This window comes from Brevundimonas sp. P7753 (assembly GCF_013386595.1).
Lineage (GTDB): Bacteria > Pseudomonadota > Alphaproteobacteria > Caulobacterales > Caulobacteraceae > Brevundimonas > Brevundimonas bullata.
In genome coordinates this window covers 1-55,392 of the sequence record NZ_JACARP010000008.1, presented here as the reverse complement: position 1 = coordinate 55,392, position 55,392 = coordinate 1, and the positions used below count along the sequence as shown (strand labels likewise).

Genomic DNA, 55,392 nt, shown 5'->3' with positions numbered 1-55,392 from the left:
TGCGATGCACGGAAAGCTGGCATTCGTGGAAAAACGGCCATGGGAGAGTGAAGGGCATAATATCGACTTTTCGGTCGAAATCGTAGGACCCGAGGAAGGCTTGTCTTCGGCAACACGGCAAAGGTTAGTTCAGAGATGAGCGACACCGCGTGCGTGCGTTCCTTGATAGGCTCGGTTCGAGATCAAGGACGAAGACCGACGTGCCTTTCATTCGCCGCGAGCGATACTCACCAAATCGCACGCGCCTACGGTGGATTCTTCTCCACTGAATGCCTGCACTGTCGCGCAGCCAAGCTGGGCGGACAGTCCTCATCCGAAGGTGTCAGCTTCCCCTTATTGACTGAAGCTCTGAGGCTTGAAGGGCAGGTGGAAGAGTCTGCCTGGCCTTACGGCCATGCAGGACCTCACACTGGTGCGGTCAGCTATCTCGGAACCGTCACGGTTGCTGAATTTGATGAGGCGACCGCTCGCGCCGAATTAAAATCTAACAAAGCGGTAGGCCTTGCTCTCAACTTAGGTGAAAAATTCTTTTTATTGAAAGATCAGACCTTAGTATCTAGCGATGTAACCCCACCGGTCGCGCGCCACGCAGTCGTAATAACTGGATGTAGAGCCCGATCAGATATAGAATTTGAAGTGCGAAATTCTTGGGGTGAAGGCTGGGGGTTAAACGGTTACGGATGGCTCTCAGCAGAATTTATTCGCCTATCGTCCATATGCATGTTCACTATAGAGCCTCATAGATGACCATTATAAATTCACTCAAAGATGCTAATAGCGTAGTAGATGCGTGGCGCGAAGCTTGCTCGCATTTAATGAATCAGTCCGGAAGAAAGTGTACTAATCTTATATATTCTGTAAAGAATCCGTCAGTTTTATCTCAAACCGACTTGAAAGTAATATCTGATTTTGACGAATTTGCGCAGAAACATAACTTGAATTCGTCAACTACTGTTGCGAATACAATTTTCCCTGTTGATACATATCTGAAGTATGGATCAAGCAATCTTTACTCGCGTTATATGGATGAAGTTTTCCCTCGAGTAACTACAAACTGGGGTACCTACTTTGAGCGCATGGTTCAGCGCCGAGATCCCAAGGGTAATGCAATCAAAGGCAGGGACGGCCTGCCCATTAACCCCCTGGAAAGCCTAACAAGCAAGGTTGCCGCACGCCTTTCAAAAGGTAACGGCACCAAAACTCACTACGAAATGTTGCTTGACGACGAGGCTCTGGAACTAACGACTTACCTGCCGGAGCGTGATAGAAACTATCAACGTGGGGGTCCATGCCTAAGCCATGCATCGTTTAAGGTCGATGGACAGGGCGCGATATCTCTCACGGCAATCTATAGATCTCATTTTTATGTGGAGAGAGCGCTGGGGAACCTGCTCGGCCTGGCGAGGCTACAATCGTTTGTCGCTCAAACAGCCGGCGGGACCGTGGGGCCGTTGACGGTGCATGCCGTATCCGCCGTTCTAGAATCGGCAGCTGGCGGTGCCGACCGTAAAGCCGTTGCAAGCTTCCTAGCCGATGTGAACGTCAAATAAGCCGGAGCTGCTTCTCGGTTAAGGAGGAAATCTCATAGAGCTGTTCCATCTGGTCAATAAACTGAGCCTGACCTCCATAGCTGGGGTGTCGGACCTTCGTATGGCTTAGCCCCATTGCCGTCAAAGCAATGGAAGCATCATTACCAATGGCTACGATGTCTCTGGGCTGAAATTTCATCACCAATGCTTCCAGAGACCACAACGCAGCGGCGCGTTCTTTGAGCGTATGTTGGCGATTGGACTGTTGATCCCCAGGACCATGTGGGTGCAGTGGAAACGCGTTCCACAAAACTGGGACGGAAGGCAGTCTTCTTAAGACGCCCCAGGTTATTGATGCTGTGCGTTCATCGAGGGACGTAGCGGTGCTCTTCTCGATCCCGTCCACCCCCAGTGCGCTAGCCATCTCTGGCAAATGACGCTCGTCTGTGAGCGCGAGTCCGGTTCGGCGAGCGCCGCGGTAGCCCAGATCACGCCCCACCCAGATAGTGTCGGTGCCCATAACTAACTGACGGTCCAGAACTTTAGCGAGATTGTTCCGTCGCACTGTCGGCGCGCCCGGGAGGTCGTGAGAGGGGCATACGTCAGCGTATGGATTGAACACATTCGGCAGCTGAACTTCCGCTAATGCCCCCACAAAATCTTCGACCCAACTAGCTATCACGTCCCAAATTTCTCGAATCGAATCTCTCGTTCCGACAAGTCTACCAGAACGCGCCCGCGCCTATGGAGTTTCAGCTCACGAAAAACTGCGTATCCATCGAGAATGGCCTTTTCCCATGCCCAGAAGGGCTGGTCTTCCACCTCGTAACCTCGCGTGAACTCCTTGATTGTTTTTAGTATTTCGTAATCTACTCGCTCAACACCAGCGAAATAATGGGGCTTTGACCTATTGAAGATCCAGGACGAAATGCCTTCCTCGATTAATATCGCTCGAGCGCCATCCTCAGCCTCGTCGAGTTTTGGGAAGCTCTTTCGCTTCACCTTGAAAAGTGCTCTCAGAACTGGCGACCATCCCAAAACTGCTGCATATGCCAGATGGAATACATCGTGGAATCTGTAGTCATCCTCTTCGCCGATATTATCTGTTAATGGGTCCCCAATCTTGATCTGAAAAACTTTCTGGGTGACGAAGTTCTTCCCTCTTATCTCTCTTTCCTCGAAATCGACTGCCAATCTTCTGTGAAGTTGCTCGTCCTGAGGTATGCGCAATCCTTCAAATTGGATTCGATCATCATAGAGATCGAGAAATATCCTTTCATCAGGGAACCGTGACTCGCTTTTTGTAATATTATTATTGATCGCTTCTTGGATAAAAACATCATTCGCCGCCATGGCGCGCAACGCTGCACCCAAGGCCTCGGTCGTCGGAAGCCGAAGATCGGAGTTAGTATCAAGCGCAGCACTAGCGAGACGACCTGCGGCTGCAGCTGCATCTAGCCACGGATCTCCGAGGGCGGCACCTTTAGTTCTACCGAGGAGATCTTGGGCATCTTCAACCGACCCAATCTGAGAAACATCGCTTTTCAGAGCGTCTGCAACGAGCTCGCGGAAGGACAGGCCGAGGGTTCGCCCTAACGCTGAAAAATACCACAAAAGATCGCCCGCCTCTTCGACAAGGTTGCCCCCGAAAGAAACGTAACTAGCCCCTTCTCTGGCCCTTTTCTTAAACTCGCTTAAGAGCGATCCCAGCTCGCCATAGACGCCCATTATGCCGATCGTTACGGCGTCTTCCGGCCTCCGCCGGTCGGTTCGCGCGACCTGGCGATCAAAGTCCTCGAAGTTGTACATTCATTCCACCACACAATCGAACCGCGAAGCTGCCCCGAATTTGTTAGTTTTTCAAGAACCGCGTTCACTCAGATGGCTCCCGTCGACGCCGGCGATGTCCGGTGAGATGGTGTGCTGAGCGCAATTCGTGCTGTTGCAATCCGCCCTTTTCGAAGCAGAGGGGTTGTATGGCCCGTCCGGTCGGCTTGGGCGCAGAAGTAGGGAGCTAAAGGGTTCGGGTGGCCGACTACGCGGCGCTGATGGAATCATTGTTTGATTTCGACCGGCTCTCCCGACTGCTGTCCGGTGACAGGTTCCGGCTGCGCTATGACGCAATGCACGCCATTACAGGGCCCTACGCTCAGGAAATCCTTGTGCGGCGGCTGGGCGCGCCCTGCGGATCCGTGGTCAACGGCCTGCCAAGACCCGACTTCGGCGGTCTGCAGCCCGACCCTAACCCGACACACGCGCGCGCCCTGCTGGAGGCCATGTTCCGAAGCGACGCGCCCGATTTCGGGGCCGCTTCCGACGGCGACGGCGACCGGCACATGATCCTCGGTCGCGGTGTCTTCGTTACGCCGAGCGACGGCCTTGCGGTGATGGCGGCCAATGCGACGGCCGTACCGGCTTACGCACGTGGAATCGCGGGCATCGCACGGTCGATGCCGACGAGCCGGGCTGTGGATCATGTCGCCCGCGCCCTCGGCGTGCCTGCTATGTTACCCCCACCGGCTGGAAGTACTTCGTCGCCCTGCTTGACCGGGGTCTGATCAACCTGTGCGGCGAAGAGAGCTTCGGCGCGGGCTCCAGTCACATCCGGGAGAAGGATGGTCTGTGGGCGGTGTCCCCGCGTGATAGACCATGTCATCATCATCGGCCCCGAGTGAAACGCCGGACGAGGTGCTGGCCCGCTTCGATCGCGCCGGCGGTCCTGTCGACCTGACGGACGTGGCTGAAGCGCTGCGAGCCGGTGCAGCCGAAGGTGAGCCAGAGCTATGGAAGGCAGATCGGCTGGCGGCCGAAATTCGGCCGTTTCCCGGCAACCCCAGCCCTTGGGGCGGCTATTTTGGACCGCGCTTCAGCGCCACCTATGAGAATGGCGAGGTCGTGGACAGCCCGCCTCTGGCGGCTGTGGACACCCGGTTGCTGGTCTCACCGCCGATGCCGAACATGTTGAGCTTCTTAAAAAGCTCCGTCTTCTCGGCCCGGCTCGCCTTGAGGTTCTCGCCGAAAATATTGCGATAGACGCTGGCAAGATCGGCTCGGCCGCTCGATTGGATAGCCGACAAGGGCGGGGATCGGGCTCGTGCGCCCCGTGACCAAGTCCTGGAGACGGCGGATTCGGCTTTCGGTCGGGGGATGCATCCTGAGCTCCGGAATGCGGCGGCCGGGGAGAAGGATCATGATCCACAGGTCGCGGTTGGCGATATGCCCGATCTCATGCGCCAGAACCCCGGCGAGTTCTCGCCGTCGAGCTGGTCGAGCAGCCCGTGGGTGACGCAGATGGCGCTGTCCTCGGGCCTGCCCAGGCCGAAGGCGTTCGGCAGCCGGCTCGGCACGCGATAAAGCGCCGGTGCGCGCTGCAGCCCGGACCTGCGGGCGAGTTCGGCCAAGGCCGCGACGAGACCGGGGGCATCACGACCGGTGAGCCGCTGCGCCTGATAGGTCGAGAGGAGCAGCCGGAGTGGCAGCGGGGCGCAAACAGGAGACCCCCGCCCATCGCGAGCGCCATGAGGAGACCATTTTCGGGTCCGGCGATCGCTGTCACCGCGATCCAGGCGATGAGCCCGAGCAGCAGCGCCGATTGCACGAAATTGAGCAGGCGGTGGCTGGCGGAGGTATTGGTCAGCGCGTCTCGTGGCCTCCGAGTTCGCGTCGGTCCTGATCGCGCACCAGCCAGTGGACAGCGCCGAGCGCAAGCGCCGCGCCCGCGAGTGCTGCAATCTTGGATGATTCCGTCTCGCTGAGGTCCAGGATGATGAATTTGCGCGCGATGGCGAGGAGCGCGATCAGCACGATCGTGCGGACTTGGAGGATCCCCAAGCTGCGCTCGGTCGCAACAAGAAGGGAGCGCTTGAACTCGAGCGCGATCACCACGGTGAAGATCATGCCGAACACCACTTGGAAAGTGGCGTAGTCGAGCGTGTCGAATGCCCCCAGAAGCAAGCGGTTCACGACTTCGCGCATCAGCGCCCAGACCGACGCCACGATGATCGCCGCAATGATGACGCTGAGGACGAAGATGACAACTTGCTCGAACTTCTCGTAGAGCGTCATCGTCGACCATTGTTCACGGGTCAGCCCGGATCGTTGCGAGTCTTTCATGATTGCCTCTCGAAAGCCGCCCCGGAGAGACAGGCTCCCCGGGGCTTTGCCAGACGGTGCGAGATCGCACGGAGCGGAGGGGACGCCGCAAACCGGCGACCCCCATGTGGCAAATCAGCCGTTCTTGACCTCGATGCGCTTGACCTTGGCCTGCGCCTCGGGAGTCTGGGGCAGCTTGATCGTCAGAACCCCGTTCTTGAAGGATGCTTGCGCCTTTTCGCCATCCACACCGGGGGGGAGCGGAATTGTCCGGTAGATCGCGCCGTAGCTGCGCTCGGAGAGATAGTATCCCTTCTTCTCCTCCTGGCGCTCGATCTTCTTCTCCCCCTTCACAGTCAACATGTCATCGTTGACCTTCACCTCGATGTCCTTCATCTCCATGCCCGGCAGCTCGATCGACACTTCGATCGCCTTGTCGGTCTCAACCATGTCGGATTTGGCTTCGCCGCTGCCCCAGGGCCATTCGAACTGACCGACCCGGTTCCAGAAGTTCTCGAACACATGGTTCATTTCGCGCTGGAGCGTCGCGATTGGGTTGTCTTCGCTGCTCTTGGCGTCTGGCGCGCCGTCCTTGCGCGCCCAGGGGATCAGGTCCTTGATCTGCATGATGGTGTCTCCTTCGATTTTCAGGCGCCTTTGACGGCGATCCTTTTTGGCTGCGCTTCAGGGGCTCGGGGGAGCGTCAAAGTGAGGACGCCTCCGCGCATTTCGGCCTCGATCCTGTCGGGGTCGAAATCCTCGGAAAGCGTGAAGCCCTCTCGAAATCACCCTCGCCATATTCGGCATAGGCAAGTTCCCGGTTTTCTGGCCGCATCGGCTCAACCTTGCCGCGGATCGTCAGTACGCGGTTTTCGAGTGTGATTTCGACCGCATCGGCGGCGACCCCAGGCATTTCGAGCATCATGGAGACACCCTGATCGGTCTCGACAATATCGGTCAGCGGGCGGTAGATGCGGCCGCCGCCAGCGGTCTCGGGCGCGTGAGTCGGCGTCTTTTCGGTGGCTTGCGTGATGTCGGTGCTCATCGTTCCAGCTCCTATCAGGCTGCCTTGATCTCGATTTTCTTTGGCTTTTCTGCCTCGGGCCGGGAGATGGCGATCCGCAATACGCCGTTCGTCATCTTCGCCTCCACCTTGTCATCCGAAGCCGTGAATGGCAGGCGGATAGCGCGGGAAAACTTGCCATAACCGCGTTCGTTGCGGTGCCAGCGCGCACCTTCGGGAACCTCGGGCAGCTTGCGTTCGCCCGACAGCGTCAGGACGTTGTCATTGACCGAAATTTCAATGTCGCCCGGTTCGATGCCGGGAAGTTCAGCGGTGACGGCAACGGCCTCGGAGCCTTGCCACACATTCACCGCCGGGAACGCCGCGCGGGACGGGGGCCAGAAGCCGCGGTCGAGATCGCGCATCATGGAGCGCATCAGCGCGAAGGGATCGCTGCGGCGCAGATATGTCGGATAGAGCATTGCTGGCCTCCTGTTGCTGATCGATGCCCCCGAACCGGCGGCATGGTCCGACCGGGCAACGGTGCCGGCTGGATGTCGGTTCGGAGACCGCCCATCAAGATAGGCGGATCCATTTATTATGCAAGCATATATGATGCTTGCATTGCACTTTGGGTGGACCGCAGTCTATCCTGTTTCTCATGCAAGACGGAGGAAAGATACCCTTGATCACTTCTGATCTCGCCCTGATCGGGACGACGATCCACCGGGTCGCGCAGCTCATCCAGCAGCGGATCGACAACGAGATCGGCGACAGCGGCCTGACCCGCCTGTCCTGGATGGCGGTGGCACATGTCGAGGATTCGCCCGGGCTGACCATCGGCGATCTGGCCGGGCGGCTGGAGGTGGGCCGGGCCACTGCGGGCCAGCTCGTCGATCGCATGGTACAGGGCGGTTGGGCAGAGCGGTGGGCGTCACCCGACGACCGACGGTCGCAGATCGTCACGGCAACGCCGAAGGCCAGGGCAATGCTGGAGGAACTCGCGCCGCGGCAATCGGCGCTCGAACATGAAATCCTGCAGGATTTGTCGGCGGACGAAAGGCGCATCCTGCTGGCGCTGCTCGAGCGGATCAAGTCGCGGCTTGGGTGCTAGGGAAAGGGGAAAGCGGTATGGAAAAGAAGACCGAATACAGCATCTGGTACTGGGTGATGCTTTCATAGCCGTGATCTTCATCCAGGATCTGATCGCCGGCTGGCAATCCGTGGCTCCCATCAGCTACAGCCAATTCGAAACCTATCTCGAGGACGGCAGGGTCGCGTCGGTCGCGGTCGGGTCAGACACCATCACCGGCGCCTTCACCGAACTCGTCGACGGCAAGAGCCAGTTCGTGACGACGGTCGTGGATCCCGGGATCCTGCAGCGGATCGACCGCTCCGGCGTCGAGATCACGGGCGTTCCTCAGAATACTTTTTCGGCACACTGATTTCCTGGGTGGCGCCAGCGCTTGTCTTCTTCGGAATCTGGATGCTGCTGTTCCGCAAGTTCGCCGACAAGCAGGGTTTTGGCGGCTTCATATCCCCAAAGGCATATTGCTCGTCGGGCCGCCGGGAACCGGCAAGACGCTTCTGGCGCGCGCGGTGGCAGGCGAGACCGGCGTGACCTTCTTTTCGATCTCGCGATCAGAGTTCGTCGAGATGTTCGTGGGCGTCGGTACCGCACGGGTGCGCGACCTGTTCGAGCAGGCCCGGAAATCGGCCCCGGCAATCATCTTCATCGACGAACTCGACGCTCTTGGATGGCGCGCTCCTCCGGCCAGATCGCCGGTGGCCATGATGAGCGTGAGCAGACGCTGAACCAGCTTCTGACCGAGCTCGACGGTTTCGACCCTTCAGTGGGCATCGTGCTCCTGGCCGCCACCAACCGACCCGAGATTCTCGACCCCGCGCTGCTGCGTGCGGGACGCTTCGACCGTCAGGTGCTGGTGGACCGGCCCGACAAGACGGGGCGTGTGCAGATCTTGAACGTGCACATGAAGAAAGTGACGCTCGCCCCAGACGTCGATGCCGAGAAGGTCGCAGCTCTTACTCCCGGCTCTTCCGGCGCGGATCTTGCCAATCTCGTCAACGAGGCAGCATTGCTCGCCACGCGCCGCAAGGCTGATGCGGTGACGATGGACGACTTCAACAATGCGGTGGAACGCATCATCGCCGGGTTGGAAAAGAAGAACCGCGTGCTCAATCCGCGCGAACGCGAGATCGTGGCGCACCACGAGATGGGGCACGCGCTGGTGGCGATGGCTCTGCCGGGGGTGGACCCGGTGCACAAGGTCTCGATCATACCGCGCGGGATTGGCGCGCTCGGCTACACCATCCAGCGCCCCACCGAGGACCGCTTCCTGATGACGCGGGAGGAACTCGAAAACAAGATCGCAGTCCTGCTTGGCGGGCGCGCGGCAGAGAAGATCATCTACGATCATGTCTCGACCGGGGCGGCGGACGATCTGGTCAAGGCGACCGACATCGCCCGCGCCATGGTCGCGCGGTACGGGATGGACGAAGACCTCGGGCATGTCAGCTACGACACCGATCGGCCCGGCTTTCTCGGCACCGGCGACCAGTCTTCCTGGCTAAACCGCCGCTACAGCGACGCCACTGCTAAGCGGATGGACGCGAAGGTGCGCGACATCGTGGATGGCGGGTTTAAGCGCACCCTCACCTTTCTTGAAACCAATCTGGATCTTCTCGAGCAATCGGCGCAGGATCTCCTGCAACGAGAGACAGGTCGCTGCGTGACACTGTCACTGGCGCCTGACTGGATAATGAAAACGGAGAAGCCGAATGACAAACGGAGCTTGCGATATTTGCGGTCGTCCGGCGACGGCGCGTGTGCGCGCCTCGGTGAACGGCAGGGTTCAGAACATGGAGCTTTGCGACCAGCATTACAGCGAAATGGCGCGCCGGTCGGGGCGCAGCGCCTCGCCACTGGAGTCCCTGTTCGGACGGCGTTCCCTTCTTGACGAGTTCTTCGGCGAGAGCAGTTTCGGCAGCCTCTTTGGTGACAGTCCGTTGCGAGGCGGCACGCTCGGCTCTATGGGTGATGGCGATGACGCTGTCGTCGACGCCACTTTCGACGAGGGCGCGCCGCGGCGTGGATCGCGGCGCGGCGGCGGACGCACCATCGCCGACCGGCTGAGCGAACAGGGCAACAAGCTGCTGCAGGATGCCGCACAGAAGGCCGGGGAATTCGGGCGCAGCGAGGTCGATACCGAACATCTGCTTCTGGCATTGACCTCGTCTGACGTAGTCAAGACGATCCTGGAACAGTTCAAGGTCGATGTGGACGATCTGCGGCGCCAGATCGAGAAGGAAGCGAAGCGTGGAGACGCCAAGACGGAAGGCGAAATCGGTGTCAGCCCGCGTCTCAAGGACGCGCTGAACCGGGCCTTCATCGCCTCGAACGAGCTTGGCCATTCCTATGTCGGGCCGGAACATCTGCTGATCGGGCTCGCCGAAGAGGGCGAAGGCCTCGCGGCCGCGATGCTGCGCAAGCTGGGGTTGACGCCGCAGGCGCTGCGTCAGCAGGTGACGAAGGTGGTCGGCAAGGGAGCCGAGGAAGGCCGCGTCGAGACTCCGTCGAACACCCCCGATCTCGACCAGTTCAGCCGTGACCTGACGAAGCTCGCCCGCGAGGGCAAGCTCGATCCCGTCATCGGCCGCGCCCGCGAGATCGAGACGACGATCGAAGTGCTGGCCCGCCGGAAAAAGAACAACCCGGTGCTGATCGGCGAGCCCGGCGTGGGCAAGACCGCCATCGTCGAGGGACTTGCACAACGGATCGTCGCGGGCGAAGTGCCCGAGGCGCTGCGCGACAAGCGGCTGGTCGAGCTCAACATCAACTCGATGGTGGCCGGGTCGAAGTATCGCGGCGAGTTCGAGGAGCGAGTGCAGAAGATCCTCAAGGAGATCACCGAGGAGAAGGACAGCCTGGTCCTGTTCATCGACGAGATCCACACCATCGTCGGCGCCGGCCAGGGCGGCGGCGAAGGTGGTCTCGACATCGCCAACACCTTCAAGCCGGCGCTGGCGCGGGGGGAGCTGAACCTGATCGGTGCGACGACGCTCAACGAGTACCAGAAGTACATCGAGAAGGACGCGGCGCTCGAGCGACGGTTCCAACCGGTTTATGTCGAGGAACCCACGATAGCTCAGGTCATCATGATCCTGCGCGGCCTGCGCGACACGCTGGAGGCGCACCACAAGGTGACGATCACCGACGAGGCCATCGTCGCGGCGGCCGAGCTTTCTGATCGCTACATCACTGGCCGCTTCATGCCCGACAAGGCGATCGACCTGATCGATCAGGCAGCCGCACGGGTGAAGATCAGCGCCACAGCGCGCCCCGTGGACGTCCAGGAGCTGGAGGCCGAAGCCGCGCAGATCAGGCGCGAGCAGGACTATGCCGCAGCCCGCAAGCAATTCGACCGGGCAGCGGAACTGAAGAAGGAGCTGGAGCAGAAGCAGAAGGAGCTGGACGAGCTTCTGGAGATCTGGAAGCGCGATCAGGCTTCGGCGACCGCCGAGGTGCGCGCCGATCACGTCGCGCAGATCGTCTCCAAGATCACCGGCGTTCCGGTCACGGACCTGACCACCGAGGAGAAGGACAAGCTCCTCAAGCTCGAGGAGAAGCTGCACGAGCGCGTCATCGGCCAGGAAGAAGCGATCCGCGCCGTGGCCGATGCGGTGCGCCTGGCGCGTGCGGGTCTGCGCGAAGGTTCCGGTCCGACCGCGACCTTCCTGTTCCTCGGGCCGACCGGGGTTGGCAAGACGGAACTGGCCAAGACGCTCGCGGAGGTGATCTTCGGCGACCAGGATGCGCTGATCCGTATCGACATGTCGGAGTATGGCGAGCGCCACTCGGTTGCCCGGCTGGTTGGCGCACCTCCGGGCTACGTCGGGTACGACGAAGGCGGGCAGCTGACGGAGAAGGTGCGCCGTCGGCCCTACTCGGTCGTGCTCCTCGACGAGATCGAAAAGGCGCATCCCGATGTCTACAACATCCTGCTTCAGGTGTTCGACGATGGCCGCCTGACAGATGGCAAGGGCCGCGTGGTGGACTTCACTAACACCATCATCATCGCCACCTCGAACCTCGGTTCGGACATCATCCAGCGCAACCTCACGAAACGCGGCAGCAGGGAGTTCGACGAGGCCAAGCAGAAATCCGAACTGATGGAGGTGTTGCGCGGTCATTTCCGGCCAGAGTTCATCAACCGGATCGACGAGATCATCGTCTTCCATTCGCTGAATCAGTCGGAGATCCGCCAGATCGTCGAGTTGCAGCTCAACCGGGTGAAGCGGACCGCCCTCACCCAGGGCGTCGAACTCGAACTTGATGTGAGCGTCGTGGATCACTTCGGCGCGGTCGGCTTCCGTCCCGAATTCGGTGCCCGCGAGCTACGCCGGCTGATCCGGTCGGAGCTGGAGACCGAGTTGGCTCGCGAATTGCTCTCGGGGCGGATCGAGGATGGCGACAAGGTCCGCGTCGCCTGGTCAGCGGACGAACAGAAGGTCGTGTTCGAAAAGATCGCAAGGGACACCGGTGAAGACAGCCCGGACGATCCGGCCCAAGCCGGGATCGGCGAGTCCAGCGCAGTTGCCGAAAACAAGGCGGACGCTCCGACGCCCGATGTCCCAGTCGACGCCAATGATAAGGAGCAGTCCAAGGGCGATAAGTCTACCGGATGACGTCGTGAAGGACTGGCCGGCGCGATGACGGTCGCGCCGGCTCATTTCGTCAAAAAGCGACAAGCAAGGTCATACGGCATGGAAGTCATCAGAGCATTTCGCAATCTCGACCGGCACGGCCAACAGCGCGCGCCTGAGGTCATCGAGGAAGAGGTGCGGCAACTTGAACCGCATCTTGTACGCTTCCGCGAGGATCTCGTCCGGCTCGAAGTCGTCGCCACCCAGACGAGCGGCAAGACGCGCATCGAGGTCAGCCTGCGCCTGCAACTGCCCTCGGGCGTGATCGCGGCACAGGAAGAGGGGTTCAAGATCGAGCCTGTCCTGCGCAAGGCCTTTGCCGACCTGCGCCAGCGAGTTGACCGGCATGTGGCGCGCCTCAAGCACGAGCCTGAATACAAGCGTCCCGCCCGCCGGCGCCGGATCGGCGCCCCGCTGCCGTCCGCGCGGGATGCGGCGGAAGCGGACCGGCGCCAACTCTTCTTCGACCTGATCGAGGATCATCTCGATACGGTCTACGATACCGTCAGGCGCGAGTTGACCTATCTCGAGTGTAGCGGGTCTGTGCCGGCTGGCTACCTGAGCGTTGGCGATATCGTCGATGCGACGATCCTCAACGGGCTCAACCGCTTCGAGCGGCGGCCGACCGAATTCTCCGTCCGGGACTGGCTGACGCAGCTGGCCTTCGAGACCGTCGAGGCCGAGGCGCAGGCTGCGCGCCGCGCGGTGCCCGAGGATGCCGCCTCGATCTACGAAGCGCCCCAGGCGCCTGGCGGAGAGCTTACCGAGTCTGATGAGGAGATGTTCGAGTTCTACCAGCCCGACGACGTGTTGAGGCTGGAGGAACTCATCGCCGACGACGGCGGCACGGATCCTGAGACCGAAATGAGTCGTCATGATATCGCCGTGACGCTGCACCGGGCAATCGCCGATCTTCCGTCGGTCGAACGCCGCGTTCTCTATCGGCTCCACCTAGACGACGCCACGCTTGCGGAGACGGCGGACCTCCTCGGCCTTTCCGAAGCAGAGGTCGAAGAAATCGCCGAGAAGGCGGGCGAGACACTGCGCAGAAAGCTTGTCGAAGCGGGGTTGATCAGCGAGGCATCGGGGCGCGCGCCCATCGAACGGGAAATTGCCCTGACGCAGCGCCTGCCCCAGCCAGTCGAGTACCGGCGCCGCGTGGCTGCCGCGCTCGCCGGCGCGGAGACAAACGCAGAAAACTGAGTTGAAACAGGAACAGGAGATGGACCAATGAGAACAGCCTATGAAAACCCGACCGACAAGATGCAAGACATGCTGTGCAGCCTGTCCCGGAATTGGTGGGCATTCGTGTTGCGCGGCGTGCTCGCATTGATCATCGCGGTGCTGGCCTTCGTCATGCCTGCGGAATCGCTTCTGGCGCTCACGCTGGTCTTCGGCGCGTTCGCCTTTGCCGACGGCGTGTTCGGCCTCGTCGCCGCGATACGTAACATCCGCAAGGGCAAACGCTGGGGCTGGCTGATGTTCAGCGGCCTCCTGGGGATCGCCACCGGCGTCGTCGTGGTTGTCTCGCCCTTTGTCGCGACGCTCGTGCTTGCGACATTCCTCTGGGCCAGCATCGCATTCTGGTCCGTGTTCTCCGGCGTCCTGGAAGTCGTGGCGGCGATTCGCCTGCGCAAGGATATCAAGGGCGAAATCTGGCTCATCCTGAGCGGCCTTCTGTCCGTTACCCTGGGGGTCTTAGTGACCTGGATGCTGCTGACGCGCCCGCTCGAAAGTTTTCTTGCGCTTGGCTGGCTTCTTGGCTTTTACGCCGCCTTCTTCGGAGCAATGATGCTCATGTTGGGCCTGCGGCTGCGCCGCGCCAATCACACGGAGCACGACAAAAGTCCCGAAGCCAACCAAGCCGTAGGCACATGACTCGCGGAATGACGACCGGGCGGCCCATCGGCAACGAGGATGATTTTACTCGATGGGACGAGACAATCTTTGACCGCTGTCTAAAGGCTGGTTTCAATCCTTTCGGCAGCGGTCCGACGCCGGTTTTCCCGCAGCCGAGTGGCGAAGAACAAAGCTGCGAGAAGCCCAATGTTCGGCTGAGGGCAGATTGCAAAGAGGACGATCGCCAATGAAGTACAGCCTGCGCGATCTTGCCTACCTAGTTGTCGCCACCTCGTTTGGGGTCGGCATCTATTTTATGTTTCGCGCAATGTATATGTCGGAAGAGCCTCTGCCGTTTGCCCAAGAGGTGACGCTGGTCTTTCTGGGCGCCGTCGTCACGATCGCTCTTACCGCCGCTCTCCTCAATCGTCAGACAGAACTCGAGCTTCGGAAAGAAGGAAGGGTTATCATCCTTCAGCAGCAATGCGATATATACATGTCGTGCATAGAAAAGGTCGCGGAAATTGTCGAGAACGCAAAGCATGAGGCCGGGCTGATCGATGATCTGAGGGTTCTCAATCATAAGCTTGCGGTGGTAGCCAGCGAAGAGGTTGTGATCCGCTTTGAGGTCGTTCTCGACGCCCTGTTGTCCGGCTTTGCGGACGGCGCGCTTTCCGAAGCTGACGGCGAAAAGGTGATGCAGTCCGTTGCCGATCTGACAACGGCAATGCGATCTGACGTGCTCCAGAACACGGCCTTGACCTCAACGAATGCGGCGAGCGCCATTCGCCGCAACTCGACGCGAATGGAGAAACTTGACGATCTCAATTTTGGAGCGGAGCTCGCAAAGATTAAGAAGGAGAAACGTCATGATGCGCGGCCATAACCGCCCGCCCTTTCCGCCGACGATACCCGGGACCAACATGAGGTCTTGGGACGTTCCGACCGCGATCATTTACCGGCCGGCTCGTTCCGCGATGACGTCGGCGCCGCGGCCCAACTACTGGATACTGGAATTCGAGCCGTCTCGACCCCTGCAGGTCGAGCCGCTGATGGGATATACCTCCAGCAACGATCCCTACCGTTCGATCCGGCTGAAATTTCCCGACCGCGAAAGCGCCGTGGAATTCGCGGAGCGGCAGGACTGGCGCTATTTCGTGCGTGAGGATGTGGCTCACCGGCATGCGCCTGACCGCTGGCGGGGAGAGGAACGGCATCGACTCCACAAGGGAGCCGATGCGCCGGAAGCCTTCCGCATCCCGTCCCGCGTGGATCACGGTCGCTCGGATCACCGCCTCCGGCGCGCGGTCGAGCAGAAAGGCACGGTGGACCTGTCGTCGCAAGAACAGGCCGAATTCGATCCGGTGCTCGAAGCCTCGCTCGAATCCTTCCCGGCCTCCGATCCCCCGGCCTGGACGGTGACGTGACCCCCGTTTCTCATCCAGCCATAACAAGAGTCCGAGGTTGATCTGGGTAGAGATTGGTTGGGTTGGCAATAGGGCGGCCTGCGCAGCCGTCAACCAGCGCAGCAGGCCGCCCTGCGTTTCCAGCAAGGGCTTGCGCGTAGGCCTGCGGCGTCAGCCAGCCGAGCTTCGAGTGCGGTCGCCGTTCGTTGTAGTCACGCCGCCAGGCCTCGAGCACCGCGCGCGCATGCGGCAGGGATCGAAACAGCGTCTCGTTCAGCAGCTCGTCACGCAGGCGCCCGTTGAAGCTCTCATTGAAGCCGTTCTGCTGGGGCTTGCCCGGCGCGATGTAATGCCAGCCGACGCCGGTGTCGTCGGCCCACGCCAGGACGGCGTTCGAGGTGTATTCCGTGCCGTTGTCGCTGACGATGGTGTCGGGTCGGCCCCGCTGCCGGATGACGGCGTCCAACTCTCGCGCCACCCGAGCGCCCGACAGCGAGGTGTCGGCCACCAACGCCAGGCACTCGCGGGTGAAGTTGTCGATCACCGTCAGGATGCGGAAGCGCCGCCCGTCCGTCATCTGGTCAGAGACGAAGTCCAGCGACCAGCGCTGGTTGGCCACCAGCGGCAGGTCCAGCGGTCGCCGCCTGCCCATTGCTCGCTTCCGACCGCCGCGCGGGCGCACCGTCAGCCGTTCCTCACGATAGATCCGCTGAACCCGCTTCCTGTTGACCGCATGGCCCTCGCGCCGCAGCAGGACGTGCAGGCGGCGGTAGCCGAACCGGCGACGCTCCTGGGCGAGGGCCCTCAGGATCCCGATGATCTGCTCTTCCGTGAACCGTGATCGCTTCATTCTGTCCGTCCTTCGTTAGGGCGGACTCTAGCTATTCCTGGAGGAGTTTCTGGGGGTCACGTCAGACTGCCCATGCGGTTCGGAGCAAGGGCGGTGAAGGAGAGATCGATGCCTTGCTCGAACAGATCGCAAATAGTCGGACCCGGCTCCAGGCTGCTCGGGAAATCAGCCAGATCGGTGATTTGCTGGCCCTGATCTATCGGTGCGAAGATCGCATCAAGGCCATCAAGCGAGGTTCGCGACGGCAGAAATCTCCGGCCCATGCATTGAGAATGTAGGAGCCGCGATCTCAGGCAGCTTCGGGTGCTGGTCATGACGGGGAATGGCTAGGCCGTTGACGGCCCAATAGGCGTCGCCACAATTATATTCGGAGTGCAGCAATCAGGGCGTCCCGAGCCATGGCCACGCGCGGGTGTCGCAGCGATGAGCGTGCCCAGACGAGGTAGTAAGCGTTGCGCGGCACCGTGACCGGGGCGGGTATCTCGATCAGCGTGCAGGCAGCGCGTTCGCTGCGGGTGAGATAGCCGGGCATCACCGTCCAGCCGAGACCCGCGCACAATCCCGATCGCAATACTCTCAAATCGGGCGCGGTCAACGCGGGCTGGCTCGTCAGCTCGAGCTGGTTTGCATGGAGCCAGGTTCGCAGCAGCGGCCGGTCGAGGTCGTAGGCGAGGTGGGCCGTCCGGTTGAGCCCGTCGGCAAGCGGCAATTCGGCAATCCGCATGGCCACGGCGGGCGAGGCTACGGCGCGCAGGTGTTCCTCGCCCAGCGCATGGAAGGCCAACCGCGGATCTTCGGGTTGCGAGGCGGTGACGGCCAGGTGCACCTTGTCCTCCAGGAGCAAGGCATAGAGCGCCTCGCGCCCGCCGATATGCAGGCGCAGGTCCAGCCCTGCCTCCAGCAGCGGAGCCAGCCGGGGCGTGATCATTTCGCCCAGCAGGTCCGACGGCGCGGCGATGTGGACCGTGCCCGAGATGCGCGACGATCGGGCCCGCGCGCTGGCCAGTGCCGATTCCGCCGTGTCGAGGCTGCTTCCGATCGAAGCCGCCAGATCGTCGGCAATCGCTGTTGGTCGAACACCCCGCGAATGGCGATCAAACAAGGGACGGCCCAATTGCGCTTCGAGTGAGGCGATGTGCTGCGACGCCGCCGGTTGGGTGATGCCGATTGCCCGGGCCGCCGCGCTCAGTGAAAGACGGCGGTAGACTTCGACGAAGGTGCGCAACTGCAGGAGGGACATTCCGGTTCCATAAGCGGATTTATGGCCGTCCGCCATTCCCGCTGGATTTCATGATGCCGTTCCCTGCGTATCTAAGCCGCCGAAAGGAACGATCGAATGCAAAATCGCCGCCAACTGCTGAAAGCACTCACCGCTGTCTTTGTGGCGGGTGCGGCTGCGCCGGTTGCGTTTGCTCGTGTCCCCGACATCAATGGAAAAGGACAATTGACGATGACCCGCATTCTCATGGTGGCCACCTCCGCCGACCGAATGATTCCCGGCACCGAACCGACGGGTGTCTGGCTCGAGGAACTTACCACCCCGTATTATGCCTTCCGCGATGCGGGCGCCGAGGTGACGCTGGCCTCGATCAAGGGCGGCGCCATCCCCGTCGACCAGCGCAGCGTCAACGCCGACGGCGAGAACGACGCTTCGGTCGAGCGCTATCTGAAGGACGAGGCCCTGAAGGCCGAGGTTACCAGCACCCCTGTATTCACAAGCATCGATCCCGCCGGCTACGACGCGCTGTTCCTGCCCGGCGGCCACGGCACCATGTTCGACTACCCCGGCAGCGACGAACTGGCCCGCCTGGTCGAACGCTTCGACCGCGAAGGCAAGATCGTTGCCGCCGTCTGCCATGGACCGGCAGGGCTGGTCTCGGCGAAGAAGGCCGATGGCACGCCCCTCGTGGCTGGCCGCCGTGTCGCGGGCTTCACCGACAGCGAGGAACGCGCGGTCGGCCTCGACAAGGCCGTGCCGTTCCTGCTCGAAACGCGCCTCAAGGAACTTGGCGGCAAGCACGAGAGCGGCCCCGATTTCGCCCCATTCGCTTTGCGCGACGGCAACCTTGTGACCGGCCAGAACCCCGCCAGCGCAACCCGCACCGCGGAGCTCGTGATGGAAGCCCTCAAGGACAAGGACGTCTGATCATGCGGTATCTCCACACCATGCTGCGCGTCGCCGATCCCGAGGCGGCGGTCCGGTTCTTCACGCTGCTGGGTCTCAGGGAGACCCGGCGCATGGAGAACCAGGCCGGGCGTTACACGCTGATCTACCTTGCCGCCGACGAGGATTTCCGCGGCGACGGCGAGCAGGGCGATGCCGAGGTCGAGCTGACGTACAACTGGCCGCCCGAGGATGGCAGCGCTTCCGAGAAATACACGGGCGGCCGAAACTTCGGCCATCTCGCCTACGGGGTCGACGACATCTACGAAACGTGCGCGCGACTGCAGGCGGGCGGCGTGACGATCAATCGCCCCCCGCGTGACGGATACATGGCGTTCGTCCGCTCGCCGGACGGGATCTCGATCGAACTGCTGCAGAAGGGCGAACACAAGGCTCCGGCCGAACCCTGGGCCTCCATGCCCAACACGGGCGAATGGTGATGGCGAAATTGTTTGAACCGATTGAGGTTGGCGGGCTGCGGCTCGCCAACCGCATCGTCATCGCGCCGATGTGCCAGTATTCGGCAGTCGACGGCGCGATGACCGACTGGCACCAGATGCATCTCGGCCAGTTGGCGCTATCGGGCGCCGGCGCGCTAACGATCGAGGCGACTGCTGTGAGCCCGGAAGGGCGCATCACCTACGGTGACGTCGGCCTCTACGACGACCGTACTGAAGCGGCGATGCAAAGCGTGCTCGAAAGCGTGCGCCGGTGGTCGGACATGCCGCTGATCATCCAGCTGGCGCATGCCGGCCGCAAGGCGAGCTGCGCCAAGCCGTGGCACGGCGGAACGCAAATCGCCCCCGATACGGAGAATGGCTGGCAGACCGTGGCACCCAGCGCCATTCCCTTCGCTCCGGACGACCATCCCCCTGTCGAACTGGACAAGCCGGCTCTTGCCCGCATCCGGGAGGCGTTCGCGGATGCCGCCCGGCGAGCCGGCAGGCTCGGCATCGAAGCCATCCAGATCCACGTCGCGCATGGCTATCTGCTCCACGAGTTTCTTTCGCCGATCTCCAACCGGCGCGGCGATGAATACGGCGGCAGTCTCGACAACCGGATGCGGTTCCCGCTCGAAGTGTTCGCTGCCGTGCGCGAAGCGTTTCCGGCCGACCGCCCGGTGACCGTCCGCGTTTCCGGGGCCGACTGGGTTGAAGGCGGCTGGACAGCGGAAGAAACCGCACGGTTTGCGCAGGAACTGGAGCGGCGCGGTTGTTCGGCGATCCACGTGTCCAGCGGCGGCCTCGACCCGCGCCAGCAGATCCCTGTCGGCCCCGGCTATCAGGTGCCGCTGGCGCGGACGGTCAAGGACGCGGTTGCCATGCCTGTCGTGGCGGTCGGAATGATCACCGATCCACACCAGGCAGAGCGCATCCTCGAAGACGGGCATGCCGACGCCATAGCCATTGCCCGCGCTGCGCTGTGGGATCCGCGCTGGCCTTGGCACGCCGCCGCCGCGCTCGGCGCATCGGTCAAGGCGCCGCCGCAATACCTCCGGTCCGAGCCCCACGAAGCGGGCCGCATCCTCAAAGAAATGACACCATGAAAACCTCGGTCAAAATGCTTCTGGCCGCTGGCGCTGCCCTCTCGCTCGCCGCCTGCGCGATGACCCGCGAGGGTGCATCCGCGCCCCAGATCGAACAGGTCGCGACCTTCGATGGCGCGATGCCGACTGGCGTGACCGTCGCCCCCAACGGGCGCATTTTCGTCAACTTCCCGCAATGGGGCGACAACGCGCCGTTCACGGTTGCCGAGCTGGTCGACGGCAAGGCGGTGCCTTATCCCGACGCCGCGACCAACCGGCCCGATCCGGCCGACCCGGCGGGGCATTTCATCTCGGTGCAGAGCGTGGTGGCAGACGGCGCCAATCGCCTGTGGGTGCTCGACACGGCGGCGCCCAAATTCTCTCAACCGCAGGCCGGCGGTGCAAAGCTGGTGGCAATCGACCTTGCGACCGACCGGGTGGTGAAGACGATCGTCCTGCCGCCCAGCGTGGTGCTGCCCACGACCTACCTCAACGACGTGCGCTTCGATCTGCGTCAGGGCGCCGAGGGCGTCGCCTACATCACCGACAGCAGCAACGCCGGTGTCGGCGGCATCATCGTCGTCGATATCGCCAGCGGGCGTGCAATCCGGCGCCTGTCGAACCATGCGACGACCAACCCCGAGCCCGGCTTCACCCCGGTCGTCGACGGCGCGGTGCTCATGAACCGTCCCGCCGATGGACCCGCGACGCCGGTAGCAATCGCGAGCGACGCGATTGCGCTCAGCGCCGACGGCAGCCTGCTGTATTATGGTCCGCTGTCGGGCCGCACGCTTCACGCGGTGCCCACGGCGTTGTTGCGCGATCCCGCGGTGTCCGAGGAGGAGCTGGGCCGCGCGGTCCGCAGCCTGGGGCGCAAAGGCGCCTCGGACGGGATAGCCGAAGACGACAAGGGCCGCGTGTTCGCCGGCGATTACGAGAACAACGCAATCCGCGTGCTCGACCAGGGCCGCTGGACGACGGTGGTCAGCAACCCGCGCATCAGCTGGCCCGACACGCTGTCGATCGGCACCGACGGATATCTCTACTTCACCACCAACCAGCTCCACCGCCAGCCCGGCTTCCACGGCGGCCGAGACCTGCGCCGCAAGCCCTACGAGCTGCTCCGCATCAAGGTGGGCGCGGCTCCCGTCCTGTTGCGCTCGCGGTGACCCCATCAGGCCGGGCGGGCTCCCGCGGAGCCGCGATCCGGCGAAAAATCAACAACTGACTTGAAGGAATACAGTCATGACCAAGGGTATCGAAGGCAAGGTCGTTCTCATTACCGGCGGCAGCACCGGCATCGGCGCAGAAACCGCGCGTCTTCTCGCGGAACGCGGCGCGAAGGTGGCCATCGCCGCGCGGCGCAAGGACAGGCTCGATGAGGTCGTCGCGGACATCGCCGCAATTGGCGGCACGGCACGTAGCTACGCGCTGGACGTGACCGACAAATCGGCGGTCCAGTCCGTCGTCGCCGCAATCATTGCCGACTTCGGCCGCCTCGACGTGCTGATCAACAACGCCGGGCTGATGCCGATCCGTCCGATGGCCGAGGTCAACACCGACGAGTGGGACCAGATGATCGACGTCAATCTGAAGGGTACGCTCTACGGCATCGCGGCGGCCCTTCCCGGTTTTCTCGAGCAGGGCAGCGGTCACATCATCAACTTGAGCTCGGTTGCGGGCATCAAGGTCTTCGCACCGGGCGGCACGGTCTACTCCGGCACCAAGTTCGCCGTCAGCGCGATCAGCGAGGGCTTGCGCCACGAGGTGGGGGAAAAGGTCCGGGTCACGTCAATCGAGCCTGGAGCTGTCGAAAGCGATTTGAAGTTCACGACCTCTGGCGCGGCTGCCGAGACGGTGCTGGACTTCTACAAGCAGGCCATCCCGGCGGCATCGGTGGCGCGTGCTATCGCGTTCGCTGTCGAACAACCTGATGACGTCGACGTCAACGCGATCGTCATCCGGCCGACCGCACAGCAGTTCTGATTTCGACGAGGAGGCGGGGCCGCGTGTGCTCCGCCTCATGGGGAACGTACCGGCCCGCTCGTCCGTTACTTTGCCGAATAATATCTGTCCGTTTCACTTGAGGAGTCATTTATGCCCAAACTTGCCCTGTATGTACCACTGAAGGCCAAGCCCGGAAAAGAGCGCGATGTCGCCAATTTCCTGACCTCGGCATTGCCGCTCGTTCAAGCTGAGGCGGGCACTCTGACCTGGTATGCGATCGAGGAAGGTCCCGGTGCGTATGCGATCTTCGATACGTTCGACACAGAGGAGGAACGGCAGGCCCATCTTGACGGCAAGGTTGCCGCCGCACTGATGGACAAGGCAGAAGAACTGTTTTCTGAACCGCCGCAGATTCACAAGTACACCCTGCTGGCCGCGAAATAGCGGAGCGGTGGGCACCCTAAGCTGCCGTTTGACTGCAGGGTAAGGCTCGTGTTTCCATCCGGAATGGATGGCCCGGTCGGATCGGGAAATAAATAAATGGATATGACAGGTCATCCGCGATAGTGGATGGCCTTGTCTTTTGCGCTTATCACACCTCTGAATTTACTGATAAGGCGCCGTTGATGTGTCGCGACGTAACGGCACCATTGGTTCGCGGGAGATTCTTGAGCACATCGATTTGGCCCGTTATTCGGCTGTTCTGGCCCAGTCATTCAGAAAACCGCCGTGAATAGATCCCAGGATGGCCCTACGAGAAGGAACCTCTCAGGTAGCAGAAGGTTCAGGAAACTGAGATCACTTGGAAGGTGCGATGTCCTCCGCCGTTGCGATGGACCGGATCATCAGCAAGCTTACGATTTGATGACGCGTTGGGAAGAGCAACGAAAGGAGGAGAACCGTGAAAGCTGTCGTGTACAACGGGGCCAAAGATGTTTCTGTCAATACCATCGATGATCCCAAGATCGAAAAGCAGACCGATGTTATCATCCGGCTGACCACGACCAATATCTGCGGGTCGGACCTTCACATGTATGAGGGCCGTACCAGCTTTGAGAAGGGCAGGGTCTTCGGTCACGAAAACCTTGGCGAGGTCATCGAAGTCGGCGCTGCCGTAGACCGTATCAAGAAGGGCGATCGCGTGTGCATGCCGTTCAACGTCGGTTGCGGTTTCTGCGAAAATTGCGAACGCGGTTTGACGGGTTTTTGCCTCACGACCAACCCTGGAACCGCCGGCGCAGCGTATGGCTTTGCCGAGATGGGTCCGTGGCAAGGTGGTCAGGCCGAGTTGATGCGCGTTCCTTATGCGGACTTCAATTGTCTGAAGCTGCCTGAGGACGCTGAGGAGAAGGAGGATGACTATGTCATGCTCTCCGACATCTTCCCGACGGGTTGGCATGGCGTCGAACTGTCCGGTTTCCTGCCTGGCGAAAGCATCGCGATCTACGGCGCCGGTCCGGTCGGTTTAATGGCCGCCCACTCAGCGGAAATCCGCAGTGCCTCTCAGATCTTCGTGGTCGATTCCCACGATGATCGCCTGCAGCTGGCCGAGGCAATGGGCGCGATCCCGATCGACATGCGCAAGGGCGATCCCGCCCAGCAAATCCTTGACGCGACCGGCGGCCTAGGGACCGACCGGGGGGTCGAGGCGGTCGGATACCAGTGTTGCGATCGCCACGGCAAGGAGCGCAGCAATTACACGATGAACTGCCTCGTAAAAAGCACGAAGGCCACCGGCGGCATCGGCGTCGTAGGCGTGTTCATCCCGGAAGACCCGAATGCGCCTGACGATCTCCAGAAGGAAGGCAAGATGGCGTTCGACTTCGGCAATTTCTGGTTCAAGGGCCAGAAGATCGGTACCGGCCAGTGCAATGTAAAGCACTACAACCGGCGACTGATGAAGCTGATCGAGCAAAACCGGGCTAATCCTGCCCAAATCATCTCGCACCGACTGCCGCTCGATCAGGCGCCAGACGCCTACAAGCATTTCGATGCGCGCGATGATGGATGGACAAAGGTCGTGCTTAAGCCGACCGCCTGACCTTAGTCTTCTCCGAAATAGGGAATAAATGATGACGTTAGAGGGCAAATCAGTTGCCATTCTGATCGCACCCGCGGGACGGAAGAACCAGAGTTCTCGAAGCCCAAGCAAGCTGTCGAGGAGGCTGGCGGCAAAGTGACCGTGGTCAGTTTTGACCGGGCGAGGCTCACACGGTCAATAACGATCTCGACGAGGGCGGCAGCTATACTATCGACAGAGCATTTTCCGATGTCAGAGCCGACGATTTCGACGGACTAGTTGTGCCCGGAGGGACTGTCGGTGCCGACAAGCTGCGCGGCAGCGCCGAGGCAATTGACTTCATCCGGGCTTTTTTCGATCAGAAAAAACCGGTTGCCGCGATATGCCATGCACCCTGGACATTGATCGAGGCGGGCGTTCCTGAGGGTTGCACCTTGACGTCCTACCCGACGCTGAAGGTCGATATCGAGAACGCCGGCGCTACATGGGCCGATGAGGAAGTCGTGGTCGCCAACGGCCTTGTGACCAGCCGCGACCCCGATGATTTACCCGCCTTCTGTGGCAAGCTCGTTGAGCAAATCGCGGAAGGTGCGGGCGCTGGGCCTGCGGCCTCGAATTAATACGGGACGGTTTCGACGAACCATGTGAGGGCGCGCTCCCTAGTGAAGGTCCTCACAAACAGGCGTAGCGGATGGCCGACGATTGACTGTCCGCTACGCCTAGTATCAGACGAAAACGGCGCACTTCCGAGCACTCAATCCCCAAGCCGCGTCACCCGCGGTGACACCTCGCCGGCTCCCGTTTTCAGATTCGACCATTTCAGCGTGCGTACGGTGGAGATAGGCCTGATCGAACGTGCGTCCGGCCAGGTTTACGACCTACAGCGCCGCTTTGAGATAGGGGGCGGTGAGACTGCCTTCTGCTTCCGCAACGACGCCAGGGACGCCGCTGGCAACGATACGGCCGCCATCTTCCCCAGCCCCCGGTCCCAGATCGATGACCCAGTCCACCTGCGTGATGGCGCGCATGTCATGTTCGACGACGACGACGGTATTGCCAGCGTCAACGAGGCCCTGCAGGTGTTGCATCAGCCGGTCGGCATCGGAGGGGTGAAGCCCCGAAGTGGGCTCGTCGAGGATGTAGATCGTGTTGCCGCGCTGGGCGCGTTGCAGTTCAGTCGCCAGCTTGATACGCTGCGCCTCCCCGCCAGACAGCTCGGTCGCAGGCTGTCCGAGCCTCAGATAGCCAAGACCGATCTCCCGCAACACGTCGAGGGAGCGCATCACAGATGCCTCGCCAGCGAAGAAATCGCACGCGTCGTCGACCGTCAGTTCGAGCACCTGGGCGATATTGCGCCCGTTCCATTCGACTTCGAGCGTTTGCGGGTTGTAGCGAGAGCCATGACAGGTCGAGCACGGCGCAAAAACGCTCGGCAGGAACAGCAGCTCCACCATGACGTATCCCTCGCCCTCGCACACCGGGCAGCGGCCTTGCGCGACGTTGAACGAGAACCTTCCCGGGCTGTAGTGCCGCCGGCGGGCGAGCGGCGTATCAGCGAAGATCCGTCGCACATGGTCGAACATGCCGCTGTAGGTGGATAGGTTCGAGCGCGGCGTGCGGCCGATCGGTTTCTGATCGACCCGCACCAGCCTGCGAACATGCTCCATGCCTGCGACAATGCGTCCTTCAGTGTCGTTCTGCGCAACATCGAGCAGCGGATCGATATCCTCCTCCTCGGCCACGGGGGAGCCGCCGAGGTGTTCCGTGACGAGCTCGGGCAGCGCCTGACTGACAAGACTGGATTTACCCGATCCCGAAACGCCGGTGACAGCGGTGAAGCAGCCGATGGGAAACTCGACGTCGAGACCATGGAGATTGTTCCGCCTGATCCCTTCCAGGCGTAGCCATGCCTTGGGATCGCGCGGTGTGCGCTCACTGCGGAGCGGCTCTGCGAACAGGTAGCGGCGGGTGATCGAATTCTCGACGTCGGCAAGCCCCTCTATCGGCCCGCTGTAGAGGACTTCACCGCCCTTTTCCCCGGCTCCTGGCCCGACATCGACGAGCCATTCCGCGCGGCGGATCACGTCGAGATCATGTTCGACGACGAACAGGGAGTTGCCCGCCGCCTTGAGACGCTCGAGGATGGTGAGCAAGGCTTCGCCATCTGCCGGGTGCAACCCTGCCGAAGGCTCGTCAAGCACATAGACCACGCCGAAAAGCTGTGACGAAAATTGCGTGGCAAGCCGCAAGCGCTGCAGCTCTCCGGAGGAGAGCGTCGGCGTGCTGCGGTCGAGCGAAATGTAGCCAAGGCCAAGATCGATCAGCGGCTCTAGCCGCTCGATCAATTCGCAGGCAAGGCGTTGGGCGGCGATCCGCTTCTCGTCGGAGAGATTGGGCGTGCGGCGTACGTCGGGCGCGCTCTTGTGCGCAGAGCCGCCCGCCGCAACCCGTTGTTCGACCGCTGCATCGCGGGCTGCTTTTTCCAGAACATGGCCCTTTGAGGGGGCAGAGACCGCCCCATACGCGCCATGCGCGACGGGCATCAGCAAGTCCTTCAGCTTGAGCAGCGTAAGGTCGCCGAACTCGGCAATGTCGAGGCCGGCGAACTTGACCGACAGGGCTTCGCGCTTCAGGCGCTTGCCGTCGCAGGTCGGGCAATCGCGGCCGATGATATATTGCGAGACGCGCTTCTTCATCAGCGCGCTTTTAGTGTTGGCGAAGGTTTCCAGCACATAGCGGCGCGCGCCGGTGAAGGTGCCCTGGTAGCTCGGCTCCATGCGGCGTTTGAGCGCCGTCCGGGTCTGTTCGGGCGTCAGGCCCGCATAGACCGGCACCGTTGGCGCCTCTTCAGTGAAGAGGATCCAGTCGCGATCCTTTTTCCGCAGGTCGCGCCACGGCGTGTCGACGTCATAGCCGAGCGAAACGAGGATATCGCGCAGGTTCTGCCCATGCCAGGCGGTCGGCCAGGCGGCGATCGCCCGGTCGCGAATGGTGAGGCTGTCGTCAGGAACCATCGTCTCTTCGGTCGCGTCATATACGCGGCCGATGCCATGGCAGGTCGCGCAGGCCCCCGCGACCGTGTTGGGGGAGAAATCCTCCGCATAGAGCATGGGTTGATGGCGCGGATATTCGCCGACGCGCGAATAGAGCATCCGCACCAGGCTGGAGAGCGTCGTCACGCTGCCGACCGAGGATCGCGCGTTGGCCGAGCCGCGCTGCTGCTGCAACGCGACCGCAGGCGGCAAGCCGTCGATCGCGTCGACCTCCGGCACGCCGGCCTGGTCGATCAGGCGACGGGCATAGGGCGCAACCGATTCCAGATAACGCCGCTGGGCTTCGGCATAAAGGGTGCCGAACGCGAGCGATGACTTGCCCGAGCCCGATATGCCAGTGAACACCACGAAGGCGTCGCGAGGTACATCGACGTCAACATTTTTGAGGTTATTCTGGCGCGCGCCGCGAACCTGCACGCAAGCGGGCGGCCCCGTATGCCCATGATCGGTGGCCGGCGTCGTCGCGTGAAGATCCCTGCTCTTCAATTCAGTCTTCCTGCCCTATACGCCCGTGCGGCCCGTGGTTCATCAGTCGGGTAACAGATGAATGCATTTCCGACTCACTACATCCAACGGCCAGGCTGGCCCGATGTTCGGTACCTTTGAAATATTTTTCCAGCATTAGACAAAGGTTACGACAAAACCATTTTTCCCGTTGGGTCGCGCGACGAGACCACACACACTCCGCTGGTAAGCGCCTGGGCCAGGCGGACCTGGTCAGTGCCGCTATCGGCATGTAACGACCGCACTTCGGCCCTTGTTACCGCATCGCGACGCGTTGCCCATTTGCCAGAGCGCGCGTCATCATGGCCGGGGTCGGGCCATGATGACGGGCGAGTTGTCGATTCGAGCGCTTCGCGCCGCTTCGGATCGATGGGTCAGTAGTGAATGACCGAGCGGATCGACTTGCCTTGACGCATCAGTGCGAAGGCCTCGTTGATCTCTTCCAAACCCATCGTGTGGGTTACGAATGGGGCCAGATCGATATCGCCTCTCATCGCGTCCTCGACCATGCCGGGGAGCTGTGTCCGTCCCTTGACGCCACCGAAAGCGGACCCCTTCCATACGCGGCCCGTGACGAGCTGGAACGGGCGGGTGGAGATTTCCTCGCCCGCGCCGGCAACGCCAATCACGATCGACTGACCCCAGCCACGGTGCGCTGATTCAAGCGCGGCGCGCATGACGTGGACGTTGCCGATGCACTCGAAGGTATGATCAATGCCCCAGCCCGTCATCTCGATCAGCACTTGCTGGATGGGTTTGTCATGGTCCTTGGGGTTGATGCACTCGGTCGCACCGAACTGGCGTGCCAGCTCGAACTTGGACGGATTGGTGTCGATGGCGATGATGCGACCCGCCTTCGCCTGGCGCGCACCCTGAATTGCCGCGAGGCCGATGCCGCCGAGGCCGAACACGGCGACCGAGTCTCCGGGCTGGACCTTGGCGGTATTGTGGACTGCGCCGATGCCGGTCGTGACGCCGCAGCCGAGCAGGCAGACATGTTCGGGGTTTGCCTCGGGATTGATCTTGGCGAGCGAGACTTCGGCGACGACAGTATATTCACTGAAGGTTGAACAACCCATGTAATGATAGAGGGGCTGACCATTGTACGAAAAGCGGGTGGTCCCATCGGGCATCAAGCCCTTACCCTGCGTTTCGCGGACAGCGACGCACAGGTTGGTCTTGCCCGACAGGCAGAAGTCGCACTTGCGGCACTCGGCGGTGTAGAGCGGAATCACGTGATCGCCCGGCCCGACGCTGGTGACGCCTTCACCGACCTCGACAACGATGCCCGCGCCCTCGTGGCCCAGAACCACCGGGAAAACACTCTCCGGATCACTCCCCGCCAGCGTGTACGCGTCGGTGTGGCACACACCGGTGTGCGTCACCCGTATGAGGACTTCGCCTTTCCGGGGTGGGGCGACATCGATCTCGACGATTTCGAGTGGCTTGCCCGCCTCGAAGGCTACAGCGGCGCGAGATTTCATGTTGGGATACCCTCGTTGACTTAAACTGATTGCTGGTGCGAGGCCGTTGCCTCAGCGCAAATCGTCGACACTCTCATACTGGTGGGGAGTATCTTTATCATACTCCCTGGCAGTATACAAGAGATGTCCTAACGAGGATCTCAAACCAGAGAAGGCAGCAGGGGCTGGCTTCTAGGTGCGGGAGAACACGGGCAAGAAAATGAGCCTGAAATTGTCATTTAAGATAAGTACGCAGAATCTTCATTACGCCCTCCACGCCGTCATCGTGATCGCCACCTGCGCCTCTGACGGCCCGATCTGCGCCCGCACCGAATGTTTCCCTGAGATGACTCTGCATCACTTCTGCCATCAGTCCATTTGTCGCACCACGCATGGCGACAATTTGCTGCAGCAGGGGAGCGCAATCGGCCCCCGCTTCGATCGCGCGTTCCAGAGCGTCCGCCTGACCCTTGATACGCCGCAAGCGTGTGATGGCTCGCTTCTTGTCCTCTGATGAATGTGGCATCGCGTTTTCCCGAGAAATCGCTCCAGCATACTATACAGGGGGGGAGTTTCAATCCTGCACAGAGCCGGGTGTTTTTCTAATCGGGCGAGGTTCCGGTCATGCTCTCAAGCCTGCGCCACGAGCAGCCTTGGCATGGGCGCCGAGGGTCCGATCCTCTGTCGGGGAAGGGGGGAGCGATCGCTCACTCCCCGGTATGCCGGTCAGACCGTAACGACGACCTTGCCGATCTGGTCGTTCGATTCGAGGAAGCGGTGAGCGTCCTGGATGGCGTCGAACGGGAAAGTGCGCGCGATCCGCGGCTTGAGCGCGCCCGATTCCAGACCCGCCACGATGAACGCCTTGGCGCGATCGAGGGCGGCATCGTCCGAGACGATCTCGCTGTAGAGATACCCCTTGAGCGTGAGGCTCTTGCCCAGCACGGAGAATAACGGGAACGGCGTCGGTTCGCCGCTGAGCGCGCCATATTCGAGCAGGATGCCGCCGCGTGCCATGCTCTCGGTCAGCGGCTCGAACGACGGGCCTCCGACCGGATCGAGCACCACGCGCGCACCCTGACCATTGGTTATCTCCATCACCCTCGCTACCAGATCCTCTTCCCCGGTCGCGACGACATAATGTGCACCGGCATCGATCAGGGCCTGGCGCTTGGCGCCGGTACGCGTCGTCGCGATTACCGTCGCGCCGACCAGGCGGTCTTGTAGTTGACTCCCAGGTGGCGCATCAGCTCCAGCGCGGCGAGGTTGGTCTTGGTCGCGGTCAGCAGGTGCAGGGCCAGCAGCCAGGTGCGCAGCGGCAGCTTGGTGCCCTCGAACATCGTGCCGGCGGTCAGCGTGGTCTGGTGCCGGCAGGCGCGGCACTGGTAGTAGACCGTCGTCCCGCGCCGAAACCGCGAGCGGGCCCGTCCAGTGCAGGCCGGGCAGCGGAAGCCTTGCGGCCAACGCCACTGGTACAGGGCACGGTAGCACTTGGCCTCGGTGCCGTAGCGGGCGATGAACTCGGCCATGGACAGGCCAGCCTGGAACTGCACGGAATTGATGCTCATGACGCCACCTCGTCGCCTTCAGGTGGCCGTATGCTCGGCGGTGGGCGACGCACATCCTGCGACTGGCGGCTGAGGGTCGGGGCTAATCAGGAATCGAATTCAAATATCAGATGATATACATTACCGTGGGAGTGACCTTTCGCTAGATCGATGACCTTGAACTTCCCCGACTGGAGGCCGTACATGTATTACAGCAGTGGCAATTACGAAGCCTTCGCCCGCCCGCGCAAGCCAGACGGGGTCGACGGCAAATCCGCATGGTTCGTCGGCTCCGGCCTGGCCTCGCTGGCCGGCGCCGCCTTCCTGATCCGCGATGGCCAGATGCCGGGCGAGCGCATCACCATCCTGGAACGCATCGACGTGCCGGGCGGCGCACTGGATGGACTTGAGAAGCCGGACAAGGGCTTCGTGATCCGCGGCGGCCGCGAGATGGAGAACCATTTCGAATGCCTGTGGGATCTGTTCCGCAGCATTCCCTCGCTGGAAGTCGAGGGGGCCAGCGTGCTCGACGAGTTCTACTGGCTGAACAAGGACGACCCCAATTTCTCCCTGCAGCGCGCCACCATCGAACAGGGCAAGCCTGCGCCCGACATGGGCAAGTTCACGCTCAGCAAGGCCGCGCAGAAGGACATGCTCAAGGTCTTCATGGCCACGCGCGAGGAGATGGAGAACAAGCGCATCAACGAGGTGTTCGGTGAGGACTTCCTCGCCAGCAACTTCTGGATGTACTGGCGCACCATGTTCGCGTTCGAAGAGTGGCATTCGGCGCTGGAAATGAAGCTCTATCTGCACCGCTTCATCCACCACATCGGCGGTCTGGCGGATTTTTCCGCGTTGAAGTTCACCCGCTTCAACCAGTACGAATCGCTGGTGCTGCCATTGGTGAAGTGGTTGAAGGACCAGGGCGTGGTGTTCCAGTACTGCACCGAGGTGACAGATGTCGATTTCGACATCGATGCCACCAACGGACGCAAGCAGGCCACGCGCATCCACTGGAACCGCGACGGCCAGCCCGGTGGCATGGCACTCGGCCCCGATGACCTGTTGTTCATGACCATCGGCTCGCTGGTGGAAAACAGCAACGAGGGCGACCACAAGACCGCGGCGCTGCTGGACGAAGGCCCGGCACCGGCTTGGGATCTGTGGCGGCGCATCGCGGCCAAGGATCCGTCGTTCGGGCGGCCCGACGTGTTCGGCACGCACATTCCGGAGACCAAATGGGAATCCGCCACCATCACCACGCTGGACGCGCGTATCCCGAAGTACATCGAGAAGATCGCCAAGCGCGACCCGTTCAGCGGCAAGGTGGTGACCGGCGGGATTGTCACCGTCAAGGATTCCAGCTGGCTGCTGAGCTGGACGGTGAACCGCCAGCCGCACTTCAAGAAGCAGCCCAAGGACCAGGTCGTGATCTGGCTCTATGGCCTGTTCGCGGACGTGCCGGGGGATTACGTCAAGAAGCCGATGCAGGACTGCACCGGCGAGGAAATCACCCAGGAATGGCTGTATCACATGGGTGTGCCGGTTGAGGACATCGCGGAGCTTGCAGCCACGGGAGCCAACACCGTGCCGGTGATGATGCCGTACATCACCGCCTTCTTCATGCCGCGTCAAGCCGGTGATCGCCCTGACGTGGTGCCAGCGGGCGCTGTGAACTTCGCATTCATCGGCCAGTTCGCGGAGTCGAAGCAACGCGACTGTATCTTCACCACCGAGTACTCGGTGCGCACGCCGATGGAAGCGGTCTACACGCTGTTGGGCATTGAACGCGGCGTGCCGGAAGTGTTCAATTCCACCTACGACATCCGCACCCTGCTGGATGCACTGCACCAGCTGCGCGATGGCGAAGAATTGGCGTTGCCGGGCCCGTCGTTCCTGCGCGACCGCGTGTTGGCCAGGCTCGACCGCACCGAGATCGGTGCATTGCTCCACGACGCCGGCCTGCTGGCCGGGGAGGACGCATGAACATGACACAGGACACCACAAAGACCGTCGCCTCGCCCTCCGGCCTGCAGCGGGTGACCGTGCTGGGCACTGGCGTGCTCGGCGCGCAGATCGCCTTCCAGTGCGCCTTTCACGGCAAGAGCGTCACGGCGTACGACATTGACGCAGCAGCGCTGGAGCGTGCCCGCGACGCCCTGACGCGATTGGCTCAGACATATGCCGCCGACCTGCCGGGGACGACGCCCGAGGCGACCACCAGGGTCGCGGCGGCCATCGCACTGAGCAGCGACCTTGCGCAGGCCGTGCGCGACGCGGACCTGGTAATTGAAGCGGTGCCGGAGAAGCTGGAACTCAAGCGCTCAGTCTATGCCGAACTCGCCAGGCTGGCGCGCGAAGGCACCATCTTCGCCACCAACTCCTCCACGCTGCTGCCCAGTGCATTCGCGGATGCGACGGGCCGGCCGGAGAAGTTCCTGGCGTTGCATTTCGCCAATCACATCTGGCGCCAGAACACAGCGGAAGTGATGGGTACGCCGCAGACCGATCCTGAGGTGTTCGAGCAGGTGGCGCGCTTCGCTGCGGAAATCGGCATGGAACCGATCCGACTGCACAAGGAGCAGCCGGGTTACGTGCTGAATTCGCTGCTGGTGCCGTTGCTCAACGCGGCCGCCGCCTTGTTGTTGAAAGGTGTGGCGAGTCCGGAGGACATCGACAAGACCTGGCGAATCGGGACCGGCGCCAAGCTGGGGCCGTTCCAGATCTACGACATTGTCGGCCTGCGCACGGCGTACAACATCGCAAGCGCAAATCCCGCAACGCAGGGCTGGGCCGAATATCTCAAGGTGAACTACATCGACAAGGGTCGCCTGGGCGCCGGTGCGGGGGGTGGCTTCTACGATGATTGACGCCATGTCCGCCGCCCGTGCGTGCTCCGTCGGGAACGGTCACCGTACGCTGACGGCGTCCTGTGCAAGGCGGTGGCATACTGCCGCCCCGTCGCGCCGGAGCCGGCCGTGAGCCAAGCCCAACGCCACGCACGTCCGCTCAACCGCAGTGAATCGCAGGCCCGCACGCGCGCGGCGCTGCTGGATGCCGCCGAGGCGCTGATCGTGGAGCACTCGATCCCGGCGCTGTCGCTGCGCGCCGTCTGCACGCGTGCCGGCTATACGCAGGGGGCCTTCTACTCCAACTTCGCCGATCGCGAGGAGCTGCTGCTGGAGGTGATGGAGCGCAACCTCGAACAGAAGGCCGCCAGCCTGGAGCAGATGCTGGCGACCTGCGGCGACGCAGGTCTCGACGGCACCCTGGCGTGCATCCTGGATTGGTGCTGTCATCTGTGGACGGCCCCTGCACTGCAAGGGTGAATCTGGTTTGAAGTGACGATCTGGGTGGTGCGGTCATCTGTCCGGCCTGTTGGCGCGGCGTCGACGGCCGCTGGCCCTGATGGAGTCCGCTGGGCCAGGTCCCAATCAGGTTATCGAGCTAAAGGCTCCGACAGCACCTCGGGTTTTCCTGGCCTGCGGCCGCTATCTGATCATCATCATCCCATATGCACCCTTCCAGTTCGGAGCTGCGAACCCGTGACCCGCAGCAATCTCGGTTAAACCTTAGCGATAGGTCTGTAGGTCTCGCCTCGCGCCATTACCGCCCACGCAATCCGGGCGGTCTTATTGGCCATGGCTACGGTCACGACGCGGGATGGCCGACGCTCCAGTAACGCCTGGACCCAGCCAGCTGATGGCGTCACACCGGTTCGAGCACGCCGGATCACCGACGTAGCCCCGACCACGAGGAGCTTGCGCAGATAGCCATCTCCCTTCTTGGAGATTTGGCCCAACCGCTCCTTGCCACCAGATGAGTTTTGTCGAGGAACCAGTCCCAGGAAGGCAGCGAACTCACGACCGGATTTGAACAGTTTTGGATCGCTGATGCTGGCCGCCAGAGCGGTTGAAGTGATAATCCCGACTCCAGGAATGGTGGCCAGACGCTGGCTTGTCTCGTTCTCGCGATGCCAAGCCAGCAGTCGCCGCTCAAGCGTGCGTATTTGTACGGCCAGGGCATCAAGCTGGGCACCGAGCATCTGCATTGTCAGCACCGCCGCTTGCGGAAGCGTCGAAGGATGTGTCTCTCGCACCAACTGCAGGAGATCAGTGATCCGTCGCGCGCCCTGCGGGACGACGAGGCCGAACTCTGCGCAATGGCTACGGATGGCCCGGATCAGCGTGGTCTTCTGTCGAACCAGCAACTCCCTGGTCCGATGCAAGGTCAGGATCGCTTGACGCTCAGCGCTCTTGACCGGCACGAACCTCATCGTCGGACGCGTCACAGCCTCGCAGATCGCTTCAGCGTCAGCCGCATCGTTTTTCTGGCGGCGAAGGTAGGCCTTTACATAACTCGGCGGCATCAACCGAACCTCGTGGCCCAAGGCAGAGAGTTCACGGGCCCAATAATGGGCGGTGGCGCACGCTTCCATGCCGATCAGGCACGGGGGTAAATCTCTAAAGAACCTCATAAGTTCGGCACGCCGCAACTTCCGACGGACAGTGACCTGTCCTTCACTGCTGACGCCGTGATGACGTGCCTCTGAGTTTTCATCCAGCGGCGACCGCTGCGCGGCTCGGCCTGTTGCGGTCAGGCTGGCAGCAAATGCCTCCGGGGTGAGGTAGCCGATAGACGAGTGCGGCCGGCGGGTATTGTAGTCCAGCGCCCAGGCAGCGACCTTCTGGCGGGCGTGATCCAGACTAAAGAACAGGCTCTCGTTGAGCAGTTCGTCGCGCATCCGGCCGTTGAAGGATTCCACAAACCCGTTCTGGGTCGGCTTGCCGGGCGCGATGTAGTGCCAGTCGACGCCATGATCCTGCGCCCAGGCCAGGATGGCCGTGGACGTGAATTCCGTGCCGTTGTCGCTGACGATCATGGCGGGACGGCCCCGTCGAGCGATCAGCGCTGTCAGCTCGCGCGCGACGCGGCGTCCCGAGATCGAGGTGTCGGGGATCGCCGCCAGGCACTCGCGGGTGACGTCATCGACCACGTTGAAAATGCGGAAGCGGCGGCCTGTGGCGAACTGATCGTGCACAAAGTCCAGCGACCAGCGGGCGTTCGGCCTGGCCTCGATCAGGATCGGCGCCCGCGTGCCGATGGCTCGACGACGGGAGCGGCGCTTGCGCACCGTCAGACCTTCCTCGCGGTAGAGCCGGTAGATCCGGTTCTTGCCCGAAGGCTCGCCTTCACGTCGCAGCAGCACGAACAGCCGGCGATAGCCGAACCGTCGCCGCTCGACAGCCAGGGCGCGCAGCCGCTCCCGCAGCGCCGTGTCTGGCGGGCGGCAAGAGCGATAGCGCACCGATTTGCGGTCGGCCTTGATGATGGAGCAGGCCCGCCGCTCGCTGACGCCGAACGTCGCCTTCACATGGGCGACGGCTTGGCGCATCGCCGCGGGCCCTACCACTTTTTTGAGAGCAGATCGTTCAGCGCCGCCTTGTCGAGCATGGCGTCGGCCAGCAGGCGCTTCAGCTTTCCGTTCTCATCTTCCAGGGCGCGCAGGCGCTGGGCGTCCGACACGCTCATCCCGCCGAACTTGGCTTTCCAGGCGTAGATCGTGCCCTCCGACACGCCGTGCTTGCGCGCCAGCTCGCCCGCTTTGGCGCCAGCCTCGTTCTCCCGCAGGATCCCGATGATCTGCTCTTCCGTAAATCTCGCTCGTTTCATTCCGTCCGTCCTTTCAAGGGCCGGACTCTAGCTCCGCGTGGAGGAAATTCTCAGGGGCACGTCAGCGTTGAAGGGTGTGGTGATCGCCAATCTGTGGTTTGATGACTGCGCGCGCATCTGCCCAAGCCGAAAGTGCATGCTCAATGGAAATTCGCCTCCTCAAGATGTCGAGCAGACTGAACGCAGGCGTTTTTCTCAGCTGTGCGGTCTTGTCGGGATGCGTCACGTCCCCGACCCCCGTGACGTCGGACGGCTCTCGGACGGTGAAGCCGCCCCTCGCGTCGTCCGGGCCCAACACCGCGCCCTCGCCCTTGAAAGCGGGCGGGGCCTCCGACGACTTCGAGGTTTTAAGGACAGCTTCGGTCGCTGCGTTGAGCCCTAATCAGGGGGTTGAGGAGCGACACCGTGGCAAGCGCATCCGTTGGGCAGGCGCGGTCGAGCGGATCGCCGCAATCGATCAGGGCGTGTGCTTGACCATACTTTATGCTCGCAGCGGTGAGGATGGCGAGCCACTCTGGACCAACACGCCAACCTATCAACACTTCGAAGCCTGCGCCGCGGGCGCGTACGACCCGAGGCTGGTTCATGAGCTGACCAATGTCACGATCATCGGTCGCATCTCGGGCACGACCTACATAGGTTCCGGCGGCGGAGGCAGGACGGGTCCCGTCGTCCAGATCGAAAACCTGTTCCGCTGGTCGGACTGCCTTTCGGGCGACGACAGCCCCGAGTGCAAATACGGTTTTCTAAGCCCGCAAACCGATATCATCGACTGAGGGGTGGGCGAGGTTGCGGCGTTTCGAGGTCGGCAGAATGCCCATGCAGCCCGGCCGGCCCCGCTGCGCAAAGCTCGGTTCTAACTTCCGGCAACGAAAGATGCGTCTGTGTTCAGCCTTGTTATGATCGCCTTTGTCGTCGGAGCGCTTGGGGGAGTCGCGATCGCCCGCGCTCGCACCGCCCGCTTTCGCAGGCGTGCATTGATAGGCTGGTGCTGCCTGCCCTTGGCCTTTGCAGCGGTTATCGTGGCCTACCTTGGACTAAAATCTGGAGAGGCTTTCGCGACATGGCCGTTGCTTTGGGTTGGCATGCTGATCGGTGTCCCTAGCGTACTCTTCGCGCTAGGGGCCGGGCTGGGGTTTTGGGGTGGTCGACGGGCGCAGTCAGGCAGAGACGGCTAAGGGTGGATTGCTTGCTAACAAAAAGCCCAGGCCCACAGAAAGTCTGCTTCCAGGTAGAGAGGAAATGCCCGCTTCTGGCGCATTTCCGACCTGCCAGTAACGAGAGGAGAGGGCGCTTTGCGCCTAAGGCGGCATTCGCGGAAGCTGAACTGCGGGTAGCTGTCCGCCTCACTCCGTTGGAGACGCCATCCTGATCGCGTTTGACGTGACCCCCGTTTCTCATCCAGCCATAACGAGAGTCCTTTGGTGATTGATCCGCCCCCGTTTTCTGGAGCACCCGAGGCTAGAGTTTTCCGGCCCGAGTCAGGGTGACAGGCTGGCTATGTCACCCGGATTCATCAGCGTGATCGGCGTCTTGTTGCCAATGGCCCCATGGGGCCGATCCTCGTTGTAGTATCTACGCCAAGGCGCGCGTCGGGCGCCCATAGGTCGCGCCATGGGACTGCTTCCTCCGGCAAAGAAATTCGCCGAAGTGGCGGTATCTATCGAGAAGGGGCTTCGTCGATCAGATCGAGGAGTGACTTCAAACGCTCTCGCAGCGCCGGCACGTGAACGCCCGACAAGGCTGACCTTCGTCCTGAGAGGGCCAAAACGGTTTCGAAGACGGCATCCGAGGCGCGGATGAGGGACACGAGGTTTTCTCCGCTCGGACCGTTGCGGCCCTCGAACCAGTTGCGGACCGCGCGTTCATTGGCGCGCGTGATCCGTCCGACCTCTTTCCGTGCCGAGGGCGTCGCCCCCCACTCGCGCCGCATGGCCGCGGCGATCTGCTGCGAGAAGCTCTCCATCCTACGCCTCTTCCGTGTGAAAAGTTTTTCCTGTTTTGGACTGAAGTTTTCAGTCCAATTTCTGAAACGACTTTCACGTCGGAGGGTGCTTACGGTGTCGGTCTAACCGTGCCGCCAAGGCGGCGAACGACCGGCAGGGCGATGCAGCGACCGAGGGACCAGTGCGGAGGTGAATGCGGGACGCTGGTGCGTGCGGCTCAGTACGTGCGCATGTCGACCGAGCATCAAAAATACTCCACCGAGAACCAATCGGAAGCGCTTGCGGCCTACGCCGCACGGCGGGGATTTGAAATCGTCAAAACCTATGCCGACGCGGGGAAAAGCGGCCTGAAGCTGGATGGACGCGCCGCGCTGCAAGGCTTGATCGCCGACGTGCGCCGCGGCGTCGCCGACTTCGACGCCATCCTCGTCTACGACGTCAGCCGGTGGGGCCGGTTTCAAGACGCCGACGAGAGCGCCTACTACGAGTTCATCTGCCGCGAGGCCGGCATCGCGGTGCACTATTGCGCAGAGCAGTTCGAGAACGACGGCAGTCTCAGCGCCACCATCATCAAGAGCATGAAACGCGCGATGGCCGGTGAGTATAGCCGCGAGCTGTCGACCAAGGTGTTCGCCGGCCAGTGCCGGTTGATCACCCTCGGCTTCCGTCAAGGCGGACCGGCTGGGTTTGGATTGCGCCGCCAGCTGGTCGATGAGCTCTGCCATCCCAAGGGGGAGCTGGCGCGCGGCGAGCAGAAGAGCCTGCAAACGGATCGCGTGGTCCTAACGCCTGGACCGCCGCAGGAGGTGGAGGTGGTCCGCCGCCTCTATCGGCTATTTGTCCTTCAGCGACGCTCGGAAAGCGAGATCGCCGCCCTGCTCAACGCCGAAGGCGTGATGACCGATCTCGGGCGACCGTGGACGCGATCGACGGTCCACCAGGTGCTGACCAATGAAAAATACATCGGCAACAACGTTTACAATCGACGCTCCTTCAAGCTGAAGGCCAAACGGGTTTTGAACACGCCCGATATGTGGGTGCGCAAGGACGGCGCTTTCGAAGGCATCGTCGAGCCCGACTTCTTCGAAGCGGCGCAGAGAATCATTCAGGACCGCAGTCGGCGCTTCTCCGACGAGGAACTGCTCGGCCAGCTGTCGGCGCTCCTGGAGCAGAAGGGCTGGTTGTCGGGATTGGTCATCGACGAAGTCGAAGACATGGCGTCGAGTTCGACCTTTCGTCAGCGCTTCGGCAGCTTGGTGCGCGCCTACGCCCTGATCGGCTACGCGCCGGCGAAGGATTTCCGCTACATCGAAACCAATCGCGCGCTGCGCCGCCTCCACCCGGATATCGTGGCCCAAGTGATCGACGGGGTGGCGCAGGCCGGCGGAACGGCGGCGCGTGACGAGACCACCGACATGATCACCGTCAACGCCGAGTTCACCGCCTCCATCGTGCTCGCTCGGTGTTGCGAAACCGCCGGCGGGGCGCTGCGATGGAAAATTCGGCTGGATCAAGGGCTGCGACCGGACATCACCATCGCCGTCCGGATGCAGGCCGGCAACGAGCAAATCCGCGACTACTATCTTCTGCCCTGGATCGAGGGCGGCGCCGATCCCAGCCTCAAACTGTCGCCGGAAAACGGAGTGCGGTTCGACGCCTTTCGTTTCGACGACTTGGACGCCTTTTACGACCTCACACGACGGACGGAGCTGCGGGCGGCATGAGTGATATTCCCGAAATCCTGATGATTCCGGTGAACGCCATCACCGTTCTCAATCCTCGAGCGCGCAACAAACGCGTGTTCCAAGAACTCGTGACCAGCATCGAGCGGTTGGGTTTGAAGAAGCCGATCACGGTCAGCCAGCGGCCTGGACGATCCCGTTATGATCTCGTCTGCGGGCAGGGAAGGTTGGAGGCCTTCATGGCGCTTGGCCAGGAGTCGATACCCGCTGTGGTGATCGACGCCGCCGAAGACGATTGTTTCGTCATGAGCCTGGTCGAGAACTTGGCTCGCCGACAGCACACGCCGCTGGAATTGGTGCGCGCCATCGGCGCCCTGCGCGAGCGCGGCTACAGCCATGGGGAGATTGCGGCCAAGGTCGGTTTCAGCCGCGAATATATCTACGCGATCTGTTTCCTGCTGGAGAACGGAGAGGAAAAACTGATCTCTGCGGTGGAGCGCGGGGTCATTCCGCACACCATCGCCATGGAGATCGCCCAAGCTAAAGAAGGCGATGTGCAGCAGGCCCTCGCCCAGGCCTACGAAGACAAGGCGATCCCTGGAAATCAGGTTTTGGCGATCCGCCGCATCATCGAACAACGCAACACCAGCGGGAAAGGCATGAACCCGCGCAGCCGCGGCGCTCGTCCGGCGAAGCCGGCCACGCCGGAATCGCTGATCAGGGCTTTGCAGCGTGAGACGGAACGCCAAACAGCGTTTGTCCGGCGGGCGGGATTGACCCAGTCGCGTCTCGACTTCGTCGTCAGCGCCCTTCAACACCTCCTGGCCAATGACCTGTTCGTCGCCCTCCTGCGGGCGGAAGGCTTCAACACCCTGCCGACCGCCTTGGCGGCGCGCATTGGACGGGAGCGTCTCTAGATGGAGCCGGTCCGGATCGCCTTTGAGACGCGGGTTAGGGTGCTGTCTTTGGAAAAGCTCCTGCCGTCCAAGATCTTGGCGTCAACGATCATGGAGTCGACCAAATACAAACGGATCGCCGCGTCCGTCGCGGAGGTCGGGGTGGTGGAGCCATTGGTGGTGGCTCAGGCGGGCGCCGACGGCCTCTATACCCTGCTCGACGGCCATGTTCGCTTGAGCGTGTTGAAGGCCAGGGGAGAAGCAGCTGCACAGTGCGTGGTGGCTGCGGACGACGAAGCCTTCACCTACAACAAGCGGGTCAATCGCCTCGCCCCGATCCAGGAGCACTATATGATCGTCCGCGCGATCGACCGCGGCGTCTCCATGCAAAAATTGGCGCGGGCGCTGAACGTCGATGTGGCGGCGATCCGCCAGCGGCGACAGCTGCTGAACGGCATCCATGCCGACGTGGCGGAGTTGTTGAAGGACAAGCCTGTGGGGATCAACGCCTTCCAGAAGTTGCGGAAAATGAAGCCGATCCGCCAGCTGGAGGTCGCGGAACTGATGGTGTCGGCGAACAATTACAGCGCCAACTACGCCAAGGCCCTTTTGGTCACGACCCGTCCCGCCGACCTAGTCAAACCCAAAGCCGACAAGAAAGGCGCCGGCGCGGATCATGCCGAGCGAGAGCGTCTGGTGCGTGAGTTGGCGGTGGTGACCCATGACTATAAGGCGCTGGAGGTCTCTTACGGCGACGACGCCTTGTTGCTGGTGATTGCAGCGGGCTTCCTGGAGCGTCTGCTGTCTCGGCGGCCCATCGAACAGTTCTTGGCGAGCGGGCATCTCGAGGTGTTGGAAACCTTTCGGGGCGTCATCGCCGCCGTTTCACTTGAGGCGCCGCCGGCGGCGGCCTGAGCGCCGGGATCAGGGGACCGGGACCCTTCAAGCGCCGGGACCATCGGAGACGCCGTCGTGTGGGGCGGATCGAGGATGGCGGCGGGGATGGCGGCGAACCCGTTCGGAGCCCGCTAGACCGATCGCGATCAGGTCGGTTGTCGATGAGAGGCGGCTGGAATGCGCGCGAGGCGCTGCGCGTTTCGGCCGCCCCTTTACGGCTTCAGGTCAGCTGGCTTTTCGCCTGTCGCAACAGCTATTCCGCCGCGAGGTCTTCACAATTTTAGTCGGAGCCGCGACGATCAGGTCCGGTTGGCGGGGCGCATCAGGGCGGTGTGGACTATGCCGACACGTTTGGCGCTGGGGGCGTTATGAGAAGAGAATACTCGTTCGAAGAGCGCCATGAGCGTGCATGCCTGCGCGCTGCGATGAATATCCGGGGGCTGTGGGAAGAGAAGGGGAGTTCGGACACGCGCTTGATCGAGGGGCTGCTTCTTCCCGATGATTTCACCGTGGTAGGGCATTCGCGTGCATTCAGCGGGCAGGGGCGGCGTGAGCACGTCATCCCCCGGCTCGTTGTGATCAAAGAAGTTCACGACATGCTGGAGCGTGGCGCGACAGATGCTCAGATTGCGATCTTCATCCGTGATCATGTGAAGATCGTCCGGATCTCCAACGAAGAGTGCTCAAGACTCGACCGCAAGGATCAGCTTGGCTTGCGGCAGCGCATGCCGACGGGGTGGGCCTTCGGCGATGACATCTATGCTCGGCTGTCAGCAGCGAACTTCGGGTGGGTGTCGATGAACGGAAGCGAAGCTCCGCCGGGATAGAGTATGGTCCTACCGTTGCCTTGGACGACTTTTGCGCGTGGCGCTGCTGGATCTAGTCGGGACTGCTCGCCTTGAGCGCCGCGATGAACTGAGGGGCGGCGCCGGCCTCCTGGGCAAGGGCGACGACATTGGCGAAGTGGTCGCTGAGGGAGAACAGGTCAGGCTCGATCGAGGCGCCGTTGTAGACGTCCCAGACTTGGCCGCCCTGATGAAAGAGGCCGCTGTAGCGTTTGAAGGGGCGGCCGAAGCCCGGCGCGCCTTCAGCGAAGCAGTCTGTCGATTTGGAGGCGCCCTTCAGCGACATTCGTTCGTCCTGATGGAATGCTGTGGCGACGGTGTGGTGCATCACCCATGCAAAAGTCGGCATGAGTTCCTGTTCTTGGCCGCCCTTGCGCACCTCAAGCCAGCGCATCGAGAGAACATTGACTGGCACGGTATGCTCGATGTGCACGGTTTGGCCGCGCTTTTTACCGATGCGTTCATCGCTCGGAAGTTGGATGAAGGCCTGGGTTCGGTAGAGCGCGCCCGCGCATTTTCCGGCCGACGAGCTTTCCTTAGCCATCCAGCCAAACCGGTCGTGAAACTTGCGAAGATCGTTGCTGATCGCCTTCTTGTCCGTCGGGCCCTTGGCTAGTCGATCAAGCTGAAGGAAGCGGGCGACGCAGGGGTTTGGCGTTTTGGCGAAAACGCGTTTCCAAGTTTCAAGAAGCTGAGTGCGCTCGTTCGGAAGCGCGGTTGAAAGGTCGTCGGTCACATCATCCCCCTGAGCGTTAGGTTGCTGAGTGACGTAACCGGGTTCTGTGCGCCGTCTAGTCTTTGGCTCAATCGTGCGACCGAAACTGGCGTATCTGTGTGTTGCTACTGGGCTCTGGAAGAAGGCGCGCGCGGCGCCGGGGCAGGGAGGCGAAGACATGGACCAGGCTATGGACGCCGTCTCTGGCGGGAGCGTCGTCACTTTGGTGCGCGGCGCGCGTCGCTACGGATTGTCGAAATCGAAGATCGCGGCCTTCGAGCAGTGTCCGCGTAAGCTCTGGCTGTCGAAGCACAGGCCGGAGGCGGCCCTGGTCGACGACGGGGCTGAAGCGCGATTTGCGACCGGCCATGAAGTCGGCGAAATCGCCTGCGGCCTGTGGCCTACGGGCGTGATGGTCGAAGCCGAACCTGATCTGGCCGCGGCGGTGGCGCGCACGCGCACCCTCATCGATGAGGGCTGGTCCGAGCCTATTTTCGAGGCGACATTTGAGCACGACGGCGTCCTGGTTCGGGTCGACGTGCTGTTGCCTATGCGGGACGGATGGGCGATCGCCGAGGTGAAGAGTTCGGCGGGGGTGAAGGACTATCATCTCGGGGACCTGGCCACCCAGGCGTGGGTGGTGGCCCGGTCGGGGACGCCTGTGTCGTCGGCCTGCATCCGCCATATCGACAGCAGCTTCCGGCTTAAGCGCGAGGGGGACTACGCGGGTCTTTTCCGGGATGCGGAATGCCTGGACCTCTTGGCCGATCTGATCGCGGATCGCGAGGCGATCGTCGCTAGAGCCCGGGCCGTTCTCGCCGGCGATGAGCCCGATGTCAGTACTGGCGAACATTGCGCCCGTCCGTTCGCTTGCGAGTTTTCGAGCTATTGCGCCCGCCATGATCCTCCCGACCCCGATTGGCCCATCAGCCTGCTGCCGCGGACTGGAAGGGCCATCGCCGCGCGTTGGGCCGAGGAGGGCCTGTTCGACCTGAATGATCTCAAGCCGGGCGTCCTGGCCAATGCGGTGCATGAACGCGTGCGTGAAGCGACTGTGACGGGAGAGGCCTATCTGGATCGCCAAGGGGCGATCGAGGCGACGAAGGGGTGGGCCTGGCCGCGCGCCTATCTTGATTTCGAGACCATTGGACCGGCCGCGCCGCGGTGGGTCGGTTGCAGACCGTTTCAGCAGATTCCGTTTCAGTTCTCGTGCCACATCGAGGCCGAAGGCGGCGAGATTATTCACACGGGCTTCCTGTCGATCGACGGCGGAGATCCGCGGCGCGCCTGCGCCGAGGCCCTGGTCGCTCAGTTGGGCGCCGAGCGCTGCGGCGCGATCATCGCCTACAACGCCGCGTTCGAAAGACGCTGCGTTCGCGACCTGGCCGAGGCCTTCCCGGATCTGGCGCAGGCTCTGATCGAGATCGAGGCCAGGATCGTGGATCTGCTGCCGGTAACGCGCGAGGTCTATTATCACCGCGACCAGAGGGGGAGTTGGTCGATCAAGGCGGTCCTGCCCACGATCGCGCCTGATCTCGCCTATGACGATCTGGAGGTGAAGGACGGCGGCGCGGCCCAGCAGGCCTGGTTCGAGGCGGCCAGGGCCGAGACGAGCAATACGCGCCGGGACCAACTCAAGGCGGGGCTGGAGACCTATTGCGAGCGCGACACCGAGGCGATGATCGTCTTGCTGCGGCGACTGACCGGCGCCGGGCGGGTCGACGGGCCGGGGGTGGGGGCGAGGCCATGATCGGTGAGGGGTGTTACTGACAAGGCTTGCCACTCTCAGCAGTGCTATAGTACAGCGATCATTGCTACTTCGGGGGCTAAAAATGACAATCTATCAAAAGGTTTGCGTCGCATCCGCGGCGCTGGCCTTAACGGTCGGCGCAACCTGGGCGCCGCCCGCCTTGGCGACCGACATGGCGGCGCAACAGGCTGAGACCGTCCAGCGTGCGGGTCTGAAACGGCGCGTGGCCGTCGGGCGCTTCACCAACAGCACGCCTTACGGCCGCCTGCTGCAATCGCCGGGTCAGGCGGATCCGATCGCGACCCAGGCCAGCGACATGCTGGTCAACGCCCTGACGTCCTCGCAGCACTTCTTCGTCTTCGAACGGGCGGATCTGACGGCGCTGAACGCCGAGCGCCTGATTTCGGAGGCGACGGCCCAGAATCTCGTGGGCGTCGACGCCCTTCTATTGGGTTCGATCACGCAGCTGGGCCGACGCAACGAGGGCAAGCAGGGCTTCTTGAACTCCCAGCGTCGCCAGGCGGTCAACGCCACGGTCGAGATCCGTCTCGTCGATGTGCGCACGGGGCGGGTCTTCTTCTCGACCTCGGGCTCGGGGGAGGCCACGACCGAGACGGGTGAAGTTGCTGGTTTCGGCACCCGTGCGGGCTATGACTCGACCTTGAACGATCGCGCCGTGGCCGCCGCCATCGCCGACACCATGACCAATGTCATCAATGAGTTGCAGCAGCGGGCCTGGTTCACCGACGTCCTGCGCGTATCGGGCGAGACGGTGTTCGTGAGCGGCGGCGCTAGCCAGGGTCTGCGCGTCGGCGACCGCTTCCGCGTCGAGACCCCGGGCGAGACCGTGGTCAGCGCCCAATCCGGCCTGCCCATCACCCTGCCTGGGTCCGTCGTGGCTGAAATCGAACTGACGGGCTTCTTCGGCGACGCCCCGGACGCGGAGGGCTCGACCGCCCGTCTGGTCAGCGGCGCCCTGCCTCAAGACATCACTGGCCTGCGGGTCACGGAGATCAAATAGATGAGACTGAAGACACTGGCCCTCGTTGCGCTATGCGCGGCGATGGCGACGGGCTGCGTGCAGAACTACGCCGAACGCGAGGTCGCCCAAGGCGCGGCGGCGGGCGTGCTGGTGGTGACCAACGCCCCGCCCGAGGCGCGCCTCATCGTCGATGGACGCGATCTCGGCGCCGTGGCCCAGTTCGAGGCGGGCGCGCCTCTGACCACGGGACGTCACGACATAGCCATCGAAAACGGCGGACGTCGCCTGCACGCCCAGGCGGTCTTCGTGTCCGCCGGCGCGCGCGTCGCGGTGACGGTCCCATGAGGCGCCTGGTATCGCTCGCGGCCCTGGCCGCCCTCATGGCCGTCGCGGCCTGCGCCCCCACGAGCCGTTTTGAATGGGGCGCCTATGAGCCGGCCCTCTACGCCTATTCGCAAAGCCCCGAGCGACGCGACGTCTATCAGACGGCGCTGGAACAGGCGATCGAGCGCGGTCGTGCGCGCGACGCCGTGGCGCCGGGTCTGCTGGCCGAGTTGGGCTATCTCCATCTGGAAGCGGGCGACGCAGCGACGGCGCTGAAGCTGTTCCAGGAGGAGCGCACGCGCTTCCCGGAGTCGGCCCAGTTCATGGATCGGATCATTCAGAAGATCGACGGCGGGACGGCCGTGGCCGGAGGGGGCAACTGATGCGACGTTCAACACTCATCGCCGCAGCGGCGGCCCTGGCCGGCTGCGCTGCGCTTTCCGCCTGCGTCACCGCGCCGACCCCCAAGAGCTATGGGGCTCTGAGGGCGGCCAATCCTCGCAGCGTTCTGGTCGTGCCGGCGCTCAACTCCACAGTGAATGTGGATGCGGCCGATTATTTCGTCTCGACGATTTCTCGTCCGGTGGCTGAGCGCGGCTACTATGTCTTCCCCGCCCACATGGTGAAACGCCTTCTGGACGACGAAGGCCTGTCTGACGCCGGCTTGGTGCACCAGGCTGACGCCTCTCAGTTCGGAGGCCTGTTCGGCTGCGATACGGTGATGTTCGTGGAGATCCAGAAGTGGGAGTCTCAATATATCGTCATTTCGACCTCCACTAATGTGGAGTTCGACTACACCCTGAAGAGTTGCCGCACCGGCGAGACCCTGTGGTCCAACAACCAGGCCCTGTCCTACAGCCCGCAGGCGTCGAGTTCGGGCAATCCGCTTGCTGATCTGTTGGTCCAGGCGATCGCTGCGGCGGTCGAAAAGGCCAAGCCCAACTATATTCCCCTGACCCAGCAGGCCAACCTCCTGGCCACCCACGTGGCGGGACAGGGCTTGCCGGCGGGGCCGTATCTGCCGGGCCAGCATAAGGCCGACCAAAAGACCTTCCCCAACTAAGGAAGGGCAGGGCCGATCCGATGCGGATCGGCCCGCTTGCGTCAACCTGGATTTCGCTTGTGTGAGGCCTGGGCGACTGAGTTCGTCGCTTCAGGCGGCCGGGTTTGGGCGACGTCTAAGACAGGTACGGAAGAGAGCGCGATGAGGTCAGTCCGCGCCTGGTTGCGCGCGGCTGAGCCTTTAGCGCCAGAGCGTGTCAAACTCCGTCTCGTCGATTGCATTTTCTTCAGGCGTAGGTGACCGCCAAAGCGTGGATCGCCCGTCTTCGGCCGCCGATAGGATAAGAGTCATGCTGGTTTGGGTAGCGAAGTCCCATGGGTCTGGGGCGGGATACGTAAATCCGCTTAAATTGATCGTTGCGGCCTTAGCTCTTGGGGCGTGCGGGGCCAGCCCTATTGTCACTCCGAGCGACTCGGCGCCGACCGTTGTCGATGGCGACACCCTGACGGTCGATGGCGAGAGGATCAGGCTCTGGGGCGTGGATGCGCCCGAACAGGACCAAACCTGTCGGCGCGACGGTCAGGCGTATCGCTGCGGTCAGGTCGCCAGTCAGGCGCTGCGCGAATGGATCGGCCAGAGACCTGTTTCCTGCGTTGAGGTCGAGAAGGATCAGTACGGACGCAGCGTCGCCCGGTGCGCCGTTGACGGTCAGGACATCGGCGCTTGGATGGTGTCGCAGGGTCTGGCTCTGGATTATCGGCGCTATAGCGCCGGGGTCTACGCCCGGGATGAGGCGTCGGCGCGAGCGGCCGCGAGGGGCCTGCATGCTGGGACGTTCGAGCCGGCGTGGGCGTGGCGAGCGGCGCGCCGGAATGACCGTCCAGAACAGGCGCCGCCCCAACCGGCTTGCGCTATTAAGGGCAATATCAACGCCAAGGGCGCGCGCTACTATCATGCGCCGGGCATGCGGTCTTACGCCCGCACGCGGATCGACGAGACGGCCGGCGAGCGCTGGTTTTGTTCGGAAGCCGAGGCCCGGGCGGCGGGGTGGGTTTCAGCGCCGGGTCGTTCCTAATCCTTCTTCTCGGGCGACTGTGCACGGGGCCATGGGGGCCCGCAAAGGTGGGGCAAAAAGAAACTCCGACGCTGGGACGTCGGAGTTGATGCAGGGCGAATGCGCGCCGGACGACCCGGCGTCTGTTTTTGAGGTGATCGTTTAGAGATCGACGGGTCGGGCGCTGGACGCGGTGGCGTCGGCGGGGACTTCGACGCCGCCGCGGCTGAGCAGGGTGCGCATGGGGCCGACCATCGAGCGCGTGGCTTGGACCTGGTCGCCCAGCAGGCCGGCGGCGGCGCGCAGGCTGCCCAGCTTGGTAAGCTGCATGGGGTTGGACTGCAGGCCGCTGATCAGGCTTGGCGCCTGCTGACCCAGAGCGACGTTGCGCATCATGCCGATGGTGAAGTTGTAGGCGGCGTTGACCATCAAGGCGCGCTGTTGGGCGTTGGCCGCGTCGTACTTTGCCTGCCAGGCCGCCGCATCGGCGGCATTGGCGTTGACGGTGGCGACATCCGCCTCGAACTCGGCCTTGTGAGCTTGGAGGTCACGCGGTGACGACGCCCCCTCAATGGCCGTGATGCGGGCCTTGATGGCGTCACGGTCGGCGTCTTGCGATGCGGCGGCGGCCAGAAGCGCCGCGGAGGTCATGACCAGCTTGGTGGTCTCGATCGTCTCGCTCAGAAAGGCGTCCGGGTCGCCGGCCGAGGCACTCGCGCCGCCGGGCGCGAGCTTGCGCAGTGCGCCCAGTTGGGCGTGGGCCGAAGAGGCGACGCCGGAGGCCGCAAGGGTGGCGGCCACAGCGACGGCCAGGAGGGACGAGGTCTTCATGGAAGGCTCCAAGTGAGGTTTGAGTTTAGGGGGCGGGGGTCAGGGCCTTGGCCGCGCGCAGGGCGAGGTCCGAGGCGAAGTCGGCCAGATCGACCTGCACTGATGAATTATGATGTTGGGCGTCAGCGTCTGCAGGCACAGCGGTGGCCGTGAGCGTCTGCTGCAGGCCTTGCGCGCCGACCCTTTGATCGTTCCGCTTCAGAACATAGCCGACCGTCAGGTCATAGGTGTTCTGGACGAAGCTCTGACCCGAGCGCTTCTGCCCAGTCTGCGTCAGATTGTGAACCGCTTCGAAGCAGAGGTCGGCGGGGCGAGCCGTCAGAGCCTTGACCTCGCGGTAGTCCGGAGAGAGCGACGCGAGCGCCAGAGGCGCAGCTTCCTCGGCGAAGCGCGACGCCTGGACCGCGCCGGGGAAGCCCGCGGCGAAGCGATTGAAGCTGAGGGCCTGGAACAGAGGCTGTTCCGCGCCGCGAAAGGCGACGGCGGTCGCGCAGGGGGCGTAGCGGAAACGCGATGCGGATAGCGAGCCGACCGTGTCCTGAACGACTTGATCGCCTCGGCGCACCCGGGCGACCTCGACGCCGGATTGTCGCGCCTTGGCGACGCCGTCGCCGAATTCGACGACTTCCAACGCCGCCACCGGCGCCCAGACCTCGCCCTGAACGCCGGAGACCCGGCCGATGGCGCGCACGACGTGGGCGTTCTGGCCCAGACCGAGGGCGCCGGCCGGGTCGGTGATCACGACCTCGCCGTCGTCGGCCGAAGCGACCGCCAGTCGTACGCGAGACGGCGTGAAGCCGGCTTTGAGGACCTGAGCGGCCTGTCGCATGGCGTTGCGGACGGCCACATCCCGGCGCTGAGCGGTCGACGGCGCCATGCCGTCGGTGATCTCGTCGATCTGCTGGTCCTTGCCTTCGACGGCGAAGACCACGCGGCCGTCATGATCAATCACCTCGAGGAAAACCCGGGCGTCTTGAACGCGGCGCTCGACGCTGGGCACATTGGTGGGCGCTTGCAAAGGCTCTAGCGGTGCGACGGTGAGGCGCAGAAAGTAGTCGGGCAGGGCCGGCGGACGGCTTTCGACGCCCGCGGCGGTCAGCTGCGGCGCGCGGATGGCGGACGCCGCGGGATTGATCGGCATGAGGGCGAAGCCGCCGGCGGCGGCCAAGGCTTCTTCCATGATGGCGGCGGCGTAACCGGGCGGAACGTCGGGCGCGGTGTCCGCCACCACCACCAGCAGGGAGGGACGGGTCAGGGCATCGAGGGGTTGGGCCACATAGCGCGACAGGCTCTGCCCCACGCTGAGCGTATCCAGAACCGGGGCCACCAGGACGTAGTGGGCGTCGGCGAAGACCACGCGGGCGTCGGCGCCGATCTGGTCGCCCGGCCGCAAGCCCTTCTGCAGGCCGGCGTCGACGATATAGAGGTCGCCGTTACGACCGCGGACCTGGGCCGTGACCGTGTTCGGCTGGAAGCGGGCCTTGGCCTCATCGACGAGGCGGACCAGGGCGGCGTCGAAATGCTGGTCAAACTGAGCCGCCGCTTCCGCCTGATAGGTGTTGCGCCCCATCAGGCCCTGGACGTTGGTCGAGACCGTATGGGCGAACATGACCTCGCCGGTCAGGACATTGGTCATCAGCAGGGTCGCCGTGATGGGCATATGGGCCTCGACCACGCTGGGACGCGGCACGGTCCATAGATCGGCGCGCGACACATGCAGGGAGGCGACCAGGGTGCGCGACATGAGGGTCTCGCGCGTCATCCCTGAAGGCGGCGGGGTCGAGAGGTCGCGCGCCACCTGGTCCTCGCCGAAGCGGTCGGCGATCAGGGCGTCGAAGCGCTGGCCCCAGTACTGGCGCCGGTCGATCGGCGCGAGCTTGTCGCACAGAGCCGGTGAAATCAGATTGTCCGTTCGGCCCGAGGTTCCGCAGGCGGAGTCCTCGGGCCCAAACAGACCTGGGATCGGGTGAAGGCGAAGACCGCTCTCGCCGGCCGACGCGACGGTCGGCGCGGCGACGGCTGCGGCCAGGAGCCAAGACGCGAGGCGCGACATTAGCAGCCGTTCAGGCAGAGGATGACCTGCTGGGGCGCCATTTGCGACTGCATGGCGGCGAAGGCGGGGTTGCCGCGCAGGCGTTGGAACAGGGCCAGGTGCAGCGGCGTGGACCCCGAATATTTGACGTGGATGTTGATCTGACGCGCGTCCTGTCCAAGGAAGGCATGCTGATCGACGCCTGGGATGGCGCCGAGCGCGTCCAGGAGATCGGCCTGAACGCCCATGTTCAGGTCGTTTCCGCGCACCGTTAGGGTGTATTCGGCAGGGGCCGACGCGGACTGGACGGCTGAGGTTTGAGCGCGACTGACATTGCGCCATTCGCGTTGGATCTGCGGGCCGAGGGCGGCCGCGACCTGGCTGGCCAGAACCGCGGTCAGGCGGTTTTCGCAGTCGGAACTGTTGCGGCCGACGCCGGTCGCCTCGCGGAAGGCGGAGCCGACGTTCTGGCCGGTGGCGGTGCTGTAGGCGTCGGCGTTGAAGGCGCCGGTGCATTCGACCTCGCCGGTCGGGTGCTGTCAGTCTAACGCTAAAGGTGCTCCACTTCGAAGGCTGCAAGCCATTGGTGGAGAAGGCGTTTTATGAAACCGCTATCGTTTAAGCGACACCGCTTTCCAGGCGAAGTGATCCGTCATGCCGTGTGGTTGTACTTTCGCTTCAATCTTAGCTTCCGCGACGTCGAGGAACTGATGGCGCAACGCGGAATTGACGTCAGCTACGAAACGATCCGGTGCTGGACGATCAAGTTCGGGCCTCTGATTGCACGGCGGCTGAAGAAGCGGAGAGTGCCTCCGACAGGCCGTTGGCATCTCGATGAAATGGTCTGCAAGATCGGAGGACGGCGCATGTATCTGTGGCGCGCAGTCGACGACGAAGGCGAGGTTTTAGACGTCGTTGTCCAGCGCCAGCGGGACACAGAGGCGGCTTTGAAGCTGATCAGACGTCTTTTGCGCAATCAACCGGTCGAGCCAGAAACCATCACGACGGACGGGTTGGCCTCGTACGGTGCGGCACTCGATCAGTTGGAACTGCGCCATCTGCATCGCCCTGGCAGGCTTCGTGACAACAACCGCGTTGAGAACTCACATCTGCCGATCCGACGACGGGAGCGGCAGCATCAGAGGTTCAAATCCCAAGCCTCAGCCCAGAGATTTCTCACCACCCACGCCGCGATCTACAACACCTTCAACTTCCAGCGCCATTTGATCAGCAGACCCACACTTCGTTGCTTTCGCGCTGAAGCGAATGCCGCGTGGGAGGCGGCCGTGGTCTGAAAATGAGCAGGGTAGGGATCTTTCGACTTCGCTCAGTTAACATGACAGCACCGACCTGCTCAGCTCAAGGGTGCCACCACCGTCACGCGCGACGACGGCTCCCCCAGAAGGCTTTCACCGCGAAAAGGACGAAAGCACCCACGCCGACGGCGAACACCACGTCGCCCGGTACCCGTGCCCAGACCAGCCCCTCCATGATCGGATGGTGCATCAGTTCGGCCGAGCGTGCGGCGGCGTAGTTTTCGTTGAACGACACATAGGTCTGCCAGAGGCCCTGGGGCAGCAGCGACAGGAAAGTCATCATCGCCAGGCCGATGTTCAGGCACCAGAAGGCGATAGACAGCAGGCGCTGGTTCCAGATGCGGGGATTGGTCAGACCGCGCATGCAATAGAGCACCAGACCCAGGCCCAGCATGCCATAGACGCCGAACAGGGCGGCATGGCCGTGGCTGGCCGTCGTGTTCAGCCCTTGCATGTAATAGAGGGCGATCGGTGTGTTGATCAGGAAGCCCAAGAGGCCCGCCCCGACCAGGTTCCAGAACAGGACGGCGGCGAAGAAGCGGAAGGGCCAGTGATAGACCTCTTCCCACTCGTTCTGGCCCTCCAGCTTGGAGCGGTTGTAAGCCTCGAAGCCGACGACCGCGAGCGGGACCACTTCCAGCGCCGACAGCACCGAACCTAGCGCGATGACGCCGATCGGCGTACCGCTGAAATACAGGTGGTGGAAGGTGCCGAGCACGCCTCCGCTGAGGAAGACGATGGTGGCGACCAGAACCGCCGTAGCGGCCACGGAGGGGCGAACCAGCCCCATACGCACCAGCAACGCCGAGACGATGGCGGTCGCGAAAACCTCGAACACGCCCTCGACCCACAGGTGGACCACCCACCAGCGCCAGTATTCCATGATCGAGATGTGGGTCTTCTCGCCCCACATCAGGCTGGCGCCAAACAGCAGACCGATTGCCACGGTTGAGATGGCCACCAGCAGGATCAGAGACACGCCGCCCTTGCGCCGCAGCAGAGGCCACAAACCGCGAAGGACCAGAAGCACCCACAGCATCAAGCCGATGAAGAGGTAGATCTGCCAGAAGCGGCCAAGGTCGGTGTATTCGTAACCCTGATGCCCGAACCAGAAATTGGCGGTCAGGTTGCGGAAGAAGCCGTTGACAGCTGCCCATTGTCCGGCGAATGAGCCGACGACAATGACGAGCAGGCTGACGAACAGGAAGTTGACACCCCAGACCTGGAACTTCGGATCCTTGCCCGACAACAGCGGCGCGACATAGAGGCCGGCGGCGAGCCAGGCGACGGCGATCCACAACACAGCCAGTTGCGTGTGCCAGGTGCGGGTCACGGCATAGGGGAGGTATTCGGCGAAGGGCAGGCCGTAAAGGCCCTGTCCCTCGACCTGATAGTGGGCGGTAACGATGCCCAACAGAACCTGTGCGCCGAACATGGCGAGGACCAGCCAGAAATATTTGGCCGTGGCGCGCATCGAGGGCGTCAGCGTCAGCTTGTCCATGAAATCGAAGGTGGCGAAGCCGCCGTCTGGCGTGCTGTCGGCGCGCCAGACGTCGAACTCGCGCGCATAGAACCAGACCAGCGCGCCGATACCGCCCAGAAGGACGAGAATCGAGATGAGCGACCACAGCAGGATGGTGGCTGTCGGTTGATTTCCGACTAGAGGCTCGTGCGGCCAGTTGCTGGTGTAGGTGATGGTCTTGCCGGGGCGCTCTGTCGAGGCCGCCCAGGAGGTCCAAAAGTAGAATGCCGCGACCGCATGGGCGTCGGCGTCCGAGAGGCGCGTGTGGACCGGGAAGGCGTAGTCGACGCGCAGCTTCTGCGCCTCGGGGGTGCGCGCCTGATAAAGATCGCGGAAGTGGTTCTGAACCACGGCTATGGCAGCGGCGCGCTCAGGCGTGACCGTTACGGTACCCGTGGCCGGATCATAGGTGTTGCGCCGCATGTCGATGCGCAGCTCGGCCTCGTCAGCGGCTTGTTCTCGTGGCGTTAGACTGGCGAAGGAAGAAGAGCCTTCGGCGCGGGCGCGTATGTCCAGAAGGGCGCTGGCCTCGCGGTGCAGCCAGTCGGCGCTCCAGTCGGGGGCCAGATAACCGCCGTGTCCCCAGATCGAGCCCTGCTGCATGCCGCCCATGGCCTGCCAGACGTTCTGCCCTCTCTGGATGTCGTCCAGAGTATAAAGGGTCTGGCCTTGCGTTGTCTGAACCCGCTCGGGGATCGGCGGGGCCGCGTGATAGATCTCGCGCCCGAACCACAGCAGGGTTCCAAACATCACAAACATGCTGACGGCGAGGATCAGCCACAGCCGCTTTAGCGTGAAAAGGTGCGCGTACGTAGCCATGATGTCCCCCGATTCTCAATCATGTATCATCGTATATAACATAATTTCGCATACATTCATGTCGATCTAGGCTCAGGACTCATAGCCAAAAGAGCACTGTAGCGGCGAGGGCTATGGCGGAGAGGAAGACGTTCGGGCACCGATCATAACGCGTGGCAACGCGTCGCCAGTCTTTCAGACGACCGAACATGATTTCGATGCGGTTGCGTCGTTTGTATCTGCGCTTGTCATACCGGATGGGCTCGGTGCGGGTTTTACGTCCGGGGATGCAAGGTGTGATCCCCTTGGCTTCCAAGGCGTCCCTGAACCAATCCGCGTCATAGCCCCTATCGCCCAGCAGCCACTGGGCTCGGGGTAGACTATCCAGAAGAGCCGCCGCGCCGGTGTAGTCGCTGACCTGACCAGCCGTCACAAACAGGGTAGCCATCCGGTGAGGACC

56 protein-coding genes and 6 pseudogenes (1 of these 62 only partly in view) are annotated in these 55,392 nt (G+C 62.7%); 36 read left to right on the top strand and 26 right to left on the bottom strand.

The annotated features are described in order from the left end of the window. The 3 genes in view from HX774_RS02125 to HX774_RS02115 are tightly spaced (each overlapping or abutting the next) and all read left to right on the top strand, a layout consistent with a single transcriptional unit that may run on beyond the window. Positions 1 to 139: the final stretch of an ImmA/IrrE family metallo-endopeptidase gene (locus HX774_RS02125; RefSeq protein WP_178823805.1), read on the top strand. It extends 863 nt beyond the left edge of the window; only the last 139 of its 1,002 coding nucleotides appear in the window; its start codon lies beyond the left edge, outside the window; it ends in the stop codon at positions 137 to 139. Next, positions 136 to 747 carry a C1 family peptidase gene (locus HX774_RS02120; RefSeq protein ID WP_178823803.1) on the top strand — a complete coding sequence of 204 codons (612 nt, stop codon included), beginning with the start codon at positions 136 to 138 and terminating at the stop codon, positions 745 to 747. The genes HX774_RS02125 and HX774_RS02120 overlap by 4 nt, the downstream gene beginning before the upstream one ends. Then, complete coding sequence (locus tag HX774_RS02115; RefSeq protein WP_178823801.1) at positions 744 to 1,550, top strand: hypothetical protein; 807 nt, start codon at positions 744 to 746, stop codon at positions 1,548 to 1,550. Before HX774_RS02120 ends, HX774_RS02115 begins: the two co-directional genes overlap by 4 nt. On the opposite strand, the gene HX774_RS02110 is transcribed toward HX774_RS02115, so the two are convergent. Together HX774_RS02110 and HX774_RS02105 are read right to left on the bottom strand one after the other, a co-directional pair. Beyond that, a complete protein-coding gene (locus HX774_RS02110) occupies positions 1,543 to 2,049 on the bottom strand; it encodes a uracil-DNA glycosylase (RefSeq protein WP_218650219.1) in 507 nt (168 codons plus the stop codon). The two genes, HX774_RS02115 and HX774_RS02110, sit on opposite strands and share 8 nt — an antisense overlap. Before the next feature lie 158 nt (positions 2,050 to 2,207). After that, complete coding sequence (locus HX774_RS02105; RefSeq protein ID WP_178823799.1) at positions 2,208 to 3,338, bottom strand: pyrophosphatase; 1,131 nt, start codon at positions 3,336 to 3,338, stop codon at positions 2,208 to 2,210. 218 nt (positions 3,339 to 3,556) lie between these two features. On the opposite strand from HX774_RS02105, the gene HX774_RS02100 reads away from it, so the two are divergent. Genes HX774_RS02100 through HX774_RS02095 form a run of 3 tightly spaced genes read left to right on the top strand, consistent with a single transcriptional unit; the run spans position 3,557 to position 4,562 of the window. Continuing rightward, positions 3,557 to 4,087, top strand: a complete 531-nt coding sequence (locus HX774_RS02100) for a hypothetical protein (RefSeq protein ID WP_218650218.1) — start codon at positions 3,557 to 3,559, stop codon at positions 4,085 to 4,087. Next, the gene (locus HX774_RS20340; protein ID WP_218650220.1) at positions 4,069 to 4,260 is read left to right on the top strand and encodes a hypothetical protein; all 192 of its coding nucleotides are present in this window, start codon (positions 4,069 to 4,071) and stop codon (positions 4,258 to 4,260) included. Before HX774_RS02100 ends, HX774_RS20340 begins: the two co-directional genes overlap by 19 nt. Further along, on the top strand, positions 4,179 to 4,562 hold the full coding sequence (locus HX774_RS02095; RefSeq protein ID WP_178823741.1) for a hypothetical protein: 384 nt from the start codon (positions 4,179 to 4,181) through the stop codon (positions 4,560 to 4,562). The genes HX774_RS20340 and HX774_RS02095 overlap by 82 nt, the downstream gene beginning before the upstream one ends. On the opposite strand, the gene HX774_RS20335 is transcribed toward HX774_RS02095, so the two are convergent. The 6 genes and pseudogenes from HX774_RS20335 to HX774_RS02070 all read right to left on the bottom strand — a co-directional run bounded on the left by HX774_RS20335 (position 4,500) and on the right by HX774_RS02070 (position 7,106). Next, a complete protein-coding gene (locus HX774_RS20335; RefSeq protein ID WP_366559078.1) occupies positions 4,500 to 4,754 on the bottom strand; it encodes a hypothetical protein in 255 nt (84 codons plus the stop codon). The two genes, HX774_RS02095 and HX774_RS20335, sit on opposite strands and share 63 nt — an antisense overlap. Beyond that, positions 4,718 to 4,930 (bottom strand): hypothetical protein, encoded by a 213-nt coding sequence (locus HX774_RS19690; RefSeq protein ID WP_211305997.1) that lies wholly within the window; start codon positions 4,928 to 4,930, stop codon positions 4,718 to 4,720. Before HX774_RS19690 ends, HX774_RS20335 begins: the two co-directional genes overlap by 37 nt. Positions 4,931 to 5,162: 232 nt before the next feature. Next, positions 5,163 to 5,642 carry a phosphate-starvation-inducible PsiE family protein gene (locus tag HX774_RS02085; protein WP_178823797.1) on the bottom strand — a complete coding sequence of 160 codons (480 nt, stop codon included), beginning with the start codon at positions 5,640 to 5,642 and terminating at the stop codon, positions 5,163 to 5,165. 114 nt (positions 5,643 to 5,756) lie between these two features. Further along, complete coding sequence (locus HX774_RS02080) at positions 5,757 to 6,248, bottom strand: Hsp20/alpha crystallin family protein (RefSeq protein WP_178823796.1); 492 nt, start codon at positions 6,246 to 6,248, stop codon at positions 5,757 to 5,759. A gap of 20 nt (positions 6,249 to 6,268) precedes the next feature. Beyond that, positions 6,269 to 6,534 (bottom strand): annotated as a pseudogene (locus HX774_RS02075) (Hsp20/alpha crystallin family protein). Positions 6,535 to 6,680: 146 nt separating this feature from the next. After that, the gene (locus tag HX774_RS02070) at positions 6,681 to 7,106 is read right to left on the bottom strand and encodes an Hsp20/alpha crystallin family protein (protein WP_178823793.1); all 426 of its coding nucleotides are present in this window, start codon (positions 7,104 to 7,106) and stop codon (positions 6,681 to 6,683) included. Between the two features lie 203 nt (positions 7,107 to 7,309). On the opposite strand from HX774_RS02070, the gene HX774_RS02065 reads away from it, so the two are divergent. The 7 genes and pseudogenes from HX774_RS02065 (at position 7,310) to HX774_RS02035 (ending at position 15,614) form a co-directional block, all read left to right on the top strand. Continuing rightward, entirely contained in the window at positions 7,310 to 7,738 is a 429-nt protein-coding gene (locus HX774_RS02065) for a MarR family winged helix-turn-helix transcriptional regulator (RefSeq protein WP_114817476.1), read from the top strand. Positions 7,739 to 7,755: 17 nt separating this feature from the next. Continuing rightward, a pseudogene (ftsH, locus tag HX774_RS20330) lies at positions 7,756 to 9,365 on the top strand (ATP-dependent zinc metalloprotease FtsH); the annotation flags it as partial. Between the two features lie 58 nt (positions 9,366 to 9,423). Then, positions 9,424 to 12,330 (top strand): AAA family ATPase, encoded by a 2,907-nt coding sequence (locus HX774_RS02055; RefSeq protein ID WP_114817477.1) that lies wholly within the window; start codon positions 9,424 to 9,426, stop codon positions 12,328 to 12,330. 24 nt (positions 12,331 to 12,354) lie between these two features. Beyond that, complete coding sequence (locus tag HX774_RS02050) at positions 12,355 to 13,551, top strand: sigma-70 family RNA polymerase sigma factor (RefSeq protein ID WP_255499900.1); 1,197 nt, start codon at positions 12,355 to 12,357, stop codon at positions 13,549 to 13,551. 27 nt (positions 13,552 to 13,578) lie between these two features. After that, positions 13,579 to 14,226 (top strand): HdeD family acid-resistance protein, encoded by a 648-nt coding sequence (locus HX774_RS02045; protein ID WP_178823789.1) that lies wholly within the window; start codon positions 13,579 to 13,581, stop codon positions 14,224 to 14,226. 208 nt (positions 14,227 to 14,434) lie between these two features. Next, positions 14,435 to 15,073 (top strand): hypothetical protein, encoded by a 639-nt coding sequence (locus HX774_RS02040; RefSeq protein ID WP_114817480.1) that lies wholly within the window; start codon positions 14,435 to 14,437, stop codon positions 15,071 to 15,073. Next, positions 15,057 to 15,614, top strand: a complete 558-nt coding sequence (locus HX774_RS02035; RefSeq protein WP_255499899.1) for an NADH dehydrogenase ubiquinone Fe-S protein 4 — start codon at positions 15,057 to 15,059, stop codon at positions 15,612 to 15,614. Before HX774_RS02040 ends, HX774_RS02035 begins: the two co-directional genes overlap by 17 nt. Before the next feature lie 10 nt (positions 15,615 to 15,624). Here the strand turns inward: HX774_RS02035 and HX774_RS02030 are convergent. The 3 genes and pseudogenes from HX774_RS02030 to HX774_RS02020 form a co-directional block, all read right to left on the bottom strand. Next, positions 15,625 to 16,458: pseudogene (locus tag HX774_RS02030) on the bottom strand (IS3 family transposase); the annotation flags it as partial. A gap of 41 nt (positions 16,459 to 16,499) precedes the next feature. Beyond that, on the bottom strand, positions 16,500 to 16,706 hold the full coding sequence (locus tag HX774_RS02025; RefSeq protein WP_114817482.1) for a hypothetical protein: 207 nt from the start codon (positions 16,704 to 16,706) through the stop codon (positions 16,500 to 16,502). Between the two features lie 98 nt (positions 16,707 to 16,804). Beyond that, the gene (locus tag HX774_RS02020; RefSeq protein ID WP_178823788.1) at positions 16,805 to 17,683 is read right to left on the bottom strand and encodes a LysR family transcriptional regulator; all 879 of its coding nucleotides are present in this window, start codon (positions 17,681 to 17,683) and stop codon (positions 16,805 to 16,807) included. Between the two features lie 96 nt (positions 17,684 to 17,779). Here HX774_RS02020 and HX774_RS02015 point away from each other — a divergent pair, with 96 nt between their 5' ends. From HX774_RS02015 to HX774_RS01980, 8 genes are all read left to right on the top strand, one after another. Further along, positions 17,780 to 18,589 (top strand): type 1 glutamine amidotransferase domain-containing protein, encoded by an 810-nt coding sequence (locus HX774_RS02015; RefSeq protein ID WP_211306071.1) that lies wholly within the window; start codon positions 17,780 to 17,782, stop codon positions 18,587 to 18,589. A gap of 2 nt (positions 18,590 to 18,591) precedes the next feature. Then, complete coding sequence (locus HX774_RS02010) at positions 18,592 to 19,047, top strand: VOC family protein (protein WP_211306070.1); 456 nt, start codon at positions 18,592 to 18,594, stop codon at positions 19,045 to 19,047. Further along, positions 19,047 to 20,153 carry an NADH:flavin oxidoreductase/NADH oxidase gene (locus HX774_RS02005; RefSeq protein WP_211306069.1) on the top strand — a complete coding sequence of 369 codons (1,107 nt, stop codon included), beginning with the start codon at positions 19,047 to 19,049 and terminating at the stop codon, positions 20,151 to 20,153. The genes HX774_RS02010 and HX774_RS02005 overlap by 1 nt, the downstream gene beginning before the upstream one ends. Beyond that, complete coding sequence (locus HX774_RS02000; protein WP_178823786.1) at positions 20,150 to 21,301, top strand: L-dopachrome tautomerase-related protein; 1,152 nt, start codon at positions 20,150 to 20,152, stop codon at positions 21,299 to 21,301. The genes HX774_RS02005 and HX774_RS02000 overlap by 4 nt, the downstream gene beginning before the upstream one ends. A gap of 76 nt (positions 21,302 to 21,377) precedes the next feature. After that, positions 21,378 to 22,118, top strand: a complete 741-nt coding sequence (locus tag HX774_RS01995; protein WP_178823784.1) for an SDR family oxidoreductase — start codon at positions 21,378 to 21,380, stop codon at positions 22,116 to 22,118. A gap of 111 nt (positions 22,119 to 22,229) precedes the next feature. Next, entirely contained in the window at positions 22,230 to 22,523 is a 294-nt protein-coding gene (locus HX774_RS01990; protein ID WP_178823782.1) for a putative quinol monooxygenase, read from the top strand. A 457-nt stretch (positions 22,524 to 22,980) separates the two neighbouring features. Then, positions 22,981 to 24,120: a glutathione-independent formaldehyde dehydrogenase gene (locus tag HX774_RS20325; RefSeq protein WP_178823780.1), complete on the top strand. Its 1,140-nt coding sequence runs from the start codon at positions 22,981 to 22,983 to the stop codon at positions 24,118 to 24,120. Positions 24,121 to 24,329: 209 nt separating this feature from the next. Further along, complete coding sequence (locus HX774_RS01980; protein ID WP_370523279.1) at positions 24,330 to 24,719, top strand: DJ-1/PfpI family protein; 390 nt, start codon at positions 24,330 to 24,332, stop codon at positions 24,717 to 24,719. A 258-nt stretch (positions 24,720 to 24,977) separates the two neighbouring features. Here HX774_RS01980 and HX774_RS20260 read toward each other — a convergent pair whose 3' ends face one another. The 5 genes and pseudogenes from HX774_RS20260 to HX774_RS01955 form a co-directional block, all read right to left on the bottom strand. Then, positions 24,978 to 27,569 (bottom strand): excinuclease ABC subunit UvrA, encoded by a 2,592-nt coding sequence (locus tag HX774_RS20260; RefSeq protein ID WP_178823839.1) that lies wholly within the window; start codon positions 27,567 to 27,569, stop codon positions 24,978 to 24,980. A 461-nt stretch (positions 27,570 to 28,030) separates the two neighbouring features. Beyond that, positions 28,031 to 29,140: an S-(hydroxymethyl)glutathione dehydrogenase/class III alcohol dehydrogenase gene (locus HX774_RS01970; protein ID WP_178823778.1), complete on the bottom strand. Its 1,110-nt coding sequence runs from the start codon at positions 29,138 to 29,140 to the stop codon at positions 28,031 to 28,033. 214 nt (positions 29,141 to 29,354) lie between these two features. Next, positions 29,355 to 29,645: a metal-sensing transcriptional repressor gene (locus HX774_RS01965; protein WP_178823777.1), complete on the bottom strand. Its 291-nt coding sequence runs from the start codon at positions 29,643 to 29,645 to the stop codon at positions 29,355 to 29,357. 200 nt (positions 29,646 to 29,845) lie between these two features. Then, the gene (locus HX774_RS01960; protein WP_370523276.1) at positions 29,846 to 30,277 is read right to left on the bottom strand and encodes a zinc-binding dehydrogenase; all 432 of its coding nucleotides are present in this window, start codon (positions 30,275 to 30,277) and stop codon (positions 29,846 to 29,848) included. A gap of 53 nt (positions 30,278 to 30,330) precedes the next feature. Next, positions 30,331 to 30,687, bottom strand: a pseudogene (locus HX774_RS01955) (transposase); the annotation flags it as partial. Positions 30,688 to 30,870: 183 nt separating this feature from the next. Here HX774_RS01955 and HX774_RS01950 point away from each other — a divergent pair. From HX774_RS01950 to HX774_RS01940, 3 genes are all read left to right on the top strand, one after another. Further along, positions 30,871 to 32,652: an oleate hydratase gene (locus tag HX774_RS01950; RefSeq protein WP_087141877.1), complete on the top strand. Its 1,782-nt coding sequence runs from the start codon at positions 30,871 to 30,873 to the stop codon at positions 32,650 to 32,652. Beyond that, on the top strand, positions 32,649 to 33,536 hold the full coding sequence (locus HX774_RS01945; protein ID WP_016448220.1) for a 3-hydroxyacyl-CoA dehydrogenase: 888 nt from the start codon (positions 32,649 to 32,651) through the stop codon (positions 33,534 to 33,536). The genes HX774_RS01950 and HX774_RS01945 overlap by 4 nt, the downstream gene beginning before the upstream one ends. Positions 33,537 to 33,644: 108 nt before the next feature. Further along, positions 33,645 to 33,995 (top strand): TetR/AcrR family transcriptional regulator, encoded by a 351-nt coding sequence (locus tag HX774_RS01940; RefSeq protein ID WP_178823774.1) that lies wholly within the window; start codon positions 33,645 to 33,647, stop codon positions 33,993 to 33,995. Between the two features lie 236 nt (positions 33,996 to 34,231). On the opposite strand, the gene HX774_RS01935 is transcribed toward HX774_RS01940, so the two are convergent. Next, positions 34,232 to 35,230: an IS110 family transposase gene (locus HX774_RS01935; protein WP_178823837.1), complete on the bottom strand. Its 999-nt coding sequence runs from the start codon at positions 35,228 to 35,230 to the stop codon at positions 34,232 to 34,234. A gap of 12 nt (positions 35,231 to 35,242) precedes the next feature. Further along, positions 35,243 to 36,339 (bottom strand): annotated as a pseudogene (locus tag HX774_RS01930) (IS3 family transposase); the annotation flags it as partial. Between the two features lie 263 nt (positions 36,340 to 36,602). On the opposite strand from HX774_RS01930, the gene HX774_RS01925 reads away from it, so the two are divergent. Further along, positions 36,603 to 37,115 (top strand): Slp family lipoprotein, encoded by a 513-nt coding sequence (locus HX774_RS01925; RefSeq protein ID WP_178823772.1) that lies wholly within the window; start codon positions 36,603 to 36,605, stop codon positions 37,113 to 37,115. A gap of 705 nt (positions 37,116 to 37,820) precedes the next feature. Here HX774_RS01925 and HX774_RS01920 read toward each other — a convergent pair. Together HX774_RS01920 and HX774_RS01915 are read right to left on the bottom strand one after the other, a co-directional pair. Then, positions 37,821 to 37,922: pseudogene (locus HX774_RS01920) on the bottom strand (integrase core domain-containing protein); the annotation flags it as partial. Positions 37,923 to 37,999: 77 nt separating this feature from the next. Continuing rightward, positions 38,000 to 38,305, bottom strand: a complete 306-nt coding sequence (locus tag HX774_RS01915) for a hypothetical protein (RefSeq protein ID WP_255499897.1) — start codon at positions 38,303 to 38,305, stop codon at positions 38,000 to 38,002. 141 nt (positions 38,306 to 38,446) lie between these two features. On the opposite strand from HX774_RS01915, the gene HX774_RS01910 reads away from it, so the two are divergent. From HX774_RS01910 to HX774_RS01895, 4 genes are all read left to right on the top strand, one after another. Further along, on the top strand, positions 38,447 to 40,009 hold the full coding sequence (locus tag HX774_RS01910) for a recombinase family protein (RefSeq protein ID WP_178823770.1): 1,563 nt from the start codon (positions 38,447 to 38,449) through the stop codon (positions 40,007 to 40,009). Beyond that, complete coding sequence (locus tag HX774_RS01905; RefSeq protein WP_178823768.1) at positions 40,006 to 40,884, top strand: plasmid partitioning protein RepB C-terminal domain-containing protein; 879 nt, start codon at positions 40,006 to 40,008, stop codon at positions 40,882 to 40,884. Before HX774_RS01910 ends, HX774_RS01905 begins: the two co-directional genes overlap by 4 nt. Continuing rightward, positions 40,885 to 41,778: a plasmid partitioning protein RepB C-terminal domain-containing protein gene (locus HX774_RS01900; protein WP_178823766.1), complete on the top strand. Its 894-nt coding sequence runs from the start codon at positions 40,885 to 40,887 to the stop codon at positions 41,776 to 41,778. Positions 41,779 to 42,128: 350 nt separating this feature from the next. Continuing rightward, a complete protein-coding gene (locus HX774_RS01895; protein WP_178823764.1) occupies positions 42,129 to 42,587 on the top strand; it encodes a hypothetical protein in 459 nt (152 codons plus the stop codon). A gap of 52 nt (positions 42,588 to 42,639) precedes the next feature. Here the strand turns inward: HX774_RS01895 and HX774_RS01890 are convergent, their stop codons facing one another. Next, positions 42,640 to 43,341, bottom strand: coding sequence for a hypothetical protein (locus HX774_RS01890; protein ID WP_178823762.1), 702 nt, complete (start codon positions 43,339 to 43,341; stop codon positions 42,640 to 42,642). A 157-nt stretch (positions 43,342 to 43,498) separates the two neighbouring features. Between HX774_RS01890 and HX774_RS01885 the strand changes: the two genes are divergently transcribed. The 6 genes from HX774_RS01885 to HX774_RS01860 all read left to right on the top strand — a co-directional run bounded on the left by HX774_RS01885 (position 43,499) and on the right by HX774_RS01860 (position 48,454). Continuing rightward, entirely contained in the window at positions 43,499 to 45,070 is a 1,572-nt protein-coding gene (locus HX774_RS01885) for a DUF2779 domain-containing protein (protein ID WP_218650216.1), read from the top strand. A gap of 82 nt (positions 45,071 to 45,152) precedes the next feature. Continuing rightward, entirely contained in the window at positions 45,153 to 46,091 is a 939-nt protein-coding gene (locus HX774_RS01880; RefSeq protein ID WP_218650215.1) for a CsgG/HfaB family protein, read from the top strand. Beyond that, a complete protein-coding gene (locus HX774_RS01875) occupies positions 46,092 to 46,397 on the top strand; it encodes a hypothetical protein (RefSeq protein WP_178823760.1) in 306 nt (101 codons plus the stop codon). Beyond that, positions 46,394 to 46,759 carry a DUF4810 domain-containing protein gene (locus HX774_RS01870; RefSeq protein ID WP_178823757.1) on the top strand — a complete coding sequence of 122 codons (366 nt, stop codon included), beginning with the start codon at positions 46,394 to 46,396 and terminating at the stop codon, positions 46,757 to 46,759. The genes HX774_RS01875 and HX774_RS01870 overlap by 4 nt, the downstream gene beginning before the upstream one ends. Beyond that, entirely contained in the window at positions 46,759 to 47,439 is a 681-nt protein-coding gene (locus HX774_RS01865) for a GNA1162 family protein (RefSeq protein WP_178823755.1), read from the top strand. Before HX774_RS01870 ends, HX774_RS01865 begins: the two co-directional genes overlap by 1 nt. Positions 47,440 to 47,728: 289 nt before the next feature. Next, complete coding sequence (locus HX774_RS01860) at positions 47,729 to 48,454, top strand: thermonuclease family protein (RefSeq protein ID WP_178823831.1); 726 nt, start codon at positions 47,729 to 47,731, stop codon at positions 48,452 to 48,454. A gap of 141 nt (positions 48,455 to 48,595) precedes the next feature. Here the strand turns inward: HX774_RS01860 and HX774_RS01855 are convergent, their stop codons facing one another. From HX774_RS01855 to HX774_RS01845, 3 genes are read right to left on the bottom strand one after another with little or no spacing between them, the layout of a single operon-like run. Next, positions 48,596 to 49,264 carry a hypothetical protein gene (locus HX774_RS01855; RefSeq protein WP_178823753.1) on the bottom strand — a complete coding sequence of 223 codons (669 nt, stop codon included), beginning with the start codon at positions 49,262 to 49,264 and terminating at the stop codon, positions 48,596 to 48,598. 25 nt (positions 49,265 to 49,289) lie between these two features. Further along, positions 49,290 to 51,317, bottom strand: a complete 2,028-nt coding sequence (locus HX774_RS01850; RefSeq protein ID WP_178823751.1) for a hypothetical protein — start codon at positions 51,315 to 51,317, stop codon at positions 49,290 to 49,292. Beyond that, positions 51,317 to 51,565: a hypothetical protein gene (locus HX774_RS01845; RefSeq protein WP_178823749.1), complete on the bottom strand. Its 249-nt coding sequence runs from the start codon at positions 51,563 to 51,565 to the stop codon at positions 51,317 to 51,319. Before HX774_RS01845 ends, HX774_RS01850 begins: the two co-directional genes overlap by 1 nt. A 333-nt stretch (positions 51,566 to 51,898) precedes the next feature. On the opposite strand from HX774_RS01845, the gene HX774_RS01840 reads away from it, so the two are divergent. After that, on the top strand, positions 51,899 to 52,591 hold the full coding sequence (locus tag HX774_RS01840) for an IS6 family transposase (protein ID WP_178823747.1): 693 nt from the start codon (positions 51,899 to 51,901) through the stop codon (positions 52,589 to 52,591). Between the two features lie 82 nt (positions 52,592 to 52,673). Here the strand turns inward: HX774_RS01840 and HX774_RS01835 are convergent, their stop codons facing one another. After that, complete coding sequence (locus HX774_RS01835; RefSeq protein WP_255499893.1) at positions 52,674 to 54,884, bottom strand: nitric-oxide reductase large subunit; 2,211 nt, start codon at positions 54,882 to 54,884, stop codon at positions 52,674 to 52,676. Positions 54,885 to 55,032: 148 nt separating this feature from the next. After that, on the bottom strand, positions 55,033 to 55,392 hold a 360-nt coding region (locus HX774_RS01830), incomplete at its 5' end, for an IS5 family transposase (RefSeq protein WP_178823743.1).

Excerpts from the sequence above, each read along its gene's own strand:
- HX774_RS02115 (WP_178823801.1), top strand. The coding sequence starts at position 744 with ATGACCATTATAAATTCACTCAAAGATGCTAATAGCGTAGTAGATGCG.
- HX774_RS01910 (WP_178823770.1), top strand. The coding sequence starts at position 38,447 with ATGCAGCGACCGAGGGACCAGTGCGGAGGTGAATGCGGGACGCTGGTG.
- HX774_RS01840 (WP_178823747.1), top strand. The coding sequence starts at position 51,899 with ATGAAACCGCTATCGTTTAAGCGACACCGCTTTCCAGGCGAAGTGATC.
- HX774_RS02050 (WP_255499900.1), top strand. The coding sequence starts at position 12,355 with ATGACGGTCGCGCCGGCTCATTTCGTCAAAAAGCGACAAGCAAGGTCA.
- HX774_RS02095 (WP_178823741.1), top strand. The coding sequence starts at position 4,179 with ATGTCATCATCATCGGCCCCGAGTGAAACGCCGGACGAGGTGCTGGCC.
- HX774_RS02040 (WP_114817480.1), top strand. The coding sequence starts at position 14,435 with ATGAAGTACAGCCTGCGCGATCTTGCCTACCTAGTTGTCGCCACCTCG.
- HX774_RS01915 (WP_255499897.1), bottom strand. The coding sequence starts at position 38,305 with ATGGAGAGCTTCTCGCAGCAGATCGCCGCGGCCATGCGGCGCGAGTGG.
- HX774_RS02120 (WP_178823803.1), top strand. The coding sequence starts at position 136 with ATGAGCGACACCGCGTGCGTGCGTTCCTTGATAGGCTCGGTTCGAGAT.
- HX774_RS01995 (WP_178823784.1), top strand. The coding sequence starts at position 21,378 with ATGACCAAGGGTATCGAAGGCAAGGTCGTTCTCATTACCGGCGGCAGC.
- HX774_RS01870 (WP_178823757.1), top strand. The coding sequence starts at position 46,394 with ATGAGGCGCCTGGTATCGCTCGCGGCCCTGGCCGCCCTCATGGCCGTC.
- HX774_RS02035 (WP_255499899.1), top strand. The coding sequence starts at position 15,057 with ATGATGCGCGGCCATAACCGCCCGCCCTTTCCGCCGACGATACCCGGG.
- HX774_RS02070 (WP_178823793.1), bottom strand. The coding sequence starts at position 7,106 with ATGCTCTATCCGACATATCTGCGCCGCAGCGATCCCTTCGCGCTGATG.
- HX774_RS01835 (WP_255499893.1), bottom strand. The coding sequence starts at position 54,884 with ATGTTTGGAACCCTGCTGTGGTTCGGGCGCGAGATCTATCACGCGGCC.
- HX774_RS01860 (WP_178823831.1), top strand. The coding sequence starts at position 47,729 with ATGCTGGTTTGGGTAGCGAAGTCCCATGGGTCTGGGGCGGGATACGTA.
- HX774_RS01895 (WP_178823764.1), top strand. The coding sequence starts at position 42,129 with ATGAGAAGAGAATACTCGTTCGAAGAGCGCCATGAGCGTGCATGCCTG.
- HX774_RS02085 (WP_178823797.1), bottom strand. The coding sequence starts at position 5,642 with ATGAAAGACTCGCAACGATCCGGGCTGACCCGTGAACAATGGTCGACG.
- HX774_RS01865 (WP_178823755.1), top strand. The coding sequence starts at position 46,759 with ATGCGACGTTCAACACTCATCGCCGCAGCGGCGGCCCTGGCCGGCTGC.
- HX774_RS01965 (WP_178823777.1), bottom strand. The coding sequence starts at position 29,645 with ATGCCACATTCATCAGAGGACAAGAAGCGAGCCATCACACGCTTGCGG.
- HX774_RS02055 (WP_114817477.1), top strand. The coding sequence starts at position 9,424 with ATGACAAACGGAGCTTGCGATATTTGCGGTCGTCCGGCGACGGCGCGT.
- HX774_RS01950 (WP_087141877.1), top strand. The coding sequence starts at position 30,871 with ATGTATTACAGCAGTGGCAATTACGAAGCCTTCGCCCGCCCGCGCAAG.
- HX774_RS02010 (WP_211306070.1), top strand. The coding sequence starts at position 18,592 with ATGCGGTATCTCCACACCATGCTGCGCGTCGCCGATCCCGAGGCGGCG.
- HX774_RS01905 (WP_178823768.1), top strand. The coding sequence starts at position 40,006 with ATGAGTGATATTCCCGAAATCCTGATGATTCCGGTGAACGCCATCACC.
- HX774_RS02000 (WP_178823786.1), top strand. The coding sequence starts at position 20,150 with ATGAAAACCTCGGTCAAAATGCTTCTGGCCGCTGGCGCTGCCCTCTCG.
- HX774_RS02020 (WP_178823788.1), bottom strand. The coding sequence starts at position 17,683 with ATGTCCCTCCTGCAGTTGCGCACCTTCGTCGAAGTCTACCGCCGTCTT.
- HX774_RS02110 (WP_218650219.1), bottom strand. The coding sequence starts at position 2,049 with ATGGGCACCGACACTATCTGGGTGGGGCGTGATCTGGGCTACCGCGGC.
- HX774_RS02025 (WP_114817482.1), bottom strand. The coding sequence starts at position 16,706 with ATGGGCCGGAGATTTCTGCCGTCGCGAACCTCGCTTGATGGCCTTGAT.
- HX774_RS01850 (WP_178823751.1), bottom strand. The coding sequence starts at position 51,317 with ATGTCGCGCCTCGCGTCTTGGCTCCTGGCCGCAGCCGTCGCCGCGCCG.
- HX774_RS01970 (WP_178823778.1), bottom strand. The coding sequence starts at position 29,140 with ATGAAATCTCGCGCCGCTGTAGCCTTCGAGGCGGGCAAGCCACTCGAA.
- HX774_RS01855 (WP_178823753.1), bottom strand. The coding sequence starts at position 49,264 with ATGAAGACCTCGTCCCTCCTGGCCGTCGCTGTGGCCGCCACCCTTGCG.
- HX774_RS01875 (WP_178823760.1), top strand. The coding sequence starts at position 46,092 with ATGAGACTGAAGACACTGGCCCTCGTTGCGCTATGCGCGGCGATGGCG.
- HX774_RS01900 (WP_178823766.1), top strand. The coding sequence starts at position 40,885 with ATGGAGCCGGTCCGGATCGCCTTTGAGACGCGGGTTAGGGTGCTGTCT.
- HX774_RS01945 (WP_016448220.1), top strand. The coding sequence starts at position 32,649 with ATGAACATGACACAGGACACCACAAAGACCGTCGCCTCGCCCTCCGGC.
- HX774_RS02105 (WP_178823799.1), bottom strand. The coding sequence starts at position 3,338 with ATGTACAACTTCGAGGACTTTGATCGCCAGGTCGCGCGAACCGACCGG.
- HX774_RS01880 (WP_218650215.1), top strand. The coding sequence starts at position 45,153 with ATGACAATCTATCAAAAGGTTTGCGTCGCATCCGCGGCGCTGGCCTTA.
- HX774_RS02005 (WP_211306069.1), top strand. The coding sequence starts at position 19,047 with ATGGCGAAATTGTTTGAACCGATTGAGGTTGGCGGGCTGCGGCTCGCC.
- HX774_RS02015 (WP_211306071.1), top strand. The coding sequence starts at position 17,780 with ATGCAAAATCGCCGCCAACTGCTGAAAGCACTCACCGCTGTCTTTGTG.
- HX774_RS02080 (WP_178823796.1), bottom strand. The coding sequence starts at position 6,248 with ATGCAGATCAAGGACCTGATCCCCTGGGCGCGCAAGGACGGCGCGCCA.
- HX774_RS01885 (WP_218650216.1), top strand. The coding sequence starts at position 43,499 with ATGGACCAGGCTATGGACGCCGTCTCTGGCGGGAGCGTCGTCACTTTG.
- HX774_RS02045 (WP_178823789.1), top strand. The coding sequence starts at position 13,579 with ATGAGAACAGCCTATGAAAACCCGACCGACAAGATGCAAGACATGCTG.
- HX774_RS01990 (WP_178823782.1), top strand. The coding sequence starts at position 22,230 with ATGCCCAAACTTGCCCTGTATGTACCACTGAAGGCCAAGCCCGGAAAA.